Annotated in this window: 49 protein-coding genes, 1 tRNA gene and 5 pseudogenes (2 of these 55 only partly in view); 30 read left to right on the forward strand and 25 right to left on the reverse strand. The window is 66.6% G+C overall.

The window, feature by feature from the left end:
- A protein-coding gene (gene psmB / locus LPA44_RS04400) for an archaeal proteasome endopeptidase complex subunit beta (protein WP_230888380.1) crosses the window boundary here: on the forward strand, positions 1-87 show its 3' portion. The gene continues 645 nt to the left of window position 1, outside the view; the window shows 87 of its 732 coding nt (coding positions 646-732); its start codon lies off the left edge, out of view; its stop codon occupies positions 85-87.
- Positions 88-157: 70 nt separating this feature from the next.
- On the opposite strand, the gene LPA44_RS04405 is transcribed toward psmB, so the two are convergent.
- Entirely contained in the window at positions 158-1687 is a 1530-nt protein-coding gene (locus LPA44_RS04405; protein ID WP_230888381.1) for a hypothetical protein, read from the reverse strand.
- A gap of 94 nt (positions 1688-1781) precedes the next feature.
- Between LPA44_RS04405 and ligA the strand changes: the two genes are divergently transcribed.
- Complete coding sequence (ligA, locus tag LPA44_RS04410; protein WP_230888382.1) at positions 1782-3449, forward strand: ATP-dependent DNA ligase LigA; 1668 nt, start codon at positions 1782-1784, stop codon at positions 3447-3449.
- A gap of 39 nt (positions 3450-3488) precedes the next feature.
- Positions 3489-4268 (forward strand): HAD-IIA family hydrolase, encoded by a 780-nt coding sequence (locus LPA44_RS04415; protein ID WP_230888383.1) that lies wholly within the window; start codon positions 3489-3491, stop codon positions 4266-4268.
- A gap of 3 nt (positions 4269-4271) precedes the next feature.
- On the opposite strand, the gene LPA44_RS04420 is transcribed toward LPA44_RS04415, so the two are convergent.
- The 3 genes from LPA44_RS04420 to LPA44_RS04430 form a co-directional block, all read right to left on the reverse strand.
- Positions 4272-5456: an MFS transporter gene (locus tag LPA44_RS04420; RefSeq protein WP_230888384.1), complete on the reverse strand. Its 1185-nt coding sequence runs from the start codon at positions 5454-5456 to the stop codon at positions 4272-4274.
- A gap of 78 nt (positions 5457-5534) precedes the next feature.
- Complete coding sequence (locus LPA44_RS04425; RefSeq protein ID WP_230888385.1) at positions 5535-6644, reverse strand: DNA topoisomerase IV subunit A; 1110 nt, start codon at positions 6642-6644, stop codon at positions 5535-5537.
- Complete coding sequence (locus LPA44_RS04430) at positions 6644-9043, reverse strand: DNA topoisomerase VI subunit B (protein WP_230888386.1); 2400 nt, start codon at positions 9041-9043, stop codon at positions 6644-6646. Before LPA44_RS04430 ends, LPA44_RS04425 begins: the two co-directional genes overlap by 1 nt.
- A 164-nt stretch (positions 9044-9207) precedes the next feature.
- Between LPA44_RS04430 and LPA44_RS18335 the strand changes: the two are divergent.
- From LPA44_RS18335 to LPA44_RS04445, 5 genes and pseudogenes are all read left to right on the forward strand, one after another.
- A pseudogene (locus LPA44_RS18335) lies at positions 9208-10719 on the forward strand (DNA gyrase subunit B); the annotation flags it as partial.
- A pseudogene (locus LPA44_RS18340) lies at positions 10705-12408 on the forward strand (LAGLIDADG family homing endonuclease); the annotation flags it as partial. The pseudogenes LPA44_RS18335 and LPA44_RS18340, both read left to right, overlap by 15 nt.
- 6 nt (positions 12409-12414) lie before the next feature.
- Positions 12415-12834 (forward strand): annotated as a pseudogene (locus LPA44_RS18345) (DNA topoisomerase IV subunit B); the annotation flags it as partial.
- Position 12835: 1 nt separating this feature from the next.
- A complete protein-coding gene (gene gyrA, locus LPA44_RS04440; protein WP_230888388.1) occupies positions 12836-15331 on the forward strand; it encodes a DNA gyrase subunit A in 2496 nt (831 codons plus the stop codon).
- Positions 15332-15446: 115 nt separating this feature from the next.
- Positions 15447-15608, forward strand: a complete 162-nt coding sequence (locus tag LPA44_RS04445; protein ID WP_230888389.1) for a hypothetical protein — start codon at positions 15447-15449, stop codon at positions 15606-15608.
- Positions 15609-15615: 7 nt separating this feature from the next.
- Here the strand turns inward: LPA44_RS04445 and rocF are convergent, their stop codons facing one another.
- Positions 15616-16521: an arginase gene (gene rocF / locus LPA44_RS04450; protein WP_230888390.1), complete on the reverse strand. Its 906-nt coding sequence runs from the start codon at positions 16519-16521 to the stop codon at positions 15616-15618.
- A gap of 196 nt (positions 16522-16717) precedes the next feature.
- Here rocF and LPA44_RS04455 point away from each other — a divergent pair, with 196 nt between their 5' ends.
- Positions 16718-16930: a hypothetical protein gene (locus LPA44_RS04455; protein WP_230888391.1), complete on the forward strand. Its 213-nt coding sequence runs from the start codon at positions 16718-16720 to the stop codon at positions 16928-16930.
- Position 16931: 1 nt separating this feature from the next.
- On the opposite strand, the gene LPA44_RS04460 is transcribed toward LPA44_RS04455, so the two are convergent.
- A complete protein-coding gene (locus tag LPA44_RS04460; protein WP_230888392.1) occupies positions 16932-17855 on the reverse strand; it encodes an NAD-dependent epimerase/dehydratase family protein in 924 nt (307 codons plus the stop codon).
- Positions 17856-17956: 101 nt separating this feature from the next.
- Here LPA44_RS04460 and LPA44_RS04465 point away from each other — a divergent pair, with 101 nt between their 5' ends.
- The 4 genes from LPA44_RS04465 (at position 17957) to LPA44_RS04480 (ending at position 20506) form a co-directional block, all read left to right on the forward strand.
- Positions 17957-18490, forward strand: coding sequence for an Rrf2 family transcriptional regulator (locus tag LPA44_RS04465; protein ID WP_230888393.1), 534 nt, complete (start codon positions 17957-17959; stop codon positions 18488-18490).
- A gap of 49 nt (positions 18491-18539) precedes the next feature.
- Positions 18540-19709 carry an NAD(P)/FAD-dependent oxidoreductase gene (locus tag LPA44_RS04470; protein ID WP_230888394.1) on the forward strand — a complete coding sequence of 390 codons (1170 nt, stop codon included), beginning with the start codon at positions 18540-18542 and terminating at the stop codon, positions 19707-19709.
- A 106-nt stretch (positions 19710-19815) separates the two neighbouring features.
- Positions 19816-19971: a hypothetical protein gene (locus LPA44_RS04475; protein WP_230888395.1), complete on the forward strand. Its 156-nt coding sequence runs from the start codon at positions 19816-19818 to the stop codon at positions 19969-19971.
- Between the two features lie 7 nt (positions 19972-19978).
- Positions 19979-20506 (forward strand): GrpB family protein, encoded by a 528-nt coding sequence (locus LPA44_RS04480; RefSeq protein WP_230888396.1) that lies wholly within the window; start codon positions 19979-19981, stop codon positions 20504-20506.
- Between the two features lie 12 nt (positions 20507-20518).
- Here the strand turns inward: LPA44_RS04480 and LPA44_RS04485 are convergent, their stop codons facing one another.
- Positions 20519-21340, reverse strand: a complete 822-nt coding sequence (locus tag LPA44_RS04485) for a nucleoside phosphorylase (protein ID WP_230888397.1) — start codon at positions 21338-21340, stop codon at positions 20519-20521.
- A gap of 85 nt (positions 21341-21425) precedes the next feature.
- Between LPA44_RS04485 and LPA44_RS04490 the strand changes: the two genes are divergently transcribed.
- Positions 21426-22334 carry a DMT family transporter gene (locus tag LPA44_RS04490; protein WP_230888398.1) on the forward strand — a complete coding sequence of 303 codons (909 nt, stop codon included), beginning with the start codon at positions 21426-21428 and terminating at the stop codon, positions 22332-22334.
- Here LPA44_RS04490 and cdd read toward each other — a convergent pair.
- From cdd to LPA44_RS04530, 8 genes are all read right to left on the reverse strand, one after another.
- Entirely contained in the window at positions 22309-22704 is a 396-nt protein-coding gene (gene cdd, locus LPA44_RS04495; RefSeq protein WP_230888399.1) for a cytidine deaminase, read from the reverse strand. The two genes, LPA44_RS04490 and cdd, sit on opposite strands and share 26 nt — an antisense overlap.
- Positions 22705-22748: 44 nt before the next feature.
- Complete coding sequence (locus LPA44_RS04500; RefSeq protein WP_230888400.1) at positions 22749-23912, reverse strand: ABC transporter permease; 1164 nt, start codon at positions 23910-23912, stop codon at positions 22749-22751.
- Positions 23905-25242: an ABC transporter permease gene (locus LPA44_RS04505; RefSeq protein ID WP_230888401.1), complete on the reverse strand. Its 1338-nt coding sequence runs from the start codon at positions 25240-25242 to the stop codon at positions 23905-23907. The genes LPA44_RS04500 and LPA44_RS04505 overlap by 8 nt, the downstream gene beginning before the upstream one ends.
- Positions 25239-26810, reverse strand: coding sequence for an ABC transporter ATP-binding protein (locus LPA44_RS04510; protein ID WP_230888402.1), 1572 nt, complete (start codon positions 26808-26810; stop codon positions 25239-25241). Before LPA44_RS04510 ends, LPA44_RS04505 begins: the two co-directional genes overlap by 4 nt.
- A gap of 37 nt (positions 26811-26847) precedes the next feature.
- Positions 26848-27996 carry a BMP family lipoprotein gene (locus LPA44_RS04515; protein ID WP_230888403.1) on the reverse strand — a complete coding sequence of 383 codons (1149 nt, stop codon included), beginning with the start codon at positions 27994-27996 and terminating at the stop codon, positions 26848-26850.
- 77 nt (positions 27997-28073) lie between these two features.
- Positions 28074-29432: a phosphopentomutase/phosphoglucosamine mutase gene (locus LPA44_RS04520; RefSeq protein WP_230888404.1), complete on the reverse strand. Its 1359-nt coding sequence runs from the start codon at positions 29430-29432 to the stop codon at positions 28074-28076.
- A gap of 64 nt (positions 29433-29496) precedes the next feature.
- Complete coding sequence (locus LPA44_RS04525; protein ID WP_230888405.1) at positions 29497-29967, reverse strand: DUF5793 family protein; 471 nt, start codon at positions 29965-29967, stop codon at positions 29497-29499.
- Positions 29968-30026: 59 nt separating this feature from the next.
- Positions 30027-30248 carry a hypothetical protein gene (locus LPA44_RS04530; RefSeq protein WP_230888406.1) on the reverse strand — a complete coding sequence of 74 codons (222 nt, stop codon included), beginning with the start codon at positions 30246-30248 and terminating at the stop codon, positions 30027-30029.
- Positions 30249-30339: 91 nt separating this feature from the next.
- On the opposite strand from LPA44_RS04530, the gene LPA44_RS04535 reads away from it, so the two are divergent.
- Together LPA44_RS04535 and LPA44_RS04540 are read left to right on the forward strand one after the other, a co-directional pair.
- Complete coding sequence (locus LPA44_RS04535; RefSeq protein ID WP_230888407.1) at positions 30340-30723, forward strand: cupin domain-containing protein; 384 nt, start codon at positions 30340-30342, stop codon at positions 30721-30723.
- Positions 30716-31330 (forward strand): hypothetical protein, encoded by a 615-nt coding sequence (locus tag LPA44_RS04540; protein WP_230888408.1) that lies wholly within the window; start codon positions 30716-30718, stop codon positions 31328-31330. Before LPA44_RS04535 ends, LPA44_RS04540 begins: the two co-directional genes overlap by 8 nt.
- A gap of 71 nt (positions 31331-31401) precedes the next feature.
- Here LPA44_RS04540 and LPA44_RS04545 read toward each other — a convergent pair whose 3' ends face one another.
- The 3 genes from LPA44_RS04545 to LPA44_RS04555 all read right to left on the reverse strand — a co-directional run bounded on the left by LPA44_RS04545 (position 31402) and on the right by LPA44_RS04555 (position 34704).
- A complete protein-coding gene (locus tag LPA44_RS04545) occupies positions 31402-33255 on the reverse strand; it encodes a carbon starvation CstA family protein (protein WP_230888409.1) in 1854 nt (617 codons plus the stop codon).
- 107 nt (positions 33256-33362) lie between these two features.
- Positions 33363-34337, reverse strand: a complete 975-nt coding sequence (locus LPA44_RS04550; protein ID WP_230888410.1) for an ArsA family ATPase — start codon at positions 34335-34337, stop codon at positions 33363-33365.
- 70 nt (positions 34338-34407) lie between these two features.
- The gene (locus tag LPA44_RS04555; protein ID WP_230888411.1) at positions 34408-34704 is read right to left on the reverse strand and encodes a hypothetical protein; all 297 of its coding nucleotides are present in this window, start codon (positions 34702-34704) and stop codon (positions 34408-34410) included.
- A 105-nt stretch (positions 34705-34809) separates the two neighbouring features.
- Between LPA44_RS04555 and LPA44_RS04560 the strand changes: the two genes are divergently transcribed.
- Positions 34810-36039 (forward strand): CobW family GTP-binding protein, encoded by a 1230-nt coding sequence (locus LPA44_RS04560; RefSeq protein WP_230888412.1) that lies wholly within the window; start codon positions 34810-34812, stop codon positions 36037-36039.
- 61 nt (positions 36040-36100) lie between these two features.
- Here the strand turns inward: LPA44_RS04560 and LPA44_RS04565 are convergent, their stop codons facing one another.
- A complete protein-coding gene (locus LPA44_RS04565) occupies positions 36101-36340 on the reverse strand; it encodes a hypothetical protein (RefSeq protein ID WP_230888413.1) in 240 nt (79 codons plus the stop codon).
- Positions 36341-36397: 57 nt separating this feature from the next.
- Positions 36398-37650: pseudogene (locus tag LPA44_RS04570) on the reverse strand (RNA-guided endonuclease InsQ/TnpB family protein).
- 154 nt (positions 37651-37804) lie between these two features.
- Between LPA44_RS04570 and LPA44_RS04575 the strand changes: the two are divergent.
- The 6 genes from LPA44_RS04575 (at position 37805) to LPA44_RS04600 (ending at position 43623) form a co-directional block, all read left to right on the forward strand.
- A complete protein-coding gene (locus tag LPA44_RS04575) occupies positions 37805-38035 on the forward strand; it encodes a hypothetical protein (protein ID WP_230888415.1) in 231 nt (76 codons plus the stop codon).
- 51 nt (positions 38036-38086) lie between these two features.
- Positions 38087-39013, forward strand: coding sequence for a D-2-hydroxyacid dehydrogenase (gene ddh, locus LPA44_RS04580; RefSeq protein WP_230888416.1), 927 nt, complete (start codon positions 38087-38089; stop codon positions 39011-39013).
- Between the two features lie 62 nt (positions 39014-39075).
- The gene (locus LPA44_RS04585; protein WP_230888417.1) at positions 39076-40725 is read left to right on the forward strand and encodes a type II/IV secretion system ATPase subunit; all 1650 of its coding nucleotides are present in this window, start codon (positions 39076-39078) and stop codon (positions 40723-40725) included.
- A gap of 1 nt (position 40726) precedes the next feature.
- Positions 40727-42841: a type II secretion system F family protein gene (locus LPA44_RS04590; RefSeq protein WP_230888418.1), complete on the forward strand. Its 2115-nt coding sequence runs from the start codon at positions 40727-40729 to the stop codon at positions 42839-42841.
- Positions 42842-42846: 5 nt separating this feature from the next.
- Positions 42847-43482: a class I SAM-dependent methyltransferase gene (locus tag LPA44_RS04595; protein WP_230888419.1), complete on the forward strand. Its 636-nt coding sequence runs from the start codon at positions 42847-42849 to the stop codon at positions 43480-43482.
- 69 nt (positions 43483-43551) lie between these two features.
- Positions 43552-43623: transfer RNA gene (locus tag LPA44_RS04600), tRNA-Gly, on the forward strand.
- A gap of 48 nt (positions 43624-43671) precedes the next feature.
- Here LPA44_RS04600 and LPA44_RS04605 read toward each other — a convergent pair.
- Both LPA44_RS04605 and LPA44_RS04610 read right to left on the reverse strand, forming a co-directional pair.
- The gene (locus LPA44_RS04605) at positions 43672-44640 is read right to left on the reverse strand and encodes a winged helix-turn-helix domain-containing protein (protein ID WP_230888420.1); all 969 of its coding nucleotides are present in this window, start codon (positions 44638-44640) and stop codon (positions 43672-43674) included.
- 267 nt (positions 44641-44907) lie between these two features.
- Positions 44908-45654 (reverse strand): proteasome assembly chaperone family protein, encoded by a 747-nt coding sequence (locus tag LPA44_RS04610; RefSeq protein WP_230888421.1) that lies wholly within the window; start codon positions 45652-45654, stop codon positions 44908-44910.
- A 105-nt stretch (positions 45655-45759) separates the two neighbouring features.
- Here LPA44_RS04610 and LPA44_RS04615 point away from each other — a divergent pair, with 105 nt between their 5' ends.
- Together LPA44_RS04615 and LPA44_RS04620 are read left to right on the forward strand one after the other, a co-directional pair.
- Positions 45760-46671 (forward strand): RsmB/NOP family class I SAM-dependent RNA methyltransferase, encoded by a 912-nt coding sequence (locus tag LPA44_RS04615; protein ID WP_230888422.1) that lies wholly within the window; start codon positions 45760-45762, stop codon positions 46669-46671.
- A gap of 44 nt (positions 46672-46715) precedes the next feature.
- Positions 46716-47228, forward strand: coding sequence for a DUF7122 family protein (locus tag LPA44_RS04620; protein WP_230888569.1), 513 nt, complete (start codon positions 46716-46718; stop codon positions 47226-47228).
- Here the strand turns inward: LPA44_RS04620 and LPA44_RS04625 are convergent, their stop codons facing one another.
- Positions 47229-48740, reverse strand: coding sequence for a DUF790 family protein (locus tag LPA44_RS04625; protein WP_230888423.1), 1512 nt, complete (start codon positions 48738-48740; stop codon positions 47229-47231). It abuts the gene before it with no gap.
- A 70-nt stretch (positions 48741-48810) separates the two neighbouring features.
- Here LPA44_RS04625 and LPA44_RS04630 point away from each other — a divergent pair, with 70 nt between their 5' ends.
- Positions 48811-49158, forward strand: coding sequence for a hypothetical protein (locus LPA44_RS04630; protein ID WP_230888424.1), 348 nt, complete (start codon positions 48811-48813; stop codon positions 49156-49158).
- Here the strand turns inward: LPA44_RS04630 and LPA44_RS04635 are convergent.
- Positions 49155-50513, reverse strand: coding sequence for a DEAD/DEAH box helicase (locus LPA44_RS04635; RefSeq protein ID WP_230888425.1), 1359 nt, complete (start codon positions 50511-50513; stop codon positions 49155-49157). The genes LPA44_RS04630 and LPA44_RS04635 overlap by 4 nt on opposite strands.
- A 101-nt stretch (positions 50514-50614) precedes the next feature.
- On the opposite strand from LPA44_RS04635, the gene LPA44_RS04640 reads away from it, so the two are divergent.
- The 3 genes from LPA44_RS04640 (at position 50615) to LPA44_RS04650 (ending at position 55836) form a co-directional block, all read left to right on the forward strand.
- The gene (locus tag LPA44_RS04640; protein WP_230888426.1) at positions 50615-51205 is read left to right on the forward strand and encodes a nucleotide exchange factor GrpE; all 591 of its coding nucleotides are present in this window, start codon (positions 50615-50617) and stop codon (positions 51203-51205) included.
- 184 nt (positions 51206-51389) lie between these two features.
- Entirely contained in the window at positions 51390-53279 is a 1890-nt protein-coding gene (dnaK, locus tag LPA44_RS04645; protein ID WP_230888427.1) for a molecular chaperone DnaK, read from the forward strand.
- Between the two features lie 154 nt (positions 53280-53433).
- Positions 53434-55836: a DUF2298 domain-containing protein gene (locus tag LPA44_RS04650; RefSeq protein ID WP_230888428.1), complete on the forward strand. Its 2403-nt coding sequence runs from the start codon at positions 53434-53436 to the stop codon at positions 55834-55836.
- Positions 55837-55876: 40 nt separating this feature from the next.
- Here LPA44_RS04650 and LPA44_RS18350 read toward each other — a convergent pair.
- A pseudogene (locus LPA44_RS18350) lies at positions 55877-55987 on the reverse strand (RNA-guided endonuclease TnpB family protein); the annotation flags it as partial.
- A gap of 107 nt (positions 55988-56094) precedes the next feature.
- Between LPA44_RS18350 and dnaJ the strand changes: the two are divergent.
- Positions 56095-56686 carry the 5' portion of a molecular chaperone DnaJ gene (gene dnaJ, locus LPA44_RS04655; RefSeq protein WP_230888429.1) on the forward strand. Its footprint extends 557 nt past the window's final position, so the window shows 592 of its 1149 coding nt (coding positions 1-592); it begins with the start codon at positions 56095-56097; the stop codon falls past the right edge of the window.

Below are 56686 nucleotides of genomic sequence, written 5' to 3' on the forward strand. Positions count from 1 at the left end.
GCCTCCGGTAACGGTATCCACGTCACGAAGATTACGCCCGAGAACGTCGAGATTGTCGGTCACAAGGACGTCGACGACGTCCTGTAACGGCCGCTTCGACTCCCCCTCGTCTTCCTCTCCTCCGTTTTTCTCACGACCGTAGCGACGCGGCCGCCGTTCAGTCGAGGCCGTCGCCTCGGCCGAGCCAGTCCGCGAAACTGCCTTCGAGGAGGGTCTCGCGCTGGTTCTCGATGTACTCGCACTGCATCGCGTACACCGCATTCTCGAAGGAGTTGCCGTCGTAGAGCGCGCTCCGGACGTGGTCGCGCTTCCACGACGCGGGCGTGGTTTCGTGGCGGGCGCGCTGGCGCAGCGGCCACAGGTACTTCGCGGCCTGCTCGTTTGAGAGGCCGCGGCGGCGCAGCCCGGCTTCGGCCTGCTCGAAGAGGTCTTCGTAGATGTCCGCGGTGTCGGTGACGCGGTCACCCTCACTAGTAATCCACGCGAGGTCCGCGTCGATGCCGTTGCGCGCGGCGTCGTAGAAACTCTCGCGGGCGGTCTCCCAGTCGAGGTCGTACAGGGGGTGTTCGGTCCGCGGGAGGTTCTCCAGGAGGCCCGCGAACGCCGCCTGCACCGCGATGGTGTCCCGGACGGTCGGCTGGCCGGCGATGGGGCGGAACTCGATGCGGGCGTTCGCGTTCTCCTTCGAGGAGCCGCCGAACACCGGCCGCACCCACCGCCAGAACGTGCCGTGCTTGCGCCGCCAGTGCGCGAACTCGTCGTCGAAGCGCCCGCTCCCCGACACCGGCATCGGGACGATGGTGTTGTCCTCGGCGACGCGGTCAACGGCGTCCGCGACGCTCTCGAAGTCCTCGGGGAACCGGACCTTCTGCTGTTCGCCGGGAACGTTCAACACCGTCTCGAAGACGTCGATGCGGGACTCCTGCCAGCCGTCGACGAGAATCTCCTCGGGCGTGGCGTCCTCGTCGTAGAGGTCCGGCGGGAACAACGGCGAGTTCACGCACAGCGCCAGCAGCGGGCCCGCGAACCGGAGCGCGTACCGAAAGTACGTCGGCAGGTCGACGGCCTGTGGCACCTGATAGTGGGGCTGAATGGACGTGATGAGCGCCTCCGGCATCACGGTGTCCGCCTCCAGAGAGACGTGCGGGGCGTCGAGTTTCATACCGGCTGGCTGGTCGGTGTTGGCCATCGCGTGGTAGCGCGCGGACGCCGACATGTTCGTCGCGATTTCGACGCCGTCCCGCGAGACGCTGTCTGTGAGGTAGTCGCGCGCGGTCTCGCCCTCGGGTGGTATCGTCCACATGCCGTCGCTGACGAGGTGCAGGCCTTCCGCGTCCATCGGCTCCTCGGCGGCGTCGAGGTTCGCCCGCACCTCCATCTCCTGGGCGCGCAAGCCGTGCTCGTTCAGTGGCTGCGGGCTTGTCGTCATCTCCGCGTTGTGGAGGCCCAGTTCCTTCTCGAATCCGACGAACTCCAGCACGCGCCGCGGGACGCGCGCCAGCGAGCCCTCGTCATTGACCGCGTAGAACTCGTACTCGAGGCCGACGATGGCCTGCGGGTTGTCGAACGTGCCCGCGGCGATTTCGGCTTTCACGACCTCGGCGTCCTCGCGGACCTGCTGCTGGAACGCCTCGGCGTCCACGTCCAGAGTGTCTCGCACTCGCTCCACGAGGTCCGGGCCTGTCATGGCGTGGGGTTTGTCGCCCCGCGACTAATAAGCGCGGTGGGTGGGTGAGCGCGGTTCGCGCGTTTTAACTGCGGGAACTGGCTACCCAACGACAATGGAATTCGGTTCGTTCGCCGCGCACGCCGCCGACATCGAGGCTACAGACGCGGACCTCGACGTCGTCACGAAGGTCGCGGCCCTGTTCGACGAGGCCGGCGACGACCTCGCGGTGGTCGCGCGATTCGTCCAAGGGCGGGTGTTCCCGGCGCACTCGGAGACGAAACTCGACATCGGGCCGCGGCTCTGCTACGAGGCGCTCGCTCGCGCGGCACCCACGAACGTCACCGTCGAGGACGTCGAAGACCGGCTCGCGGAGACCGGCGACATCGGCGAGGTCGCCGGGAACCTCGACCTCGGCGGGCAGGCAGGACTCGGCGCATTTGCGGCAGACAGCGGTGACGACAACCTGACCGTCGCCGAGGTGTACGAGGACCTGAGTGCGCTCGCGGCCGCCGAGGGCGACGGCAGCCAGGACGAGAAGGTGACGCTGCTGTTCGGGCTGTTCAACGACTGCTCGGGCGAGGAAGCGCGGTACCTCGCGCGCCTCGTGCTCGGGGAGATGCGCATCGGCGTCGGCGAGGGCGCGGTTCGGGACGCCATCGCGGAAGCGTTCGACGTTCCTGTCGAAGCCGCCGAGCGCGCGCTCCAGGTGTCGAACGACTACGGGCTCGTGGCCGTGACCGCCCGCGATGAGGGCGTAGAAGGCCTCGACGCGATGCACCTGGAAGTCGGGCGGCCCGTGCAGGCGATGCTCGCGCAGGCCGGCACCGTCACCGACGCCCTCGACGAGTGGGACGAGGCCGCCGTGGAGACGAAGTTCGACGGCGCGCGCGTTCAGGTCCACTGGGACGGCGACGACGTGTCGCTGTACTCGCGGAACATGGAGGACGTCACGGACGCGCTCCCGGAACTCGTAGAGTTCGTCAAGGACCATGTCGACGCGCCCGTGATTCTAGACGGCGAGGCGGTCGCGGTCGACGACGACGGGAACCCGCTGCCCTTCCAAGAGATTCTCAAGCGCTTCCGCCGCAAGCACGACGTCGAACAGATGCGCGACGAGATTCGCGTCGAACTGAACGCCTTCGACTGCCTGCACGCCCACGGAGAGGACCTGCTCGACGAGCCGTTCCGCGAGCGCCACCAACGCCTCCGCGACGTCGTCGACGACGAATCCGCAGTTTCGGAGATTCTGATTACGGACGACGCCGACGAGATTGCGGCCTTCGAGGAGCGCGCCCTCGAAGCGGGCCACGAGGGCATCATGCTGAAAGACCCGGACGCGGCGTACACGCCCGGGGACCGCGGGAAGCACTGGCTGAAGCGCAAGCCCGACGTGGAGACGCTGGATTTGGTCGTGACCGGCGCGGAGTGGGGTGAGGGCCGGCGCGCGTCGTTCCTCGGGACGTTCATGCTCTCCGCGCGCGACGAAGAGACCGACGAGTACGCGACCATCGGAAAGGTCGCCACCGGCATCACCGACGAGGAACTCGCGGACCTCACGGACCTCCTGGAGCCACACATCCGCAGCGAGGACGGCCAGAAAGTGGACCTCGAACCCGCCGTCGTCTTCGAGGTCGGCTACGAGGAGATTCAGACATCGCCGACCTACGAGTCGGGGTACGCGCTCCGGTTCCCACGGTTCGTCACCGTCCGCGGGGAAAAACCCCCAGAGAACGCCGACACCATCGAGCGCGTCGAGCGCCTCGCCGAGCAGCAGGGCTGACGGCGATGCGTTGAACACGCCAGCCGCCCAAGGAGCGGTATGAACGTTCGTGGCGCCGTCGTGGACCTCGACGGCACCGTCCTCCGCGGCGAGACGCTCCTCCCGGGCGCTGCCGCTGCCGTGGCCGCCCTCCGAGAACGCCTCGACCGCGTGCTCTTCCTGACGAACAATCCCACGATTCCGCCCCGCGAGTACGCGGTACGGCTCCGCGAGTTGGGCGTCGACACGACCGCTGACGACGTGCTCACGTCGACTGCTGCGACCGTCGCGTACCTCCACGAGAACCACGCGGACGAACGTGCATTTCCCATCGCCGAGTCGGCCATCGTCGACCAGCTCCGCGATGCCGACGTGCCGTTGACCGACGACCCCGACGCCGCCGAGGTGGTCGTCGCGGGCTACCACCGCGAGTTCCACTACCGCGACCTGCAGGCCGCCCTCGACGCGCTCGGCGGGGAGACGGCGTTCGTCGGCACGGACCGCGACACAACGATTCCCACCGAAGACGGTCGTTCGCCCGGGTCGGGCGCCATCATCCGAGCGGTCGCGGGCGTCACCGACCGAGAGCCCGATGCAGTCCTGGGGAAGCCGTCGGCGACGACCGCGCGCCTCGCCGCCGACCGCATCGGCGTCCCGAGCGACGAGTGCGTGCTCGTGGGCGACCGCCTCGACACGGACATCGCGATGGGCGAGCGCACGGGGATGACGACGGTGCTCGTGCGCACGGGCGTCAGCGGCGACGCCGACCTCGCGGACAGCGACGTCCAGCCCGACTACGTCCGCGACTCGCTGGCGGACGTACCCGCCCTGTTGGACTGACGGTCAGTCGTGGAAGTAGGGCACGGCGAGCGCGAACCCGACGACCGTGAGCGCGAGCGCGTAGCCGAACGCGGCGGCGTACGAGCCAGTCGCCTGAATCACTTCGCCAGCGATTAAGGGCGCGCTGAACGCGCCGAACAGCCCGAGACTCGTGAGCAGCGCGACGGCCGTGGTGACGCTATCGTCGGAAACTGTGCGCGGCACGACGCCGTAGAAGAGCCCGAGACTCAACTGCACGAAGTAGCCGCCGACGAGCAGGAACGCCGCGACCACGAGGTACGTCTCGGAGAGCGCGATGCCGACGAGCGTGACGCCGGAGACGACCAGCGACGCGAGCACGACCGGGCGGGCGCGCCCGCCGAACAACCGGTCGGTGACGACGCCGCCGCTGGCGCGCGCACCAGCCCCGAGGAGTGGGAACATCGCGGTGAGCGCGCCGCTCTGCGCGAGCGATAGCCCCAGTTCGCTGGTGAGGTACGTCGGTACCCAGCTGTTGACGAAAAGGTACAGCGAGTACGCGACGAACCCGAGCACGCAGACGAGCAGCACCGCGCGGTTGCGCGCGACGGCGAGCACGTCGCCGAGCGCGGGAATCTTCCCGGTGCCGCCGCCGGACAGGTCGGCCTCCCAGCCGAGGAGGATGCCAGCGAGCGCAGGCAACAAGAACAGCGGGTAGACGAGGAAGACCGAGGCAGCGCCGTACTCGGCGACGATGGTCGGGCCCGTGAGGTGGCCGACGGCGAACCCGATGGGGCCGCTGGCGGTGAACAGGCCGGTGGCGGTCGCGGCGTTCCGGAACTGCCCGAAGACGGTGAGCCCGGTGTTCCAGAGGAGGACGAAGCCGAGGCCGGCGACGACGCGCGACCACAGCACGGGCCAGTAGGCTCCCTGCTGGGTGAACTGCCAACTGGCCGCACCGCCGACGAGGAATACGGCGGTCGCGAACGCGAAACTGTGCGGCGCGCCGAACCGGTCGACGACGGCCCCCGCGGGGAGGCTAGCGACGACGGCGACGCCGAGCATGACGCTGACGAGCCAGCTCACTTCCGCAGCGCTCGCGCCGAGCTGCGCGGACAGCACCGGGGTCGTGCTCGCGGGGACGATTTCGTACGCGCCCGATGCGACGGCCGTGCCGAGGATGCTGGCGACCACGACCGGGTGGTCGCGGAGCGCCGGACGGTGGTCCATAGCGGCGAGGGGTCCCGCAGGTTCAAGTCGCTATCCCCGGCGGCAACCGAGACGCGAAAAACGAGGACGGCAGCCCGACTACAGGACGCCCATCTCGTCAAGGCGCTCGGGCAGGTAGGTGTCCGTTACGAAGTCGAGGCCACGAGAGGCGAGCGCCTGCTGTTCGGCCTTCTTATCGATGTCGAGCTGGAGTTCGATCTGTTCTTTCCAGAAGTCGCTCTGGAAGCGCGGGTCCTCCAATTCGGACTCAAGGGCGTTCACGTCAGAGTCGCCAAGCGGGTCCGTCGGCAGGTCGTAGTCGACGATGTCCTGCGGGCGGATGCCGACGAACTGCGCTTCGGGGGTGGCGAGGTACTTCGAAAGGTGCGCGGACTTGATGGAGCCATAGGAGACGGAGCCGAAGATGCGGTACGACCACGGGTCACCGTCAGTGAACACGGTGATGGGGAGGCCGAGTTCGTCGTGGAGGCGCTTGATGAGCCGGCGCGTCGCCCGCGCGGGCTGGCCGCCGAGGTGGACGACGAGGCAGTCGTACTCGTCGTCGAAACCGTTCTCAACGAGGCGGTCCCGCATCCCACCGGTCTCCACACACATCACGAAGTCCGCGTCGCAGTCCATGAACTCGATGGTGTCGGGGTTATTCGGAATCTGGTAGCCGCCCTGCCCGACGTCGTCCTGGCAGTGAATCTCGCGGTCCCCGCGGTTGGTCTGCTCGCGGATGCGTAGCGGGCCCATCACCTTCGCGCCGGACTCCTCGGGGCGCATGTGGAAGTCCTCGCGCTTCACGCCGGAGACGATTTCGAGGTCCTCGACGAGCTTGTCGGACTCGCTCTGATCGTTGAATTGGGCTTCCTCCTCGTCCCACGACTCGGAAAGGTAGTACAATTCACGCAGCGTCGACGAGCGGTCCTCGTCGAGCTGCTGGGCGAGGAAGTCGATGGTGTAGACGGACTTGAGGAGCTTGCGCGCGCCGCGCACAGAGTTCGCCGAGCGCGTGCTCGTGCGGTCGCCGTACACCCACACGTCGGAGTCCTCGTCGTACTCGATGTTGGACTTCGAACGCGTAGGTAGCGACATCTTCGGAACGTCGCCGCGCTCGAACTGGTCGTAGAACTGTTCGGCCAGCTCGACGAGCTGGTCGCGGGCGTCGTCGCCCTTCGGGGTGTCTGGGGTGTTTGCGTCGCTCATTAGTTGACAGTGAGGCGGGCGTCCTCGACGCCCTGCACGGAGAGGTCGAACTCCGCGTCGTCCGGTACGCTGTACGTCAGTTCCGCGGTGTCGCCGCCGGAGACAGAGGGCGACCACTTCACGAACCACTCGCCGTCCATCTCCACGACGTTGCCGTCGGAGGCGTCCGCGGGCTCGGCGGTGACGATGTCCGTGACGTCGACATCCGCGGCCGTGTTGCCGTGGTTCTCGACGCGCAGCGTCACCTCGCCGTCGTCGATTTCGCGTTCGACGAGGACGTTGTTCATGATGCGCGCCAGCGAGTCCTCGACGTCGAGGGCCTCGTTGCCGGTCATGTCGGATACCTTCTCCGCCATGGTGGGGAGGATGTCCATGATGACATTCTGTTTCTGCTGGCGTTTGCGCATCGACTGACGCTTGTTGAGGAACGACTTAAGGTCGCGGGCGGCTTCCCGGACTGCGAGTTCGATTTCGTCCTCGATTTCCTCGACGGACGCCACTGCGTCCTTCGATTCACTGGTGAACGGCACATTCGTCGACGCGACGTGGACCATGATGACAGCGGGACCCTGCGGGAGGCCGCTGCCGCCGGGCTGGTCGAGGTTGTAGTTCCGCCAGCCGATGTCCTTGACGACGTTCGTCGTCGCACAGGCTCCGCGCTGGTAGACCAGCGGCACGCGGTTCGCGAACCGCATCAGATCGACGCCGCCCTGGTCTTCGAGTTCACCGCCGTACGCGATGCCCGCTTCCACGATGAACGGGTCGCCGCCGTGGACTTCGGCGTCGCGGGTGGCTGCGGAGTAGAACTCCGCGTCGAACTCCTTGCGGAGGCCCGCTTCGACGAGGTCGTCCTTGATGGGCGACAGGCAGGAGGTCGGCGGCGCCATCACGTCGACGCTCGCCATCGCGTCCAGCAGTTCGCTGGCGGTGTCACGGTCGCCCGCGACGTCCTTGGTCTTCGGGAGGTCGTCGGGGACGGTCGCCATGTCCGTCCAGAGTTCCTCGACGACGTTCTCGCGGGCGGTGTCGCCGACGGTCGCGTCCTCGACCTCCTCGGTCATCTCCGCGGCGCGGTAGACGAACTCCGCCAATTTGGCGCGCGTCACGCGGTCGCGGGGCGTGTCGCTGCCGAATTTGTCGGCGATGCGCTCGGCGAGCCCGCGTACGGTTGCATCGTCCTTCTGGACGGTCGTCGCGGCGTCGACCGCGAGGAAGATGTCGGCCGCGCGGTCCTCGGTCAGCGCCGCCCACACCGCATCGACGACGTGCTCCTGAACTGTGTCGCCGAACGTCGTCCCGGAGGACTCCTCGGACTCAGTCGCGGCGTCGGCGACGATTGCTTCGACTTCGGAGTACGCGACACGCTCGGCGTCCTCGACGGCGTCGACAACGCGCTCGGCGAACGCCGCGGTGTCGTCGGCACCCTTGTTCGAGACGGCGTCCACGACGGCGGCTTCGAGGTCAGTTTCCGCGTCGATGCCCGGCGGCCGCCACCGCAATTCGCGGCCGTAGTGGCGGTCGCGGAACGCGTCCACGATGCCGTCGGCGGTCTTCTTCCCGACCCGGGTGAACTCCGACTGGAGGAACCCGGAGACGGAATGGGAGTCGGTGTCGCCGAGCATCTTGATGAGCGTCCCGAGTTCGACCCCGTGGGGGTGGGGGCGAATCTCCTCGGTCTCCTCGGGGAGGCCCGCGCCCTCGGCGCGCTCGGCCTTGATTTCGCCCTTCGGCTCCTGCAGCTCGATGCGCGCGTGGGGGTTGACAACCGCGGTGTGCTTCACGTAATCGTGGAGCTGGCCGCGAGCGCGCATGTTCGCTTCGAGGTCCATCTCGATGCGCGTGCCGTGGGTCCCACGGAGGTCGCTCTCCGCCGCAGAGAGTTCCTCCTCGACGCTGATTTCGGGCTCGTTGGTATCCGTGTCGATGATGAGCTCGTAGTAATTCGACACACCCGAATCCTGCGTGCGACTCTCGATACGGACGGGTTTGCCAGAAGTCAACTGAGAGTACAATACAGCCGCTGAGATCCCGATTCCTTGCTGACCGCGACTCTGCTCTCGTGCGTGAAAGCGTGAGCCGTATAGGAGTTTCCCGAAGATTTTCGGAATCTGTTCTTTAGTGATGCCGGGGCCGTTGTCTTCGACGACGAGGGTGTAGTAGTCCCGCCCCTCTTTGATTTCGACGTAGATGTCTGGCAGGATGCCGGCTTCCTCGGTGGCGTCAAGGGCGTTGTCGACGGCCTCCTTGACGGCCGTCACCAGCCCTCGGGCTCCGCTGTCGAAGCCGAGCATGTGCTTGTTCTTCTCAAAGAACTCGGCGATGGAGATCTCACGCTGGCTCGCGGCGAGCTCCTCCGCGATGCCCTCCTCTTCACCGAGTGTCGACTGGAAGGACGTCATTCGATACACGTAGTTCCCGTTCGGCGGGTAAAACCCCAGCGGTGTGCGGGGTGAAAGTGAAACTGAACGCGGGACGGCAGACGGACGCAAGACAATTGGTGGTTTTCGCGCGCACGCGTGCGAGTCTTTTTTACCGTCGGGGAGCCTAGAGAGACTCAACGTTCATGTCTGACCAAAGCGAGTACAGCGCTGGCCAAATCCAGGTTCTGGAGGGGCTCGAAGCCGTCCAGAAACGGCCGGCGATGTACATCGGTTCCACTGACGCTCGTGGCCTCCATCATCTCGTCTACGAGGTCGTGGACAACTCCATCGACGAAGCGCTGGCCGGATACTGCGACCGCATCGAGGTGACACTCCACGAGGACGGCTCGGTCAGCGTGGAGGACGACGGTCGCGGCATCCCCATAGACACCCACGAGGAGTACGACCGACCCGCGGTCGAGGTCATCCTCACCGTCCTGCACGCCGGCGGGAAATTCGACGGGAAGTCCTACCAGGTCTCCGGTGGGCTCCACGGCGTCGGCGTCTCCGTCGTGAACGCGCTCTCCGAGCGCCTCGCCGTCGAGGTCTCCCGCGAGGGCGGGAAGTACCGCGAGAAGTTCGAGCACGGCGAACCCGTCACCGACCTCGAACGCATCGGCGACGTCGGCGAAGACGAGACGGGCACGCTGATTCGGTTCCGGCCCGACGCCGACATCTTCGAGACGCTGGAGTTCGACTACTCCACGCTCGAGAACCGCCTGCGCGAACTGGCCTTCCTCAACTCCGGCGTCGAAATCACGCTCACCGACGAGCGCGGCGAAGAAGCCGAATCCTCGACGTTCGAGTACGAGGGCGGCATCCGCGAGTTCGTCGAGTACCTCAACGAGAGCCGGAAGGCGCTCCACGACGACGTCATCTACTTCGAGAGCGACGAGGACGGCATCCAGGTCGAAATCGCGATGCAGGCGACCGACGACCTCCAGTCCTCGACGCACGCGTTCGCGAACAACATCAACACCCGCGAGGGCGGCACCCACCTCACGGGGTTCAAGACCGCGCTCACGCGCACGGTCAACGACTACGCCAACGAGAACAACCTGCTCTCGGAGCTCGACGGCGAGAACCTCACGGGCGAGGACATCCGCGAGGGACTCACAGCGGTCGTCTCCGTGAAACACCCCGATCCGCAGTTTGAGGGGCAGACGAAGACGAAACTCGGCAACAGCGAGGTCCGGGGCATCGTCGAGGGAACGGTCCACGAGGGACTGGGCACGTACTTCGAGGAGAACCCGAACACCGCCGAAGCCGTCGTCCGGAAGGCCGTCGAAGCCGCGAAAGCACGGAAGGCCGCGAAGAAGGCCGAGGAACTCACGCGCCGCAAGAGCGCGCTGTCCTCGACGAGTCTCCCGGGGAAGCTCGCGGACTGCCAGACGAAAGATCCCGACGACGCAGAGCTGTTCATCGTGGAGGGCGACTCCGCGGGCGGCTCCGCGAAGCAGGGCCGCAACCCCGAGTTCCAGGCGATTCTCCCGCTCGGCGGGAAGATTCTGAACGTCGAGAAACACCGCCTCGACCGCATCCTCGAACACGACGAGATTCGCCACATCATCACCGCGCTCGGCACCGGCATCGGCGACGAGTTCGACATCGACGACCTCCGGTACAAGAAGATCATCATGATGAGCGTCGACGGCGAAGAGCACGGGTTTGTCCGTGACGGCGACGGTCGGACGCGGTTCGTGAAGATCGGGTCGTTCATCGACGAAGTCATCGAGGCAGACGGCGATGGCTACGAGGACTACGAGGTGCTGTGCTTCGGGAGGGACGACGAAGCGACGAAGTTCCAGCCTATCGACCAGGTGATTCGTCACAAGATCGACGAACCGCTGTACGAGATCGAGACCTCGTACGGACGGAATCTCAAGGTGACTGCGTCCCATAGCGTGTTCGTCCACCGGGATGGTGAAATCCAACTAGCCGAGGGCGACGAAGTCGAGCCGGACGACGAGATCGTCGCTCCGCGTTCGGTTCCGCTGCACGGCGACCGGGACGGCGACAGAATCGACCTACTCGCGGAGCTCGTCGACCGTTCGGACGAGTTCGACTCGACCGTGTACGCGCGTGGCGAGGGGATCGAGGAACTGTTCAAAGCGAAAGTGCGCAGGGAGTTGACGGACGGCGGCACGGATACCGTCGACCGTGTCGAGGCCCGCGTAGAGGCGCCTGAAGACGTTCGTGCGACCCTCAGAGAACAGCGCACCGAGGCAGGTCTCACTCAGCAAGACGTCTGCGATGCGGTCGGCGTTGCACAGCCGATAACTATCTCACAGTGGGAGCGCGGTCAGTCGAGGCCGACTGTCTCAAACTTCCAGGCGTACTGCGAGACCGTCGGCGCGTCCGCGGGTGCCGTGATGGAGAACGTGTCAGTCACGGATTCGTTGCTCGACCAACGGTGGAACGAACAGTACGCGGGCGCGCAAACGAACCGCGTACGCGACTACGTCGCCGTCAGTGAACTCGACGAGGAGGATCTCGCGTTAATTCCCGAGGACGCGTCCATCGAACTGACGCCCGAGCACTACGCAGACAACGGCGTCGACCGCTACGTTACTGTGGACGAAACGCTGCTGGAACTGTTCGGGTGGTACGCCGCTGACGGGTCGTGCTCGCCGAGAAACGGGATTCGACTCGCAGTCGACGGGGATAACGAGGAACTCGTCGACCGCTACCGGGAGTCGTTCGGTCACGTGTTCGGAATTCCCGGCGCACGCTACGAATCGGAAGACCGCGTGGACGAAGTGAAACTCGTGAACAAAGTCGCGGCGCTCGTCTGGCAGCACGTATTCGGATTCGACGGCGATGACGCAACAGAAAAGTCCGTCCCCGACCTCGTTTTCGACGTGTCCTCCAGCGGACAGCGCGCCTTCCTCCGGGGATACCTCCGGGGAGACGGAACTGTCACAGAAGACCGCATTTCATGGACCACGACGTCTCGTGACCTCGCGAGCGGACTGCTATACCTGCTCTCAGCGCAGGGGACCGTCGCTTCTCGCTCGGAGACGGCGGCAGACGACCTCCCTGACGGGAGCGCTGAGCAGTTCGGAACGACGGCCGACGTCCACACGGTCACCGTGAGCGCGCGGTCAGATTTAGCGACGCTCCGCGACGTCTGGGAGACACACCCGGGCAGTGACAAGCTAGAGGAGAAAGTTGAGAACGGCTACGACAATGAGAAGAATCGTCAGTATCGAGAGGTGTCTGACGACCTTGTGTCGCTCCCGGTTCGCCGCGTCGAGGAAGTCGAACCTACGAGCGAGTACGTCTACGACTTCTCGGTCGAGGAAGACGAGAATTTCGTTGCGGGCATGGGCGGACTCTGTGCGCACAACACTGACGCTGACGTCGACGGTGCGCACATCCGCACGCTGCTGTTGACGTTCTTCTACCGGCACATGAAGCCGCTGCTGGAAGCCGGCTACGTGTACGCTGCCCAGCCGCCGCTGTACCGCATCCGGTACCGCGGCGAGACGTACGACGCGATGACCGAGGAGGAACGCGAACAGATTATCGAGGAGAAGTGCGACGGCAACCCGACGCAGGTCCAGCGGTTCAAGGGCCTCGGGGAGATGAACCCCCAGCAGCTCTGGGACACCACGATGGACCCGGACAACCGCATCCTCAAGCGCATCACCGTCGAGGACGCCGCCGCCGCGGACAAGATGTTCTCCGTGCTGATGGGGGACGCCGTCGAGCCGCGCAAGCGCTTCATCCAGGAGCACGCCACGGACGCAGAGTGGGTGGACATCTAACATGAGTTCAGAAGCACCAGACGTACCCGACGACGTCGCGGACCGCGTGAAGAACGTCCGCGTCGACGAGGAGATGGAACAGTCGTACATCGACTACGCGATGAGCGTCATCGCGGGCCGCGCGCTCCCGGACGTCCGGGACGGCCTCAAGCCAGTCCACCGCCGCATCCTCTACGCGATGCACGAGGCGGGCATCTCCAGTGGCTCCAGCCACCGGAAGTCCTCGAACATCGTCGGGGACACGATGGGCGACTACCACCCGCACGGCGACTCCGCCATCTACGACGCGCTCGTGCGGATGGCCCAGGACTTCTCGATGCGCCACCCCCTCGTAGACGGCCAGGGGAATTTCGGCAGCGTCGACGGAGACCCGGCCGCGGCGATGCGGTACACGGAAGCCCGCATGTCCCCCATCGCGGAGGAGCTGCTGACGGACATCGAGAAGGACACCGTCGACTTCCAATCGAACTACGACGACCGCCTGGAGGAGCCGACGGTGCTGCCGTCGGCGTACCCGAACCTACTCGTCAACGGTTCGTCGGGGATTGCGGTCGGGATGTCGACGAACGTCCCGCCACACAACCTCGGTGAGGTCGTGGACGCGACCATCCACCTCATCGACAACCCCGACTGCACGGTCGTGGACCTGATGGACCACGTGAAGGGGCCGGACTTCCCGACCGCGGGGAACATCGTCGGGCGCTCGGACGTCAAGCAGGCCTACCAGACGGGGCGTGGCCGCGTCCGGATGCGCGCCGAGTACCACGTCGAGGAAGGAGATTCGAGTGACAGCATCGTCATCACCGAACTCCCCTACCAGCAGAACAAGTCGAAGCTCGTCGAGCGCATCGCGGACGACGTCCGCGACGGCGACCTCGACGGCGTGCGCGACCTCCGCGACGAGTCCGACCGGAACGGCATCCGCATCGTCGTCGAACTCAAGCGGAACGCAAACACGGACGTGGTGGAGAACCACCTGCTGGAGTCCCACCTCGAGCGCACGTTCGGCGTCATCAACCTCGCGCTCGTGGACGGCCAGCCGAAGGTTCTCACGCTCAAGGAGATGCTCGAGGAGTACGTCGCCCACCGCAAGGAAGTGGTGCGGCGGCGCTCCGAGCACGACCTCGCGGAAGCCGAGGACCGCGCGCACATCCTCGAAGGTCGCCTGAAGGCCTTAGAGCAGGCCGACGACGTGGTCGAGACCATCCAGAACGCCGAGGACCGCGACGACGCCAAAGAAGCCCTTAAGGACGACTTCGGGTTCACGCAGGCGCAGGCCGACCACATCGTCCGGATGCAACTCGGCAGCCTCACGTCGATGGAGGCCGCCGAAATCGAGTCCGAGTACGAGGACGTCACTGCGCGCATCGAGCGCCTCGAGGAGATTCTGGGCAGCGAGGAGGAACTCCTCTCGGTCATCAAGGGCGGACTCCGCGACATCAAAGAGCAGTACGCCGACGAGCGCCGCACGTCGTTCATCGAGGACACGGGCACGGTCACCGACGAGGACCTCATCCCCGAGGAGGACGTCGTGGTCGTGCTCTCCGAGAGCGACTACATCAAGCGCGTGCCCGCGGACACCTTCGACGCCCAGCACCGCGGCGGCAAGGGCATCATCGGCACGGACCTCAAGGACGAGGACCGCGTCTCCGCGGTGTTCACCGCGAGCACCCACGACTACCTGCTCTGCTTCACGAACCAGGGGCAGGTCTACCGCCTGAAAGTCCACCAGGTGCCCGAGATGTCCCGCACGGCGCGGGGCACCTCCGCCGTAAACATTCTCGACCTCGACGACGACGAGGAGATTTCCGCGGTCGTCACCGCCGACGACCTCGACTTCGAATCAGACGAGGAGTACCTCACGATGGCGACCCGCCACGGCTACGTGAAGCGCACGACCGTCGGTGAATTCGAGAACATCCGCTCGACGGGCATCATCGCCATCAGCCTCGAGGACGGCGACGAGCTCGCCGACGTCGAGGTCACGGACGGCAGCCACGACGTCGTGCTCGGCAGCGAGCACGGGATGGCGATTCGCTTCGACGAGACGGACGTCCGCGCGATGGGTCGCAACGCCCGCGGCGTCCGTGGGATGGACCTCGAAGGCGACGACCGGGTTGCGGGCCTCGCGCCGGTCGAACCCGACGACGAGCGCACCCTCCTGACAGTCACCGAGTACGGCTACGGGAAGCGCACGCCGCTGACGGAGTACCGCAAGCAGTCCCGGAATGGCAAGGGCCTCGTGGACATCAAGACCGGGGAACGCAACGGCAACGTCGTCTCCCTGGACACGGTCAGCGACGAGGACAACCTCGTCGCGATGAGTGAGGGCGGCCAGATTATCCGGCTCCCCGTCGACGAGGTGTCGACGGTCGGCCGGAATACGAAGGGCGTGAAAGTGATGGACGTCGAGGAAGGCGACGAGGTCGCCGACGTCTCCGTCTACCGCCCCAGCGAGGACGGTGACGAAGAAAACGAGAGCGAAGACGACGAGTAGCCGTCAGGTAACTCTTTTCGCGGATTCCCGGCAACTGGGAGCGGTTGCGACTCCGTAGGAACCACCCCGGGGGATTGTCCCGCCAGCCGGTCAACGACTAGGTAGGTGAACGACGATGGCTGTCGCCGAACGCGAACGAGAGCTGTTCGGACAGGAACTCGAACCAATCGACAGGGTGCTCGCAGGCGCTGCGGTGGCGTTCGGCGCACTCGGTCATGCCGCGCTCGCAGCGGCGGGTGCGGGGCTCGCGTACGCAGTGTTGACCGCCGCGCTCTGACGCCGCCTCAGAGGATTCGCTTGCCGAGCGCGCTCGCGGCCAGTTCCGCGGCGATGTCAGCGGTCCGGTTCGACTCGTCCAGAATCGGGTTCACTTCGACGACCTCCAGCGAGCGGAGGAGGTCCTCTTCTGCGTCCCGCTGTGCAATCGCTTCGAGCGCCGCGTGGGCTTCCCGGTAGGTCGCGCCGCCACGTACCGGCGTCCCGACGCCGGGTGCTTCGTCTGGGTCGAGCCAGTCGACGTCCAGCGAGACGTGCACGCCGTCGGTGCCCGCAGTCACGATGTCGAGGGCTTCGTCGACGACGCTGGTGACGCCGCGCTCGTCGATGTCGCTCATCGTGAACGCGGTCATCTCGCTCTCCTGGATGGCTTCGCGCTCGGAGGGGTCAAGGTTCCGGAGGCCGACGAGCGCGACGTTTTCCTCGCGGAGGCCGGCGGCGTTCGCCCACTCCGTGTCCGCGAACTCGCCGCGGCCCAGCGCCGCCGCAAGGGGCATCCCGTGGACATTCCCACTCGGGGATGTTGCGGGCGTGTTGAAGTCGCCGTGGGCGTCCAGCCAGAGCGCGCCGATTTCGGCGTCCCGCGCGCTCCCCGACAGCGACCCGATGGCGACCGCGTGGTCCCCGCCGAGCACAAGCGGGAACGCGCCGTCCGCGAGCGTGTCCGCGACCTCGTCGGCGAGCCGGGCGGTGACGTCCTCGATTTCTTCGAGGAACTTCGCGCGCCCGTCGCTGGGCTCGCGCTCCTCCGCCCGGGGGACGAGCAAGTCGCCGGTGTCGACGGCGTCGACGCCCGCCGCGTCGAGTTCCGCAGCGAGGTCGGCGTAGCGAATCGCCGACGGCCCCATGTCGACGCCGCGCCGGTCCGAGCCGTAGTCCATCGGTGCGCCGATGACGTGGACGTTTTTGGCCATGCGCGCAAGTACGGCGAGCGACCCTTAGTGCGTGCGGTTCCGCGACGGCGAAGCGCCTTTTACAGACCACTCCCGGGAGCGGTGCGTGTGCCCTCCAAACGACGCCAACTCCGGTACCTCGGGTTCCGCTTGCTCGGCTGGCTAGCGTGGGCTGCCGCTGACCGAGAACCCGTGGCACGACCGCACGTACGGAGACTTGAAGCGACTACAGCCCACGGAGGCGGCGGTGTTGCTCGTCCCGCTGGCCTGCTACACAGTCGTGGCTGCGTGGGTGTACGTCTACTTCCCGCGAGAACTCGTGCCGCTGGCGGGGTCGGCGTACGCGACGGATGCCTTCCTCGGCGGGACGCTCGTCGCGTCGACGTTCGTCATGAATCGGGTTCTCGAACGCGACCTCGAACGCCGGTAACTCAATCGTCGCGGTACGGTTCGACGACGCGCTCGACGCCCTCCTCGAAGGAAATCTGGGGCTCCCAGCCCGTTGCTTCCTTGATTTTAGAGATATCCGCGCACGTGTCGTGGACGTAGTTCTCCAGCGGAATCGGCTCGTACTCAGGTTCGACGTCCGTGCCGAGGGCGTCGTTGATGAGCTCGACCATCTCGTTGAACGAGTACGCCTCGCCCGTTCCGAGATTGTAGACGCCCGCGAGTTCCTCTTCGCCAGTTCGGACGAGCCCGCGCACGATGTCGTCGACATGCGTGAAGTCCCGGGTCTGGGTGCCGTCGCCCCACAGCACGGGCGACTCGCCGTTTGCAATCTTCTCGGTGAATTGGGAAACGGTGTTGGCGTACTCGCCCTTGTGGGCCTCGTTGCCGCCGTAGCCCTGGTACACCGAGAAGAAGCGCATCCCGGCGCACGAGATGTCGTCGTAGAAGTTGTTGTAGTACTCCGCGTAGCGCTCGCGGCCGAGCATCGACGCGTCGTAGCCGGTCGCGGCCTCCAGGTCCATGTCCTCGGGGCTCGGTTCGGTGCGGCTACCGTACGCCGACGACGTCGACGCGTAGACGATAGTGTCGCAGCCGTCGTCGTGAGCCTGTTCGACGACGTTGACGAACCCCTCGATGTTGACGCGAGCTCCCTCGCGGGGGTTCTCTTCGAGCATCTGTCGGCTGGAGAGCGCGGCGAGGTGGTAGACGACGTCGACGCCTCCGGTCGGCAGGTCGTCGTCGAGCACGTCCGCTTCGACGTACTCAACATCCTCGGAGAGGTTCTCGGGCGTCCCGAGGAAGCCGTTGTCGAGCGCGATAACGTCGTTGTCCGCGGCGAGGTGGTTCGCGAGGTTCGACCCGATGAACCCCGCGCCACCGGTGACGAGAACGCGGTTTCCGTCCATGCGCGTGAATTGGCGGTCGTGCCGTAAAACCTACCGCTTCGCCGCCCGCAGGTGGTCTCCCCATCGGGGGATTTATGGAAAACACCGGCCAAAGAAGTCGTATGTCATCGATTGAACTGACCTCCAGTCAGAAGACGATACTGCGCGCGCTCGTCGACCTCTACACCGAGCGCGAGCAGGCCGTCAAGGGCGAGGACATCGCCGAGGAGGTCGACCGCAACCCGGGCACCATCCGGAACCAGATGCAGAGCCTAAAAGCGCTTCAGCTCGTCGAGGGCGTCCCCGGGCCGAAGGGCGGCTACAAGCCGACCGTCAACGCCTACGAAGCGCTGGAAATCCAGAAGCTGGACACGACCGCTGAGGTCCCCGTACGCCACGAGGGCGAACTCCTCGAAGACGCGAACGTCGAGGAGATCGGCCTGACGAGCGTCCACCACCCCGAACTCTGCCGAGCCGAAATCCACCTCCGCGGTTCCATCCGGGAGTTCCACGAGGGCGACAGCGTCACCGTCGGGCCGACGCCGCTGTCGAAGCTCGTCATCGAGGGCACGCTGGACGGCAAAGACGACACCGCGAACATTCTCATCCTGAAGATCGACTCGATGGAAGCGCCCGCCGAAGAACCCGAGCACTAACGCGCGGCGTTTCAAAGCCTTTGTATCACCGGGTCACGCAGGCTTCCGTATGACAAACAGAGTCGTCGTTCTCGGTGCCGGCTACGCTGGCGCTGGTGCCGTGTCGAAGCTCGAAGACGAACTTGACCCCGACACGGAACTTGTCTGGGTATCCGAGACCGACTACCACCTTGTCCTCCACGAATCCCACCGCATCATCCGCGACCCGGGCGTCGAGGATAAGATTACGATTCCCGTCGAGGACATCAAGTCCCGCGGGACGCGGTTCGTCCACGACGAAGTCGTCGACATCGACACCGACGACCGCACCGTCGAACTGGACGAAGGCGACGCCGTCGACTACGACTACCTCCTCGTCGGCATCGGCTCCGAGACCGCGACCTACGGCATCGAGGGGATGGGCGAACACCCCCACACGCTGAAGGGACTCGACGACGCCCTCGAAATTCACGAGGACGTCAAGGCCGCCGCGAAGGAAGCCACCCGCGAGGACCCCGCACAGGTTGTCGTCGGCGGCGCGGGCCTCTCGGGCATCCAGAGCGCGGGCGAACTCGCGGAGTTCCGCGACCGCCACAACGCGCCCATCGACGTCACGCTCGTGGAGGCGCTGCCCGAAATCTTCCCGCCGGGCGACAGCGAGATTCAGGGCGCGCTCCGCCACCGCCTCGAAGAGCGCGGCATCGATATTCTCACCGACGACCCCATCACCGCGGCGACCGAGGACAGCCTCGAATTCGACGAGCGCGACGACCTCTCCTACGACGTGTTCCTCTGGACGGGCGGCGTCACCGGCCCCAGCGAACTCTCCGAGGTCGACCTCGAAGCCGAGCACAACCGCCTGCAGGCGGGCTCGAATCTCCAGACGGAGGACGACCGTGTGTTCGCGGTCGGGGACTGCTCGCTAATCGAACAGGGCGACGACGAGGTCGCGCCGCCGACCGCGCAAGCCGCCTGGCAGGCCGCCGACGTCGCCGCCGAGAACATCTCGCGCGCCATCGACGACCGCCCGCTGCGCACGTGGACGTACGACGACCAGGGGACGCTGGTCTCCATCGGCGAAACCGCCATCGCGCACGACGTCGAAGTGAACGGCTTCGCCGCGCCGGTCCGCACGTTCAACGGCACGCCCGCGAAGATGCTGAAGAAAGGCGCGGCCGCGCGCTGGATCGCGAAGATTACGTCGTGGTCCCGTGCGATGAAGGCCTGGGACGCGCTCTAACCGCAGTAATTCCCTTGTTTTCCGAACGCTGACTACCGCAGCCCCGGAGCCGATATTCTCGAAGTCTCGCCGAACGTTGAAGGTGGACGCTGGCCTCAGTACAAGTATGGCTGCCCAACTGGTCTGGTACGGGTTCGTCCTCCTCGTCGCCATTACTGTCATCGCCATCGGGTCGTACATCGGGACGATGCGCGCGCTCGACCGCTTCCACGCTGGCAAAGATAGCATCTTCCTCTCCGGCGACACGAGAGGCGACGAGTAACAGTCGGATGGTCGGACTCTCCCGCAACGCCGTCGCGCTCGAACTGCACGACCCGTCGTGGCACGACGCCTACCGCGAGGAAGCCGAGCGGCTGCGCAACCTCGTCGGTGAGTACGTCGAGGCAGTCGAACACGTCGGCAGCACCGCCATCAAGGGGATTCCCGCGAAACCGATTGTCGACGTGCTGGTCGTCGTCAGCGATGGAAAGACCGACGCGATGGCCGCCTCGTTGGACGCGAACGGCTACGAGCGGCGGCCGAACGACGACGTGCCCGACCGGGTCTTCCTCGTGCGCGGACCGCCGGACTGTCGAACACACTACCTCTCGCTGGTCGAAGTGGACAGTAATTGCCACCGCGAACAGGTGGCGTTGCGCGACTACCTCCGGGAGTATCCAGACGTGGCAGCGGCGTATGCGTCGCTGAAGCGTGACCTGGCCGCAATGTATCCGGAGAATCGGGAAGTGTACACCGCGGAGAAGAGTGCGTTCGTCGAAGACGTACTCGACCGCGCGCTGCCCGAGTACGCGCCCTGACTGCGCTGTATCCTACTTCAGGCTCATGCCGGCGTGCCACTGGTCGACGCCGGCCTCTGCCTTCTTTTCGTCCATTTTCGCGAGCAGGTGGACCGCCAGGCTTGCCGTCTCGGCGGCGTTGGACTCGCCCTCGGTGAGGAACTCGCCGGTCTCGCGGTTCGCGAACACCGAACAGACGGCGCCCGCGCGGAGGCCGTAGACGTTCGCGAGCGTGAGGATGGCCGACGCTTCCATCTCGACGTTGGCGACGTTCGCGTCCTTGAGTTCCTGGATGAGGTCGTCGCTGCCGGCGGCCTCGAAGCCTTCGAAGCCGGGGCGGCCCTGGCCCGCGTAGAAGGAGTCCGAACTCATCGTGAGGCCGACGTGGTAGTCGTGGCCGAGGCGTTCGGCGGCGGCGACGAGCGCGGAGACGACCTCGGTGTCCGCGACCGCGGGGTAGTCCTCGCGGACGTACTCGTCGCTGGTACCCTCTTGGCGGACCGCGCCGCGCGTGATGACGAGGTCGCCGGGTTCCATGTCTGCCTGGAGCGCGCCGCAGGAGCCGACGCGGATGAACGTGTCCACGCCGATGCGCGCGAGTTCCTCGACGGCGATGGCGGCCGACGGCGACCCGATGCCGGTGGAGGTCACTGAGATGGGCGTGCCGTCGTAACTGCCGGTGGCAGTCCGGTACTCGCGGTGGTGGGCGACTTCGTCGTGGTCGTCCCACAGCGGCGTGATTTTGTCGAGGCGCTCGGGGTTGCCGGGGAGCAACACTGCGTCCGCGACGTCCCCCGGGGAGAGTTCGACGTGATACTGGACCTCGTCGTTGGGGTCCTCGCTGTCGCCGGGCATGCTGCTGGCTTCGCCGGCGACGGGCAAAGTGTCTTCGTGTTTCCGGAAGCCGAACGCACTTCGCGCCGGGATCCGTTCGTCCGCCGTGCACCGGAGTCGCGTCGCGCTGTTGTTCGGGATTGTCGCGGTCGCGTGGGGCGGGTCGTACGTTGCCATCGACGTCGGCCTGCGGGAGTTGCCGGCGCTGTTGTTCGCGGCGTACCGACTGGAGACCGCCGCCGTGGTCGCGCTCCCGGCGGCGTACGTCGTCTGCGACCGCTTCCTCCCACAGACTCGTAGGGAGGTCACCAGCGCCGCGGTCAACGGCTTGACGGTGGCGGCGCTCACGAACGCGTTTCTGTTCGTCGGCCAGCAGTACACCACGGGTGGCGTCGCCTCGGTGTTGTTCTCCACAAATCCCGTCATCGCGGCTGGGCTGGCGGCCGCGGTGTCGCCCTCCGAGCGCCTCGACGGCGTTGAGTTGGTCGGACTGGTGGTCGGCCTCGCGGGCGTCGCCATCGTCGTGCGGCCGTCGCCTGGCGCGCTGGCCGCCGGCACGACCGGGAAACTGTTGTTGCTCGCGGGCGCGACGAGCATCGCGCTGGGGAGCGTCGTCGTCGACCGACTGGGTAGCGACCTCGACGCGCTCGCGGAGACCGCGTGGGGGCTGTCGTTCGGCGCGGTTCTCCTCCACACCGGCAGCCTGGCCGCGGGCGAACCGCAGTCGGTGCCGGCGTCGATGTCGCTGCTCAGTGCCATCGCGTACACGGGCGTCATTTCGACGGCGCTGGCGTACCCGCTGTACTTCGAACTCGTGGGTGCCGTCGGACCGGTGCGCGCGAACCTCGTCTCCTACGTCGTCCCAATCGTCACCGCAGTCTCCAGTTGGGTGATTCTCGGGCAGACAATCGGGCCGGTGACCGCGGCGGGCTTCGTAGTCATCGCGACGGGGTTTATCCTGCTGAACCGGCGTGTATTGCGCTCGTTCGTCACTTCCCGAGCATCTCGGGCGTAATGGTGTCCGGAATGAGTTCGCCGATGGTGTAGCGCTCGAACCCGTCGCCAGTGTCACAGAGCACGGGCACGTCGTCATCGCAGAACTCCGCGAGCGTCTGCCGGCACATCCCACACGGCGTGACGGCGTCCCGGGCTTCGGAGGTGACGACAACCTTCGCGAAGTCGCGGTGGCCGTCGCGGACCGCCGACCCGACGGCAACCTCCTCGGCGTGGAGGCTGTTCGAGAAGTTCGCGTTCTCGACGTTCGTGCCGACGTACACCTCGCCGTCAGCGGTCTCGATTGCTGCGCCGACCGGGTACTCAGAGTACGGCACGTAGGCTTCCTTCAGGGCGTCACGAGCAGCAGCGAGAAGTTCGTCGTTGTCCATATCCGTACTTCGAACAGCCGCGACAAAAAGCCGCCGCGTTCGGCCTACTCGTCCTCGCCAGACTCGTAGTGCTCACCGCCCGCCGACGGGATACGCGTGCGGCCGAACAGCGCGAGCACGACGATGACCGTGACGTACGGGATGGTGCGCACGAGCTCCGTGGGCACTTGGAAGACGTCACGGGCTTGCAGCGTGAGCTGGGTGGCGTCAAGACCCGCGAACAACATCGTGGAGGCCAGCGCCCCCACAGGGTTGTAGTTCCCGAAGAGATACGCCACGATGGCGATAAACCCCTTGCCGTTGACCATCGTCGGGCCGTTGCCCGTGAATTGGCCGACGCCGAGCGCGAGCGCAGCGCCGCCGACGCCCGCGAGCACGCCCGACAGTAGGACGGCGGCGTACCGGACGCGGTGGACGTTCACGCCCGCGGTGTCCAGCGCCTTCGGGTTCTCGCCGCTGGCTTCGACCCAGCGCCCGAACGCGGTGCGGTGGAGCGTGTACCACGACAGCGCGACCGCCAGCAGCATCAGGTAGACGGGAGGACTGGCGTCGAACAGCGCGCCGAAGAACGGGATGTCGACGGGCGCGACGCCGACGACCGGCATCGGGGCCGTGACGGCGTCCGAGAGCACCGGAATCCCCATGTCCGGGAGCGTCGGAAACGTGTCGACGCTGGTGGAGTTCTTCGAGCCGTAGATGACCGACGAGAGGAACGGCGCGAGGCCGAGCGCGATGAGCCAGACCGCGAGGCCGGCGATAATCTGGTCGGCACGGAATTCGATGCAGACGATGGCAAACAGCCCCGCCAGCAGCGTGCTCGCAAGGACGCCGCCGATCAGCCCGTACCAGACGCTCCCGGTCACGTCGGTCGCCCAGATGCCGACGAACGCGGAGATGATGAGCAAGCCTTCGAGGCCGATGTTGATGACGCCGCTCTTCTCGGCGAAGATGCCGCCAAGCGCGGCGAACGCGATGGGGACCGAGAGCCGCAGCGTCGCGGCCAGCGTGGAGTCGGCCGTGAGCACGGCGAACAGGCGGCCGGCGTCCGACTGCGGCGCAAGGAGGCCGGCGGCGACGAGGCCGACGGCAGCCAACAGCACGATGCCGATGACCGCCTGCTGGAGGCGGCCCCGCCCGACGAACAGCCGGTCGTAGGTACTGAAGACGGCGCTGCGAGCGGTTCCGACGACACGACGGTCGTCACTCATCGCTCCCACCTCCGGAACCGCCGTCGGTGGCAACTGGCTCGCCCGGCCGGCCGAACGAACCGAACTTCTGTCCGATCATCCGGAAGAACTCCGGCATGGCGACGAACAGGATGATGAGCCCGCGGAGCACGCCGACCAGCGTCGGCGGGACGTCCGAGCCGACCTGCACGACGATGGAGCCGCTCTTGAGCACGCCGAAGAGGAACGCCGCGAGGCCGACGCCGAGCGGGTTGTTCCCGGCGAGGATGGAGACGGTGATGCCGTCGAAGCCGTAGTCCGGGACGCCGGTCTGGAAGTTCCCGAGCACCATCAGCACGTAGACGGCACCGCCGATGCCGGCGAGCGCGCCAGACAGCGTCATGCTGGAGACGATGGTACGGTCGGCGTCGACGCCCCCGTACTCGGCGGCGTCCGGCTGGAGGCCGCTGGTGCGGAGGTCGTAGCCGAACGGCGTGTGCTGGAGCAGATACCAGATGCCGACGAGCACGACGACCGCGAACGCGAACGCGAGCAGGGAGACATCGTCCCGGGCGCGGAACAGCCACGACGGGAACAGCGCGACGTCCGGGAGGTTCACCGTCTGGTTGGCGAAGCTCTCGGGGTCCTTAAAGTACTTCTCACGAGAGACGAGGAACAGCGCGATAGACGTCGCGACGAAGTTCAGCATGATAGTGGTGATGACCTCGTTGGCGTCCGCGTACGCTTTCAACGCACCCGGGACCGCCGCGTACGCGCCGCCCGCGACGCCGCCGAGCAGGAGGCCCAGCGGGAGCAACACGATAGTCGCGAGCACGCCGAGGCCGGCCAGTGGCGGCGCGACGTACGTGAGCACGACGCCCGTGGTGAGCGCGCCGACGACGAGCTGGCCCTGCACACCGATGTTGAAGATGTCCGCACGGAACGCCACCGCGACGGCGACGCCCGTGAACATCAGAATCGTGGTCTCAGCGATGGTGGTAGCGAACTGGCTGTTCAGCGGGTTGTTCAGGACGTCCCCGAGCGCGCCGAGGAACAGCAGGTCGTACACCGCGAACGGGTCGTAACAGAACCCCATCGCGAAGACGGCCTGCGACGGCCACAGGCCACCGGGGAGGACGCTCTTGACGACGCCGGGCACGAGACCCGGGAGCGTGGTCGTGACGAACTTCCCGGGGACGGCGATGGTGTAGGCGGCGCTGGCGCAGTCGGTCATCCGGCCGGCGCCGAGGATGATGAGCGCGCCGATGAACACCGACAGCAGGAGCGCGGACGTGCTGATGAGGAAGCGCTCGAACGCGGAGGCACGGACGAGCCGCCCGAGCAGGTCGTGGGCGCGCTCGGAGAAACTCACTGCGCCACCCCCTCCGCGTCGCGCTCGCTGCGTGGCTCGTAGCCCTCGGGGTACTCGCCGGCCATCAGCAGGCCGAGTTCTTCCTCGTCGATTTCGTCGGGGTCGACGACCGCCATCACGTCGCCGTCGTGCATGACGGCGAGGCGGTCCGAGAGCCCCTGCACTTCGTCGAGCTTCGAGGAGACCAGCAGGACGCCCCGGCCCTCGTCGCGGAGTTCGAGCAGACGGTCGTGGATGAACTCCTGGGAGCCGATATCGACGCCGCGCGTCGGGTGCGTGGCGACGACGAGGCGCGGGTCGCGCTCGAACTCGCGACCGACGATGAACTTCTGCTGATTACCGCCGGAGAGCGCGACAGCTTCCGTGTCGGCGTCCGGCGGCCGCACGTCGTACTCCTCGACGATGTCCTCGGCGTGCGTCCGGGAGGCGTCCCAGTCGATGGTGCCGCCGGACGCGAACGGCGCGCCGTGCTGGCTGCCGAGGATGCCGTTTTCCACGAGGTCGAAATCCATCACGAGCCCGCGCTCCTGACGGTCCTCGGGGATGTACGCCATCCCGCTGTCGATGCGGTCGCGCCGGGGGGCATCAGTAACGTCGCGGCCGTCGAACTCGACGGACCCGGCTTCGGGGTCGCGCAGGCCCGTGACTGCTTCCACGAGTTCGGCCTGCCCGTTACCGTCCACGCCCGCGACGCCGAACACTTCGCCCTCGCGCACGACGAACGAGACGTCCGTGACGGCGGGCACCTCACGGTCGTCGAGCACGGAGAGTGCGTCCACGTCGAGGACGGTGTCGCCGACGTCCGGCGGCGTCGATTCGACGTCAAGGACGACTTCGCGTCCGACCATCAGTTCCGCGAGTTCCTCGCGGGTGGTCTCGTCGGCGTCGACGGTGCCGACGTTCTTCCCGTCCCGGAGGACGGTGACGTCGTCGGCGGCGTGCATCGCCTCGCCGAGCTTGTGCGTGATGAAGATGACCGTCTTCCCCTGGTCGGTGAGCTCGTCAAGGACGTCGAAGAGGTCCTCGACCTCCTGGGGCGTGAGCACGGCGGTCGGCTCGTCGAGGATGAGCACGTCCGCGCCACGGTACAGCGCCTTCAGAATCTCGACGCGCTGCTGGACGCCGACGCTGACGTCGGCAATGGTCTTGTCGGGGTCGACGTCGAACCCATAGCGCTCGCTGAGCTCGACGACGTCGCGACGCGCCGCCTCGCGGTCGACCGCGAGGCCGCCCCACTTACGGGGCTCGTTGCCGAGCGCGATGTTCTCCGCCACCGTCATCGTGTCCACGAGCATGAAGTGCTGGTGAATCATCCCGATGCCGGCGTCGATGGCGTCCCGGGGGGAGGCGAAGTCGCGCTCCTCGCCGTCGACGACGATACGGCCCGAGTCCGGCTGGTAGAGACCGTAGAGGACGTTCATCAGGGTTGTCTTTCCGGCGCCGTTCTCGCCGAGCAGCGCGTGCACGGAGCCGCGCTCGACGGGCAAGTCGACGTTGTCGTTTGCGACGACGCCCGGGAATCGTTTCGTGATGTCTTCGAGTCGGACGGCCGTATCCGTTTGCGTCATTGCGTGCAGAATGTAATTGTGAGCGAGCGAAACCCCGTCAGTTGACGTTCGAGGGGTCCTGCGGGACGGAAGTCTCGCCGTCCATGATGCTCTGGCGGGCGTCGCTGACCGCCGTCTTGACGTCCTCGGGAATCTCGGAGCCGAGCTGCTGGCCGTAGACGCAGGCGACGCCGTCGTCGTCGAGGCCCAGCGTGGTCGTCTCGCCGCCCTGGAAGTTGCCGTTGACCGTCGCTTCGACGGCGTTGTAGACGGCGGTGTCGACGCGCTTGACCATGCTCGCGAGGATGACGTTCGCGTAACTGTCCTTGGTGACCGACTGGTCGCGGTCGACGCCGATGGCGAACCGACCCTCGTCCTGTGCGGCCTGGAAGACGCCGGTACCGGTGTTCCCTGCGGCGTGGAAGACGATGTCGCTGCCGGAGTTGTACATCGAGAGCGCGGCTTCCTGACCAGCGGTGGTGTCGTTGAAGCTCCCGACGTACGACGTCTGAATGTCGATGTCGTCGTTGGTCGCCTTCACGCCGGCCTTGAACCCGGCCTCGAACTTCTGGATGAGCGAGCTCTCGCGGCCGCCGACAAAGCCGACGTTCGTGGAGTCCGACTGCGTGGAGCCCGCGCCCGCGCTGAAGCTCATCGACGTGAGGTGTGCGGCGAGCACGCCGACGAGGTACGACCCCTCGTGCTCGCGGAAGACGTAGCTGCCGACGTTCGGCTCATCGACGGTGCTGTCGACAATCTGGAAGTTCTGCTCGGGGTAGTTCGCGGCGGTCTCCGTGAGGGAGTCAGCCTGAAGGAACCCGATACAGGAAACGAGGTCGTAGTTGGGGTCCGTCGAACCGGCGTACTGTTGCTGATAGTCGCTGAATTGGGAGACCGAATCCGGCTGGGACTCGTTGAAGTCGACGTTGAAGTCCTCGGCGGCCTGCTGGATGCCGGACTGGGCCTGGTCGTTGAACGACCCGTCGCCGAGCCCGCCGGTCGCGTACACCATCCCGACGTTGGTGACGTCCGACTCCGCGGTGGTCGTCCCCTCGGAGTCCTCGGTCGTCTCGGTAGACTCCTCGGTGGTCGTCTCCGTGCCGTCGCCGTCAGAAGGACCGCCCGTACAGCCCGCCATCCCCGCGAGTCCGACTGCGCCGATGCCCGCTGTCGCCTTGATGAACTCCCGTCTGTCGAAGTTGGACATACTTGCGTGTAACGAGACATTCGTACGGTGATAAAGCCGTCGTTTGTGGGGGGAAGCGGCAAAACGTGGGCGCGTTGTCAGGCCGCAGCGACCGCGTCCTCGACGACAGCGGCGACCGACTCCACGAGGTCGTCCACGTCGTCGCTCTCGGCGTACACGCGAACGTAGGGCTCGGTCCCGCTCGGCCGGACGAGCGTCCACGACGTGTCCGGGAATTCTAGTCGCACGCCGTACTCCGTGTCCACGTCGGCATCCGGGAACTCGGCGGGCAGGTCCTCGGCGAGCTGCGCCATCACCGCGTCCTTGGCGTCGTCCGGACACTCGACACTGACTTTCCGGTACGGGCGCTCGGTCACGGGCTCGCGCAGCGCCGCGAGACCGTCAGTATCAGCGACCAACCGGGAGAGGACGGCTGCCGACGCGACGCCGTCGATCCAGCCGCCGAACTCGGTGTGGACGTGCTTCCACGGCTCCGCGGCGAAGACGACGTCGCCGCCGTTCTTGCGGGCCGCCGCGATGCCCTCGTGGAGCGCGCCGAGGCGGACGCGCTCGACGCGCCCCCCCGCTTCGCCGACGCGCTCGTCGATGCGCGCGGAGGCGTTCGGCGTCGTGACGACGACTGGGTCGGCAGCGTCGCTGGCGCGCGTGTAGTGCTCTGCGAGAATCGCGAGCACGGTGTCCTCATGGACGACCTCGCCGTCCCCGTCGACGATGACGATGCGGTCGGCGTCGCCGTCGTGCGCGATGCCGAACGCGGCGTCGCCGTCCGCCACGAAGTCCATCAGGTCGCCGATGGTCTCGGGCGTGGGCTTGCTCGGGCGGCCGGGGAAGTGACCGTCCACGTTCGCGTTCAGCGTGACGACATGCGCGCCGAGTTCCCGCAGCACCTGTGGCGTCGCCAGCCCCGCAACGCCGTTCCCGCAGTCCACGGCGACCGTCAGCCCGTCGAGGGGCGCGCCGTGCTCGCTCGCGAACGCCGCGACCGCCTCGCGGTAGTCCGGGAGCACGTCGATGGATTCGGTCTCGCCCCACTCCGCCCACGACGCGTACTCGGGGTCGCTCTCCACGCAGTCCTCGATGGCGAGCTCGCGGTCGCGGTCGTACTCGGAGCCGTTCACGAACAGTTTGATGCCGTTGTCCTCCGGCGGGTTGTGGCTCGCGGTCAACTGGACGCCGCGGCGGCCCTGCGAGGCGTACGCCAGCGCCGGCGTCGGCAGTACGCCCGCGTCCAGCACGCGCATTCCTCCCGCTTGCAGGCCCGCGCTCATCGCCGCTGCGAGCGCCGGCCCCGTCTCGCGGCCGTCCCGCGCGACGACGAACGCCTCGTCGTCGCCGCGAGCGTCCGCGCCGGCCGCGGCCCCGACTGCGACCGCCAACTCCGGGGTCACGTCGGCGACCGCGTTCCCTCGAATCCCTGCCGTGCCGAAGAGGTTCATACGCGGGGGGAGCGCCCGCGTTCACTTATGTTCCGCTGTTCCCGGGCGAGAAGAGACGAGGCGGCTACAGTTCGATGCCGCTCGGGATGAGACTGTGGCTGCGCAGCAGGTCGCCGTCCTCGCTGTAGACGAGGAATGTGGACTTCTCGTAGACGACCAGCTGCTCGCCGTCGACGAGAATCTCGACGCGGTACTGGCCGTCGTCGCCAGTCGCCTCGCCGTACCGACGTGCCGCCCGTACGAACTGTAGGACGTCGTCGGCGTCCTGGTTCAGTTCGAGGACGAACTCCCCGGTGATGCGGTTCGTGACGGCGACGACGCCGCCGGCATCCGGGTCGTCGACATCGTCCGTCAACCGGAACGTGGCGTCCGTCTCGCCGGCGTCCAGGCGTTCGCCGTCCCGGTCCGTGAGTCGGTCTTCGAGTTCCGCGGCTGCACCCGTGAAGTTGATGGTGACATTCGGCTTCTCGGGGTCACCGTCCTCGTCGACCCAGTCGACGTTCGCGACGTCCAGTTCGAAGTAATCCCGGCGCATTCCCTACGGGTGAATAGGACCGACGGGGAAATGAACGTAACGCCCCGAACAGGTGTCGGTCACTGGCCGTACGTGAGCCGCTGGACGGCGGCGTTCAGCCGTGCAGTGGCGTTCTGCATCCACGCGACCGGCGACACGCGCCGCACGGCGGACTCCTCGACCTCGATGCGCTCGTCGGCGAACGGGTCGCGGGGCGGGTCGTCGCTGTTGGCGTCGACCGCGTCGACGACGGTCGTCATCGAGCAGCGGCCACACGCCTCGGTCGGCTGCTTCTCTGCCATGGGTACTACTCACACGCGAACGGCCATAGTTCTGCCGCCCGCAGAGGCCCGAACGCGACGGGCTTTTAACCCGCGTGTGGTATCTACAGGCATGGGCTACCGAATCGTCGACCCCGACGACGTCGAAGTACCGGAAGGACGGCCGTGCGAGTACCGCTCGCTGACCGACGCGGGCGGCCTCGACGAGATGGCGATGAACCTGTTCCGGGCCGAACCCGGCGAGCAGGTGCCGCTGGCGTACCACTACCACGAGACCCAGGAGGAGGCGTTCTTCGTACTCTCGGGCACGCTGTACGTGGAGACGCCCGAGCAGACGTACGAGGTACCGGAGGGCCACCTGTTCACGGTCGACCCGGAGAGTCCGCAGCGCGCGCACAACCCCGAGGACGCCGACGAGCGCGTCGAACTGCTGGCGGTGGGGGCGCCGCCGGCCCCCGACGACGCGGTCGCGTACGACCCCAGCGAGGATGACTGAAGCCGACAGCCCGGAGCCCGCCGACCTCCCCGCCGAGATTCGGGAGAACGTGCCGACGTGGGACGACGAGTACTTCGACCGCGTCAGCGACCGGCTGATGTACAGCTACGACCTCGAACGCGACTACGCCGTCCGCGGCGAGCGCTTCGACCTGTACGGGGAGTTGCGCGTGCTCAACCAGAAGCAGTTCTTCCATCCCGCACTGAGCTACGCCGACCACGAGACCGAGGAACACGTGTTCGCGCGCCGGACCGGCCGGCCGACCGTCGCGGACCTCAAAGCGCTGGTCGAATTCGGCCACGACCTCGCCGACGACTGGGTGGACGCCGACGAGGAGCACTACGAGACGAAATTCACGTTCGTGCTCGTCGCCGACGAACTCCCCGACGACGCCGCGTCGTTCGTCGAGGAGTTCCGCGACCGCACGCTCCTGAAGTATGGCTACTACGGCCACTACGAGGTGAACCTTGCCGTCGTCGCGCCCGACGACGAGGCGGCGGTCGCCAGCGAGAAGGCGGACGTCGTGGACGCGTTCGCGCTGTGGGGCGACGTCGAGCGCGAGTCTGAGGGATTCTTCTCGCGGTTCGCGAAGCGCTTCTGGACGTAGGCGGCGCCACAATCCCGCCGCTACGCAGCTTCGGGGAGGGACAGGAAAGAGGGACCGTGGAGCGGTCGGTCTCAGTCGTCGCTCGGTTCTGCTGCGGGTTCGCGCCCACTACGCGCGCTGCTGATGTTGCCGTAGCCGATGCGCACCAGCGAGAGCGCGAGGTAGATGAGCACGAGCGCCAGCACCATCTGGACGGCTGCCGAGACCTGGCCGCCGAGGCCAGCGGCACCACCCTGAATCAGGTTGACGTAGAGGTTCTCGTAGAGCGCGAGCCACGAGAGCCCGAGGACGGTGATGACGACCATGATGGCCATCGGCACGCCCGTGCTGATTAGCTGCTTGGACTCGTCCCAGTTGGCGAGCCACACCGTGCCGGTGAGCAGCGCGAGCGCAGCGAGCAGCTGGTTGGCACCGCCGAACAGGCCCCAGAGGGTCGCCCACTCGCCGGAGATGACCAGCACGTACGCGATACCGCACTGCACGACGGGGTTCGTGTACCGGCCGCGGGCGAACGAACCGATGCCGCCCGAGAAGCCGGTGTCCGTACCGCTGCCCTGCGTCCCGACGATCTCCTCCATCATGTAGCGGCCGAGTCGCGCGGCCGTGTCAGTGGACGTGAGCAGGAAGCTCACGAGCACGAGCGCCATGAACGGCCCACCGTAGCTGGCGGGGATGCCGAGGCTCGTGAGGATAACGCCGCCACCTGCGGCGAAGTTCGGGAGCGCGCCGCCGATGCCGCCGCCGGCCGCGTCCGAGGCGATGCCGGCGATGGCGAGCGTGGACAGTGCGACTGCGGCGAGCAGGCCTTCACCGAGCATGCCACCGTAGCCGATGAGGCGCGCGTCGCTCTCCTTGTTCAGCTGCTTGGCGGTCGTCCCGGAGGAGACCAGTGAGTGGAAGCCACTGATGGTCCCGCACGCGATGGTGACGAACAGCAGCGGGAACAACGGATAGGGTGAGACGCTCTCGGCCCCGAGGAAGCCGGTGAACGGCTCAATGCTGTCGGAGATGACCAGCGGCTGGCTGGACGTGCCGAGGAACGTGCCGACGATGATGGCGACGAGCGCGCCGCCGACGCCTGCGTACAGCAGGAACGACGAGAGGTAGTCGCGCGGCTGGAGCAGTACCCAGACCGGGAGCGCGCTGGCGAGTGCGGCGTACAGCAGAATCACCGGCACCCAGGCGGCGGTGTTGCCGCCGAGCGCGCCGGCACCGGGAACCCACGAGCCTGTGCCCTCGAAGAGGATGAACGTGCTCGCGGGGTGGGCTGCGTCACCTGCCAGTTCGAAGAACGCGAACGGGTACTGGATACCGAGCCAGACGCCCGCGAACACGCCGGCGACGAACACGATGGTCCCCGGGATGAACGGGCCGTCGAGCTGGTAGAGGTAGACGCCGAACAGCACCGCGAGCGCGATGTACACGAAGCTCGCGGTCGCCGCCGATGGGTACGCGTTCAGCACGATACCCACGACGAGCGCGAACACCGCGACGACGAGGATGATGGTGATGAACGCGAACCACAGCAGCATGTTCTTCCCGCGTTCGCCGACGTACTCGCCGATGATGTAGCCGATGGACTTCCCCTCGTGTCGCATCGAGCCGGACAGCGAGATGAAGTCGTGGACGGCGCCCATCAGTGGGTTACCGACGGCGACCCACGCGAGGGCGGGCACCCATCCCCAGATAGCGCCGGCCGTAATCGGGCCGACGATGGGCGCGCCGCCCGCGATGCTGGAGAAGTGGTGTCCGAGCAGTACTGGTTTCTTCGCTGGAACGTACTCCTGGCCGTCTTCGTACTTGTGGGCGGGCGTGTCACGCGAGTTGTCGAGTTCGACGAATCGGGAGAGGTACTTCGAGTACCCCACGTACCCCAACGAGAACGTGACCAAGACCGCTGCCACAATCCATATTACCTGTGTCATTTGTAACGTACCTTCGTGACACTGATTACCGAACGGCCACTTAAGCGTTCGCCTCTTAATGAGTGGCCTGCGAGGCGAAATAATCGCTGGGGACGTGACGCCCCTCGTTAGACGAACGCGGGTTCCTCGACGCCGACCTCGACGTCGAGTTCGTTGGCGACCTCGGTGAGGAGGTCGCCCTTCACTTCGCGGGTGCGGGACTGAATCTCCGCGAGCAGCGGCGCGTCCAGTGATTCCCGGACGTGGTCGAGGCGCTCGCGCTCGGTCTCGACGCGGTCCCGGAGGTAGCGGGCGCCGCGGCCGTTCTCGTCGTCGTCCGGGGACGGCGTGAGCTTGTTCGCGACGAGCCCCCTGACAGCGAGCCCTTCGTCGTCCATGTCCGCGATGGCGCGCTCGGTCTCGTTCACCGAGAGCTGGTCGGGGTTCAACACGAGGAAGAACGCGGCGTCCTCGCGGAGCGCGCCGCCCGCAAATTCGAAGAACTCCTTGCGCTCCTGGAGGCGCGCCAGCACGGGGTCGCCGTCCATCACGCGCCGCGGTTCGTTGTTCCCGACCGCGGCCTTCTCGAAGAGGTCGATGCTCTGCCGGCGCTTGTGCATCAGGCGCTCGACCCACGATTCGAGGAATTCCGGTAAGCCGAGCAGTCGCAGCGTCGACCCGGTGGGTGCGGTGTCGAAGACGACGCGGTCGTAGGGGTCGCTGTTCCGCATCACTTCGACGAAGCGGTCGAACAGCGCGGACTCATACGCGCCGGGCGTCTGGTGCGCCATCTCTAGTTGTTTGTTGATTTCGTTGACCATCGACGCCGACACCTGGTCGGAGAGCCGGTTGCGGATGTCGTCGAGGTGCGCGGTGACCTCCTCGTCGGGGTCGATTTCGAGTGCCGAGAGCCCGTCGATACCCTCGACCGATTCGGGGGCGTCCCCGAACTGCTGGTCGAAGACGTCCGAGACGGAGTGAGCGGGATCCGTGGAGACGACGAGGGTTTCGACGCCCGCGTCCGCGCACTTCTGCGCGTACGCACACGAAACGGTCGTCTTGCCGACGCCGCCCTTCCCACCGAAGAAGACGAACGGCTTCACAGGTGTGCCTCCGGAGTCGGACAGTCAGTCAGTCGCGATGCGAACGGTCGGCGTGTTGGTGTCGCGGTCATCAGAAGTGGTACTGTTGGCCCTTGCGTTCGAGCATCGTCTGGCGGTCCCAGAGGCGTCGCTCCCACGCCTCGAACTCGTCCTCGATGTACGGCAGAATCTCAGCAGTGTAGTACGAGACCGGCGAGGGAATGCCGAAGGCGTCCGGGAAACAGGCCAGCAGGAACGCGTCCTCGATGTCCTCGGCTTCCTTCTCGATTTTCTCGTACGCCGGGTGGGTGATCATGCCGTGGTAGAGGCCGCGCAGCCACTCCTCGACGACCTCCCGGTAGGCCGCGATCCGCTCGGCGACGTTCATCGTATTGATGGTACGGCCTCACTCGGTAAAAGGTGTCGCGGTCGTCCGCCGGCAAGCGGCCCCGAGAAGCACGAGGTTCAAGGCGGCTGGCACGTACTCACACGCATGGGCGAACGGATTCCGGTGACAATACTGTCGGGGAGTCTTGGGGCCGGGAAGACGACGCTGCTGAATCACTTGCTCGCCAATTCGGGCGACCGCGACGTCGCCGTGCTCGTCAACGACATGGGCGACGTGAACATCGACGCCGACCTCGTGGCGGAGGGCTCGGAGTTAGACGTCGCCGAGGGCGTCGCGGAGCTGTCGAACGGCTGCATCTGCTGTGAACTCCAGGACGACCTCGAAACCGCGGTGGTGCGGCTCGCAGGAGACCGCGACTTCGACCACCTCGTCGTGGAGTCCTCGGGCATCTCCGAGCCCGCGCCCGTGGCGCGGCTGTTCACCACCGAGTCGCGGGTCGCCGCGAAGTACCGCGTGAACGGCCTCGTGACGGTCGTGGACAGCCGGCTGCTCGTGGACACCTTCGGCGGCGACGGCACGCCCGAACGCGTCGGCACCGACGAGGACGGCCGCCCGCTGTCGGATCTCCTCGTCGAGCAAATCGAGGTGTCGAACGCGGTCGTGCTCAACAAGGCCGACCTCTGCACGGGCGCCGAACTCGACGAAGCCGAGGCGCTGGTGGCAGCTCTCCAGCCCGACGCAGACACCGTCCGCACGTCGTTCTCCGAAGTCGACCCGTCGTGGCTGCTCGACGTCGAGCGGTTCGACGAGAGCGAAGTCGGCGACCTCCCCGGATGGAAACGCGCGCTCGAATCTGACGACCACGAGAGCCACGACCACGGCGAGGACGAACACCACGGGCACCGCCACCCCGACGAAGTGTACGGCGTGTCGTCGTTCACGTACCGAGCGCGGCGGCCGTTCCATCCCGAGCGAGTCGCCGAAGTCCTGCGAACACTTCCGGAGGGTGTCGTTCGCTCGAAGGGCACGCTGTGGGTCGCGGGGAACGAGCTCCGGCAGACCGTCGGACAGGCCGGGCCGTCGGTGCGCGTGACCGCGCGCGGCCCATGGATTGCGTCGCTGCCCGAAGTCGAACAGGACCTCTACCGGTCGAACCGCCCGAATCTGGAGTGGGACGACGAGCACGGCGACCGTCGAACGGAGTTCGTCGTCATCGGCACGGACGTCGAAGAAGCAGTGCTCCGGGAGCGTCTTGACGACGCGCTAGTCACGGACGAAGAGTGGGAGAACGTGGAGACGCTTCCGGACGGGCCGTTCGGCACGGAGAACGAAGCTGAAGTCGTGTTGCGCGAGCCCGAGCCCGCGACCCAGTGACGTATGTGGTTGGATTCAACCCACGACTTCAGTCGTGGGCTTTCTCCTCGAATTTCTGTAATCAGCAGGCGCAGCCGTCGGCGTACGTGCGCTCGAAGCGCATCGAGCCACCGCAGTCCGGACACAGCGGCGTCCCCGCTTCGTCGCGATCCAGCCCCTCGTCCTCGATAGTCACGTCCCGCACGCGGACGCTGCAGTCGTCACACCAGTACGCACCCCGCGAGGCGTCGACCTCCACGTCATCCGCCCCCGACCCCGTGCTCCCCGACAGCGCGGCCGAAACCTTGTTGACGATGCCCATGCGTGAGCATAGCATTCGACTACCTTAGTTCCCGGGTTCCGCCGGCCAAGAGTTGAGCTACCCACGACTGAAGTCGTGGGATTCAGCGTGGACTCCCGTTCTAGGCACTCGTCGTGCCAGGAGAATTAACCTCCGTTCACGTTCAGCGTCCCACTGTGTAAGCGCACGCCCAAGGGTGCGCCTCCGTCGCCCCCGGTTTGGTTGCGACGGAGATACCGCAATCCAATATTTTTCGCGGCGTTGTAGTCCGCGTGATTCTCGTAGTCACACTTCAGACACTGGAAGGCTTCGCTGTCGCGGTTGTCTGGGTGCGTGAATCCACAGTGTGAGCATCGCCGACTCGTGTTCTCTGGATCAACCTGCTCAACCGCGATTCCATGTTCTGTGGCCTTGTACTGGACGTACTCGTGGAGGCGGTTAAACGCCCATTTGTGCCCCCACGACGCGCCCGTGCGTTCGCGAATATCAGTCAAGTCCTCGAAGACGATGACCGAACAGTCGTGCTGGCGGGCTTCAGCAACCAGTTCGTTGCTGATGCGATGCAGTGTCTGCGTGAACCGCCCTTCTTCTTTTCGCCCAACGGATTGGATGTTCTCGTGCGCCCATCGCGTTCCACACCGCTGAAGGTCGCCACGACGCTTCTCGTACTCTCGTCGCCAGTGGTCGAACTCATCACCCGTCCAGAACGTGCCCGTGCTGGTGACCGCAAGGTTGTTCACGCCGAGGTCAACCCCGAGAACTGTTCCGTTCTCAGTGGCTTGGTCCGGCGTGGCCGACTCCACCTCCTTCTTGCAGTGGACGTGAAGCACCCAGTTACCGTCTCGATAGTGCAGTTCCGCGCCCGTGGTTTCGTAGTCGTCCGAGAAGAGGTATTCGGCGTGGGGTGTATCGCTGTCTTCGTCGGGGAGGATGTAGTCGGCTTCAACGCGTCCGTCGGTCGTGGCGAGAGAGACGTATTCGTCGTGGAAGGTGGCGGTACGGTGGTCGTAGACGACATGTGGGCTGGTGAAGCGCGGCTTGCTGGCTTTCTTGCCGTGCTTCCAGCGGGCGACGACGCTTTTGGCGGCTTCAGCAGCCTTGTTCCGGGCGGCTTGCACCAACCCAGCGTTGAACCCACCTGTTTGCTCGCGCACGTCATCGTAGGTGTCGTCATCCAACTGTGTTTTGCTGGTGGTGACGTACTCGCCGTCGAAGGCGTGATCGGTGACGTATTGAGCCGACCAGAGGAAGGTGTCGACGGTGTCTTCGAGGAGTGCAGCGGCGTCACTGGCCACGTTGAGTGCAACAGGGACGGTACGCCGCATCTCCATACCTTATATGGAGGTTTAGGGTTTCTTATATTCTGGAGAGTCGGCCTGCTACAGTCGCGTGGTTTGGTTCAGCACTGACGGATTCATCCCACGGCTAAAGCCGTGGGTTTTCTCCTGCATCACGTATAAGTACGCCACTCCCGCGGTTCCACGTATGACCGAAGATGACCGCAGCGAGCGAGACGAGGCGGGGTTCAGCGAGGCGGCGGAGCGCTCCGAGGGGAGCCCGTGGGTCGCGCAGGGAATCAACGCGGTGCTGTCGACGCTGTTCGCGCTCGTCGTCGTGGGCGGGCTGGAGTTCATCGGAGCGATGGAGTTCACGCTCGTGAACGTGGCGACGGCGGCAGTGGTCCTCTTCACCATCTCGTACATCGCGACGCGGTGAATTGCTACGGGCATCGACAAACTGTAGAGGCCAGGTCAGAAACCCCCGGACATGGTAACGTGCATCGGGATTCACGCGTCCGTGGAGACGCTGTTCCCGCCGACGGTGCTGGTCGACGAACTCGACGACGTCGCCCCCGAGGTGACCGTGGTCACGTCCGACGAACTCGACGAGGTGGACGCGCTCGTGACGTTCAAGTACGACGACGCCTTCCTCGACGCCGACTTGGAGTGGATTCACTCCGTGCAGTCGGGCGTCGACCGATTCCCGTTCGACGACCTGGAAGCCGCGGGCATCCGGCTCACGAACAGCACGGGCACGCACGGCGACAGCGTCGGCGAGACGGTCGCCGGCTACATGCTCTCGTTCGCGCGCCGGCTCCACGAGTACCGGAGCAAGCAGGAACGCAAGGAGTGGGCGTGGCCCGCGTGGGAGGACCCGTTTACGCTCGCCGGCTCCTCGCTCTGTGTCGTCGGCCTCGGCACGCTCGGACAGGGCATCGCCGCGCGGGCTGACGCGCTCGGGATGGACGTCGTCGGCGTCAAGCGCACGCCGACGCCTGTCGACCACGTCGACACCGTCTACCCGAGCCCGGACCTCCACGAGGCTATCGCGGACGCGAAGTTCGTCGCGCTCGCGGTGCCGCTCACCGACGACACGGCGGGCATGATTGGCGAAGCCGAACTCGACGCGATGCGCGACGACGCTGTGCTCGTGAACGTCGCGCGCGGCCCGGTCGTCGACCAGGACGCGCTCGTGGACGCGCTGGAAGCCGACGACCTCGCGGGCGCAGCGCTCGACGTCTTCGAGACGGAGCCGCTCCCCGAGGACTCGCCGCTGTGGGAGATGGACGAAGTGGTCGTGACGCCGCACGCGGCCGCGGCGACCCGCGACTATCCCCGGAGAATGGCCGCGCTCGTCCGCGAGAACGTCCGCCGCATCGCCGAGGGCGAGCGCCTCGCAAACGGCGTCGTGTAGCCCCGCAACGGTTCGGCAGCCAGCCTTTAAGGTGACGCGGGCGAACGTGGAGGTAGTAATCGATGCCCAACGACTTCCTCGCGGACATCGACCGACAACTCGAAGCCGTCCGGCAGCGCGCCGAGCGCGTCGTCGACGTCGTCCGCGGGTCCACGGTCGAACTCGTCGAGTACGACCCCGCAGCCCACGGGCCGCTGGTCGACTTCGACGGCCTTGACGGCTACGAGGAGGTCGACCGCTACTGGGTGCACGCGCCGTACGCGTTCGTCTACGTCGGCCACGACGCCGAGAACGACGAGTACCGCTACCACGTCGTCGAACCTGCGCTCGACGACTTCGAGCAGGAGCTGTTGGAGACGCTGTACGACGACATCCGGGACGCGCTCATCTACGACGCCGAATACGAGCCCGACGACCCCGAAGCCGTCCTGAAGCGGCAGATGAAGCGACTAATCGAGGAGTACGGAATCGACGTCGGCCCAAACGCGTTCTACCGGCTGTTCTACTATCTCCACCGCGCCTTCGAGGGGTTCGAGAAGCTCGACCCGCTGATGCGGGACCCCCACATCGAGGACATCTCCTGCGACGGCTACGGCGTCCCGCTGTTCGTCTACCACGACCAGTACACGGACGTGGAGACGAACGTCTCCTACGAGCAGGAGGAACTCGACGGGTTCGTCGTGCGCCTCGCCCAGCAGTCCGGCCGCCACATCTCCATCGGCGACCCCGTGACGGAGACGACGCTGCCGGACGGCTCCCGCGCGGAACTTGCGCTCGGCGAGGAAGTCACGCCCCGGGGGTCGGCGTTCACGATTCGGAAGTACAGCGAGGACCCGTTCACGCCCGCGACGCTCGTCGACTACAACACGTTCGACCTCGACCAGATGGCGTACCTCTGGCTCGCCATCGAGTCCAACAAGAGCCTGCTGTTCGCGGGCGGCACCGCCTCCGGGAAGACAACGTCGATGAACGCCATCTCGATGTTCGTGCCGCCGCGCTCGAAGGTGCTCACCATCGAGGACACCCGCGAACTGACGCTGTTCCATGAGAACTGGCTCTCGTCGGTCACCAGGGAGTCCATCGGCGAGGGCGAGGACATCACGATGTACGACCTGCTGCGGTCGGCGCTGCGCCATCGCCCCGAGTACATCATCGTCGGCGAGGTGCGCGGCGACGAGGCGATGACGCTGTTCCAGGCGATGAACACCGGGCACACGACGTACTCGACGATGCACGCTGACAGCGTGCAGACGGTCATCAACCGCCTGGAGAACGAACCCATCAACGTCCCGCGGGCGATGATTCAGAGCCTCGATATCCTCTGCGTGCAGACGCTCACGCACGTCGGCGGCGAGCGCGTGCGCCGGAACCGCGTCATCGCGGAAATCGAGGGCATCGACCAGCGCACCGGTGACCTCGACTACTCGACGGCGTTTGAGTGGAACCCCACCGACGATGACTTCAAGCAGCGGGACTCAGTGGTCCTCGACGAGATTCGGGACGAGCGCGGCTGGTCGCGGGGCGAACTGCTGCGCGAACTCCGGAACCGCAAGCGCGTCCTCCGGTACCTCACCGAACAGGACGTCACGGACTACCGGCAATTCACGGCAGTCATCAACGAGTACTACGCCGACCCGCAGCGCGTCGTCGACCGCGTCCAGGCCGAACTCGACGAGGACGTCGTCGTGAACGCGCCGGGTGTCGCCGAGTAGTATGGCGTCGCCACTGGTCTTCGCGCCGCTCGTAGCGGTACTCGGCATCCTGTTCGCGCTCGCGGCTGCGCCGGTCCTCCGCCCGATAGACCGCTTCGTCTCCCGGGTGTCGCTGGCGGCGTTCGGCGGGTTCGCGCGTCGCCGGCGGGAAGCCAATCCCGGGAAGGTCGCCGCACTGCAGGGCGCACACGTCGCGCAGACGTACCGCGTGTACGCCGCGCGGACGTTCTTCTACGCGACGGTCGGCTCGCTCGCGGGCAGCATCCTTGGCGTCTACCTCGTCGCGAGCGTGCTCGTGTTCCTCGGGAGCGCCCCCGCGAGCCTCCAGTCGCGGTTTCCCGCGGCCGTCCAAGGGTTGTTCGTGGACGGCGTCGGCAGGTTTGGGGTGGCCGAACTGTTCGTGCTCTTCCTCGCCTCGGGCGCGACGCTGGGCGTGCTGGTGGCGTACACCGCCTACCAGCTCCGGTGGTCGATGCCGAGCTACCGGGCGGGTGAGCGCGAACGCCGCATCGACGTCTCGATGGAGCGCACGGTCGCGTTCCTCTACGCGCTCTCGCGGAGCGGGATGGCGCTCCCCGAGGTGTTGCGGATTCTCGCGCGCAACCGCGACGTCTACGGGGAGAGCGCCGAGGAGATGGCCATCGCCGTCAAGGACGTCGACATGTACGGCGCGGACATCCTGCGCGCGCTCGGCCGACTCGGCCAGCGTACGCCCAGCGAGGAGCTCTCGGAGTTCGCGGAGAACCTCACGAGCGTCCTCCAGAGCGGCCGCGACCTCCCGGGATTCCTCAAGCGCCAGTACGACTACTACGCCGAGGAAGCCGAGGCCCAGCAAGAGCAGTTCCTCGAACTGCTTGCGACGCTGGCGGAAGCCTACGTCACGCTGCTGGTCGCCGGCCCGCTGTTCCTCATCACTATCCTCGTCGTCGTCGGCCTCACGCTCCAGGACACGCTGACGTTCCTGCAATTCACCGCGTACCTGCTGATTCCGATGGCGACGCTCGGATTCGTGGTCTACCTCGACAGCATCACCGAGACCGCGACCGGCGGCACGGTCACCGGCGAGGAAGCGTCGGAGGCTGCGACGCGCTTCCAGTCCATCCCGCGGCGGTCGGCGGCGCGCACTGATGGTGGGCAGACCGCGGGCAGGGCGACGGGGACGGAACTCAACCGCCAGCGCCTCGACGTCTACGAGACGCTGCGTCCGATACTCTACCGGCTGCGCAACCCGCTGTCGGTCGTCCGCGAATCCCCGACAGTGCTGTTGTACGCGACGACGCCGCTGGCCGCGCTCTACCTCGTCGTCCGGTGGTGGCCCCTCGCGTCGGCGGGCGTCACCGACCTCACGACGTATGACGACCCGCTCGTGCACGCGGCGCTGTTCGTGCTCGGGACCTTCACAGTCGTGTACGAACTCCACCGGCGCCGCGTGAAAGCCGTCGAGACGGGCGTCCCGGACTTCCTCGACCGGTTCGCGTCCACGAACGAGGCCGGGATGCCGGTCGTCCAGAGTCTCGGGCGCGTCGTTGGCAGCGACCTCGGCGCGCTCACCACGGAACTCGAACGCACGTGGGCGGACGTGCAGTGGGGCGCACGCGTCGAGCACGCGTTCGGCCGCTTCCGCGACCGCACGGACACCCCCGCCATCTCCCGCGTCGTGACGCTGACGACGAACGCGATGCAGGCCAGCGGCGACCTCGGCCCCGTCCTCCGCATCGCCGCCAACGAAGCGAAGGCGACCCGACGGCTCGAACGCGACCGCCGCAGCGAACTGCTGACGTACCTCGTCGTCATCTACATCTCCTTTTTCGTCTTCCTCGCCATCATCGTCGCACTCGACGTCATCTTCATCCCGAACATCCCGGTCGTGGACGCCACCGCGTCCCCCGACCAACTTCCCGGTGGCGGTGGCTCGGGCGCGTTCGCGCGGACGGCGCAACTCACGCAAGCGACGAAGGACGCGTACAGCCTCGTGTTCTTCCACACGGGGCTGGTACAGGCGGTCTGCTCGGGGCTCGTCGCCGGGCAGATGGGACAAGGGAGTGTGAAAGCCGGCGCGAAACACGCCACTGTAATGCTCGCACTCGCGTACGGTACGTTCGTCCTCCTCGGGTGACTCTCGTGACTGACTCCACCGACGTCCACCACACCTACGATCGCATCGCCGAGCATTTCTCGAAGACTCGCGAGTACCCGTGGCCGGAAATCGAGGAGTTCCTCGCCGACCGCACCGGCATCGTCGCTGTCGACGTCGGCTGCGGGAACGGCCGCCACACCGAACTACTCGCGGCGCACGCCGACCGCGCAGTCGGCGTGGACGCCAGCCGCGGCCTCCTCGACGAAGCCCGCGAGCGCGCCGCCGACCACGGCTTCGACGCCGACCTCGTCGCCGGCGACGCCGAACGCCTCCCGCTCGCCACCAATATCGCGGACCTCGCGGTGTACATCGCGACCATCCACCACCTCCCGGACCGGGACGCCCGTGTGGCCAGCCTCGACGAACTCGCGCGCGTGCTCACCGCGGACGGCGACGCCCTCGTGAGCGCATGGAGCACCACCCACGACAAATTTGACCGCGAGGAGAGTTTCGACACCACCGTCGACTGGACGCTCCCCGGCGGCGAGACGGTCCCCCGCTTCTACCACGTTTACAGTCCTGACGAGTTCCGCGCGGACCTCGCCAACAGCGCGCTCGCCGTCGCCGAGACGTTCACCGCCAGCGGGAACTGCTACGCCGTCGTCGACGGCGAAGAGTAACGCCCTTAAGCGACGGGAAGGAACTGACACGTGAGCACCGACGGCATACGAGCCGTGGTGTGACTGCGAGCACCGATGGTCTAGTGGCTAGGACCTGAGCCTTCCAAGCTCATGGCCCGGGTTCAAATCCCGGTCGGTGCATTTCTGTCGAACCACGTCCTCCACGCCAGGAACCACTGGCGCTTTCTGTCAATCCGAGACGTCGACGACCGAGAGGTCTTCGGCGAGTTCGACCCACGCGTCATCGCCGTTAATGGTCGTCGTCACCCTGACGCGCGGTGGGTTGAGTGAACGGTACTCGACGTCCGTGCTCGTTCGGTCGAAGCGTTCGGCGATGTGCGCGAGTTCGTTGAAGTCGTACTGGAGGTCCAGTCCGTGGTCGTAGCAGAGCGCGACAACCCGAGGATGGTACTTGGCAACGACGCCCAGCGTCGCTCGCGTCGTGCGCTTGCAGACGGTGCAGCGGAAGCGCGCGATTGCACGTGAGCGATGCCCGCACTGGTCACATTGCCCATTGGCGTCGTGGTCGCTACAGACCGCGAGTATTCGCTCCACCTGCCCGGTGCAGGTAGGGCAGACGCCCTCTATCATGCTGTAAATCGTCTGGAAGGTGTTGACCCACGCCGCGGCGTAGATTTCATCGGGCGACCGGCCCTCGAGTCCCGCCGGGTCGAGCGAGAACTTGGCGAGGTGGCCCGAGTGGTCGTCGTCGCCGTTCCAGAGTCCCTCGCACTCGGTGCAGGTGACGTACACCTGCCCGCGCTCATACTCAACTTCGACGGCAGCGCCGCAGAGCGTGCAGGGGACGTCGACCTCGGTCGGTTCGAGCACTGGCGACTCGATGCCGGTGCCCGCAATCACCGAGCGGACGAACTTGCGGCCGGCGTTGGTGAGGCGGTAGCCGCCGTCGACGGACTCGACGAAGTGGCCGTCGAGCCGGTCGAGGTGGTAGTTGAACTGGCCGCTGTCGGCGGTGCCGACACGCGACTGCAGTTCGGAGAACCGGAGCGCGTCGTCGCCGAACGGGTCGTCGTGCTCCCAGAGCGCCACGAGGATGGCCAGCCGCGTCTCGTTGCTCAACAGTTCGAACGCCTCGGTGGCCTGTTCCCCCGCCGAGAGCGCGCTCAGCGGCGAGTCCGAGTTGCGAGAGGTGGTCATGCCGAGAGTCTCCGACGTGGAGTCGCATACGTTTCGAGGGAACGCGCCGGACGGAGTTCGTGGTGCTGTCGCGTTCCGTCTCGTGCATCCAAACTGTCGGAGGCAAGCACAGTAGCCTGGGTAGTGTTCGAGAGCCTGCGTCTGACGAGCGGAGGGTTAGCACGTCGTGGCGTTCTCATAGAGTCGACTGGAATCGCCACCCGCTTAACGGTAATCTGAATCGTGTTTCTGTAAGTAGCCGAGGTTGAACTCGGAGTCGGCGCGACGCTACTGGAACATCCGCATCGGGCGCGCCTGCGTTGACTCCTCCTCTTCGGCTTCCTGCATGCGCTCGGCGAGGCGCTTCTTCTGCTCGCGGATCTGCTCGGCTTCCTCGACGAGCTTCTCCGTGGAGACGTCGATGTCGGCGAGCGGTTCGATGGCGTCGTCGAGGAGGCGCTTGGACGCCGCGGGGTCGGGGAACTGTGGGTCGGACTCGACGACGAGGCCGATGGCGTCGATGTCGCTCTCTGCCGCGCGGTTGATGAGCGCGCCCGTCGGACCGCTGACGAGACCGCGCTCGGGCGGCGTCCCGATATCCTGGGCGTCGAGGCGGCTTGCGGCGTCGCCGCTGGCGATGCCGAAGACCTCGGGGACGTTCGCGGGGTCGAGGTTCTGCACGGGGAGGCCGCTGAGGTACAGCGGCGTCGCATCGTTGTCGGTCAGCCACTCGGTGATGCAGTCCGCGAACTCGCCGCCGGTGTCGCGTGCCAGCGGGACGTCGGACTGGAGCGCGAGCAGGTCCCGGGACTCGTCGGCGTACAGCCGGACGGGCGGGAGAATGTCGCGGGTGCCCTCCTCGTAGACGGAGACGCGGGGGATGTTCTGGCAGTCCACGCTCGCGACGTACTCCATGTCGAAGGCGTCGACGAGGTGGTCGGTCGCGATCTTGCCGACGAGGCCGACGCCCGGCAACCCCTCGACGAGCGTCGGGTCGTCGAGGTCGAACTCCGTTTTGATGCGAATGCTCGCCATGAGTGCACCGACTCCCGGAGACGGCTTAAATTCGGGGGCGGCGCGCAACGAATCGGCCGGCGGCGAGCGTAACCCACAAGCGCCCGTCGGACCTACGAGGCGGTAATGGACGCGCTCTCGCGATACGAGCCGATTATCGAGGACTTCGACGCGTTCCTCGACGCCTGCGAACGCCACCTCCCCACGACGGTCCGGGTCAACTCGATCAAGGCGACCCGGGACCGCGTGGTCGACGCCCTCGAAGCCGAGGGCGTCGACGTCTACGGCCGCGACTGGAACAGCGACGTGCTGGGCGTCGCCACCGGCAAACCGGGGAACACATGGCCCTACGTCCACGGCTGGATTCACGGCCAGGAGGAAGTGTCGGCCGTGCCGCCCGCGATTCTCGATCCGCAACCGGGGGAGGTCGTTTGGGACTCGTGTGCCGCGCCCGGCGGGAAGACCACTCAAATCGCGGCAGAGATGAACGACGAGGGGCTGGTCGTCGCGAACGACGACAACCTCGGCCGCCTCTCCGCGCTGCGCGGGAACTGCGACCGCCTCGGCATCACGTGCGCGGCGGTGACGAACACGGACGCTCGCCGCGCGACGCTCGACGCGTTCCCGAACGTGGACGCCTTCGACCGCGCGCTCGTCGACGCACCCTGCACCTGCGAGGGCACCGTCCGCAAGAACGCCGACGCCCTCGACGGTGCGGGCGCGAGTGCCAGCCGGAACCTCGCGGCGCTCCAGTCGGACATCCTCGAACGCGCCATCGAACTCACTCGCGAGGGCGGGACCGTGGTGTACTCCACGTGCACGTTCGCCCCTGAAGAGAACGAGGCCGTCGTCGACAGCGCCCTCTCCGACGGCGACTGTCGGCTCGTCGAGTTCGACACCGGCCTCGAATCCTCGCTCGGAATCACGGAGTGGAACGACGAGACGTACGACGACTCGCTGACGAAGACGCGCCGCTACTACCCCCACCAGAACGACACGGGAGGGTTCTTCGCCGCGAAACTAGAGGTGACGGCGTGACTGACGACGACCGCGGTTCCAGCGACGGCGGTGGTGACAGCGGTATCGACCACTTCCGCCGGAACAGAAGCGGCCAGTTCGACCGCCTCCCCGAGACGGGCGCCGACCGGACGGTCAAAGGTCGGCCGTCTCGCGAGGCCGTCGTGGACTGGTGGGTCGACCGGTTCGCCGTCCCCGAGGACACCTTCGACGAGTACACGTTCTGGGAGAAGGGCAAGGGGAAGGTCTGGGCGCTCCCCTACGACCCCGGGGAGCCGGTGCCCGTCGAGGCGCTCGGCCTGAAAATCCTGCGCACGCGGCAGGAGCACTGGAAGCCCACGACCGACGCCGTCCAGCGGTTCGGCCGCGACGCCGAGCAGAACGTCCTCGTGCTCGACGACGAGCCCGCGAAGCGCTTCGTCGCCGGCGAGGAGCAGGAGATAGAGTGGGACGGCGACTGGGGCTACCTCGTCGTCGCCCACGAACTTGCGGGCGGCGTCGAACCCATCGGCGTCGGCCTCTACACGTACGGCGACCTCAAGTCGATGGTGCCGAAGGGCAACCGCCGGGACCTCTAATCAGTCTTTCTCGCGCAACGTTCCACCACTCAACCCCTCCCACTCGACGCGGTAGCCGAGCCGGGAGAACAGCGCGCTTGCGTCGTCGACGCCGTACTCTTCCGCGACGGCTTCGGCATCATCTCGCGACATGCCCGCTTCCAGTTCCGCCGTCACGTCGTCGAGCACGTCCGGACGGACGAGCGTGCGACCCACGAGTTCGTGCTCAGGGAAGTCCACGTCCTCGATGGCGTCCTCGCTGACGCCGCGGGACGCCGCGAGGTCAGCGAGCGTGATTGCGTCCGCGTCGGGCGCGAGTTCGTCCGGGAGCGCGGCCGCGGATTCGGCGACGAGGTCGGCTTCGAGGTCGCGGAGCGCGTCCACGACATCCTTCACGCGCACGGAGCCCGTGTACTCGACGACGCGGTGGTCGCGGGACTCGACGTCCTCGCCGACGCCGAGGCTCGCGTCCACAGCCACGAGGAGGGTCTCGTTGGTGGCGTCCAGTTGGGAGAGTTTCTTCTCGACGTACTCGGGCGTCCAGAATCCCATAATCTCGAAGTAGACGCGCTCGTCGCCGAACGCGTAGTCGAACGCGAAGTCCGGCACCATCAGGCGGTCGCCCGCCGCGAGCACGTCCGGTTCGCGGACGAGCTCCCAGTCCAGGTCCAGCGACTGGAAGCGCGCGGCGAACTCGCGTTCGACGCCGCTGTCGTACTCCACGTCGGTGACGGGGTCGGCGTCCGGGACGTCGAAGTCGCCCGCCGAGAGTTCGAGCAGGCGCTCGCGGCCGCGGTCGTCGATGGTGGCTTCGATTCGCCAGTCGTCGCACTTCGCGACCGTCCGGAGGACGCGTGCGAACCGCGTGCCGTACCGCCGCGAGCGCTGGAACAGCGCGTCCGGGCCCGTGAGAACGACCTCGCGGCCCTCGCCATCCTCGGCGGGAATCACCTCGTAGAGCAGGCCGAGGCGCTTCACCGCGGAGACGAGGCGCCGTGGATCCGAAGAACGCACGCGGAGTTCGGTCGCGTCGAACAGCGCGGTCTGGGCGAGCGAGAGGTTGTACTGGGCGACCAGCGACGCGGGCGTCCAGCGCGAGGAAACCTCGGTGAGCACCTCGCGAGTCTCGCGATCGGCGTACAGCGAGGCCGCGAGTTCGTCAGAGGTTACGTCTCCCGGGAAGCCCTCGGCAGCCTCGGAGAGCGCTCGTTCGCGCTCGTCGGCGTGGACGACGCCCACGTCCTCGGCGGCCGTGAACGCCGCGCGGCGCGCCGACCGCGAGTCGACTGCGGACCGCACCTCGAAGGTCGCGTCGCGCTCGACGAGGTGTGCGAGCCCGCGCACGAGTTTGAAGTCGCGTGCCTCCTGCTCCAGGTCGGTCAGCGACTCGCGGAGTTGCGCGCGCTCCTCGCCGACGTGCCCCTGGAAGGTTCCGAGCACGCGCGCCGCGAGTGCCTCGTCGTCCTCGGTCGCGAACTGCGGCTGGTAGCCGCCGCCCGCTCGGGACACTCGCAGAAGGTCTTTCGTCAGCACACTCTGAGGTTGGCGGCGCGCGCACAAAAGGATACAGAAGATTCTTGCCGGTACGCCCGGACCGAGACGTATGAACCGGCGGACGCTGCTCCGACGGACGGCCGCCGCGAGCGTCGCCCTCCCGCTCGCGGGCTGCCTGCGAAGCGGCGACGACGAGGCCGGGCTGACGGTCGCCGAGTCCACGTACGAGGAAGGCGAGAACGGGAACGTCGTGGTCGTCGTCACCGTCAGCAACCCCTCCGGCCGCGAGGCGTCGGGGACGCTGTACGTCAACACCGAGTTCGACGACGAGGCCTACACGCGCGACCGAGAGGTCACCCTCGGCCCGAACGAGACGACGGTCGTCCGCGTCGAGTACGACGTCGCCTACGACGACGTCACGAACCCCAGTTGGAACACGGACCTCGTCGAGGACTAACGGCGGCGGTCAGCAACTCGTTCTTCCGCGGTGTCGGCGCTCACGAGTTCGTACAGTAGCGCACGCCCGCCATCTTCTTTGGGGCGGAGCACGCGCCCGAGGCGCTGCGTGAACTCACGCTCGCTGCCGCTGCCCGCGAACACCACCGCGACGTTCGCGTCCGGGACGTCCACGCCCTCGTCGAGGACGTTCGCCGTGACGACTCGCGAGTAGTCGCCGCTGCGGAACTTCTCCAGGATGGTCCGGCGCTCGCTGGCACCCGTCTCGTGGGTGATGGCGGGCAGGAGGAACTGCTCGGAGAGCCGGTAGACGAGGTCCGTCGACGCCGCGAACACGATGACGCGGTCGCGGCGGTGGCGGTCGAGGATGCCTTCGAGGCGCTGCACTTTCGCGTCGCTCTCGCGGACGATGCGGCGCGCGCGCTGTTTCGCGAGTAGTGCCTCCCGCGCTCGCGGATCGTTCCCGGAGCGCTTCACGAGTTCCTGGTAGTCACTGCCCGAGCGCAACTGGACGTTCGACTGCTTGAGGTAGTCCGTGAACGTCCCTTGGGCGTCCTCGTAGCGCTCGCGCTCCTTGGCTGTGAGCGGGACTTCGAGGCGCTTGACGTCGTACTCCGCGAGGTGATCGCCCGCGAGATCGTCCGCGGAGAGCCGGTAGACCACGTCACCGACGAGGTCCGCGACGACCTCGTGGGCGTTGTCCGGGCGCTCGAACGTCGCCGTCAGACCGAGACGGGCGGGCGCGGCGAGCAGGCGCGCGATGTTCTGGAACTCCTCGCCGCCGAGGTGGTGGACTTCGTCGAAGACGACGAGCCCGAACCGGTCGCCGAGGTCGTCCGCACGGAGGTACGCGGAGTCGTAGGTTGCCACCGTAATCGACTCGACTACTTGCTCGCCGCCGCCGAGTTGCCCGATATCGCAGTCGAACTCGGTCCCGAGTTCGCGCTTCCACTGCGTCAGCAGGTCGATGGTCGGCACGACGACGAGCGCCGACTTGCCGACCGCCTCGATGACCTTCAGGCCGATGACCGTCTTCCCCGAGCCAGTTGGTAGTTCGAGCACTCCGCGGCAGTCGTTGGCGGCCCACGCGTCGAGGGCGTCCTGCTGGTAGTCCCGGAGTTCGTAGGCGGATTCGACGTCAAGGTCGGCGGCGTGGAGCGCGTCGTCCTCGTAGGGAATCTCGCGCGCGTCGAGGTACGCGATGAGGTCGGCGTACCCCATCGCGGGCGCTCGTCCCGTCTCCGTTCGCTCGTCGTACTCGACGCCGGGCAGGCTGGCGACGCCGTCGATGGGCGGGCCGTCGCCGTCGTGCTCGACGCGGAGCGTGCCGTCCTCGAATGCCAGCCGGACTGTCACGCGGGGAGGTAGGAAGTGGACGCTAATTAGTCGTCGGACTCGGTGACACCGAGCACGGGCGTCCCGAAATCCGTAAACCCGAGTATCCGTTTCTGACGCACATGAGCAACGACGCCGAGCAGGCTGCCGACGCCGAAGATGCCAGCAGGGAGTCGCTGGCTGAGCGCGTCCGCGAGCACGACGAGGACCTCGGCGACGAGGTCGCGGACCTCGAAGCCCGCGTCGCGGAACTGGAGGACGACCTCTCCGAGGCGGAAGCCGAAATCGACGACCTGACGGAGCGACTGCAGGCCAAACAGGCGGACTTCCAGAACTACAAGCAGCGCGCGAAGCAGCGCCAGGAGGACATCCGGGAGCGCGCAACGGAGGACCTCGTCGAGCGCTTGCTGGACGTGCGGGACAACCTCGGTCGAGCGCTCGACGAGGAGTCCGGGGACGTGGACAGCCTCCGCGAGGGCGTGAAACTCACGCGCAAGGAGTTCGACCGCGTGCTCGACGCGGAGGGCGTCTCCGAAATTTCACCGTCCGCCGGCGAGGACGTCGACGCGCAGCGCCACGAAGTGATGATGCGCGTGGACAGCGACCAGCCCGAGGGCACGGTCGCAGACGTCTACCGCTCGGGCTACGAGATGGGCGGGAAAGTGCTCCGGCCCGCGCAGGTCACCGTCAGCGACGGTTCCGGCGACAAGTAACATCCCGCAGTTCTCAGATATTTTCGGCTGACGGCACATCGATAGCCCATCGGTTCGTGATAAATCCGCCGGCCCGTTTTTCCGGTAGTCGGGAAAACCGCAAGAGTGCGGCGACCTGCTCGTTCGTGGGACTCGATGACACTAGCAAGGCTTAAAGGGAAAACGCGGCTTACACACGGGTAACATGGCAAGTGAGAAGATTTTGGGCATCGACCTCGGCACCACGAACAGCGCGTTCGCGGTGATGGAAGGTGGAGACCCCGAAATCATCGTCAACAGCGAAGGCGACCGCACGACCCCCTCGGTGGTCGCGTTCGACGACGGCGAGCGCCTCATCGGGAAACCCGCGAAGAATCAGGCCGTCCAGAACTCCGACCAGACCGTCGCGTCCATCAAGCGCCATATGGGCGAGGACTACACGGTCGAACTCGACGGTGAGGAGTACACGCCGGAGCAGATTTCGGCGATGATTCTCCAGAAGATCAAGCACGACGCCGAAGAGTACCTCGGCCAGGACGTCGAGAAGGCCGTCATCACGGTCCCCGCGTACTTTAACGACAAGCAGCGCCAGGCGACGAAGAACGCCGGCGAAATCGCGGGCTTCGAGGTCGAGCGCATCGTCAACGAGCCGACCGCCGCGTCGATGGCGTACGGCCTCGACGAGGAACAAGACCAGACCGTCCTCGTCTACGACCTCGGCGGCGGCACCTTCGACGTCTCCATCCTCGACCTCGGTGGCGGCGTCTACGAGGTCGTCGCGACCAACGGGGACAACGACCTCGGTGGCGACGACTGGGACCAGGCCATCATCGACTACCTCGCCGACGAGTTCGAAAACGACCACGGCATCGACCTGCGCGACGACGAGCAGGCCCTCCAGCGGCTCAAGGACGCCGCCGAGGAAGCCAAAATCGAACTCTCCTCGCGTAAGGAGACGACCGTCAACCTCCCGTTCGTGACGGCAACCGACTCGGGTCCGGTCCACCTCGAACAGGACATCACGCGCGCCAAATTCGAGAGCCTCACCGCGGACCTCATCGAGCGCACCGTCGGCCCGACAGAGCAGGCTCTCGAGGACGCCGGCCTCTCGAAGAACGACATCGACGAAGTCATCCTGGTCGGTGGCTCCACGCGGATGCCCCAGGTCCAGGAGAAAGTCGAGGAACTCGTCGGCCAGGAGCCCAAGAAGAACGTCAACCCCGACGAGGCCGTCGCGCTCGGCGCGGCCGTTCAGGGCGGCGTACTCTCCGGCGAAGTCGACGACATCGTGCTCGTGGACGTCACCCCGCTCAGCCTCGGTATCGAGGTGAAGGGCGGGCTCTTCGAGCGCCTCATCGAGAAGAACACCGCCATCCCGACGACCGCGTCGAAGGTGTTCACGACCGCCGCAGACAACCAGACGAGCGTCCAGATTCGCGTCTTCCAGGGCGAACGCGAAATCGCCAACGAGAACGAACTGCTCGGTGACTTCCAGCTCACGGGCATCCCGCCGGCGCCCGCGGGCACCCCCGAAATCGAGGTCACGTTCGAAATCGACGCCGACGGCATCGTGAACGTCGAAGCCGAGGACAAGGGCTCCGGCAACGCCGAGTCCATCACCATCGAGGGCGGCGTCGGCCTTAGCGACGAGGAAATCGAGGAGATGCAGGAGGAGGCCGAACAGCACGCCGAGGAGGACGAGCAGCGCCGCGAGCGCATCGAGGCGCGCAACGAGGCCGAGACCGCGATTCAGCGCGCGAACAGCCTCCTCGAGGAGAACGAGGAACTCGTCGACGAGGACCTCGAAGCCGACGTGAACGACGAAATCGAGAACCTCGAAGACCTCCTCGACGAGGACGACGTCGACCCTGACGAGCTCGAGGACGCCACCGAGTCCCTCAGTAAAACCCTGCAGGAAATCGGCAAGCAGGCCTACCAGCAGGAAGCGCAGGCTGGCGCTGGCGGCGCCGGAGCCGGCATGGGCGGCATGGGTGGCATGGGTGGTGCAGGCCCCGGTGCTGGCGCTGACGGCGACGACGAGGAGTTCGTGGACGCCGACTTCGAAGACGTCGAAGAGGACGACGCAGACGAGTAACGCGACTCGCTGTCTGCCTCGGCTCAGGAGACGGCTAATCGAAACTGACGCGACCCGCCGAACGAATTTCTCGCTGCCGTTCTTCTACGTTCGAGAGCCGTGCTGAGGCCCCGATGACAGAAGGTTTATGCGCGGCGTGGTCCGCCACTTCGATATGTCAGACGCCGCCGTCGTCCTCCGTTGGCTCGTGTTGTACGGCGCGTTCCTCGTCGCCGCGCTGCCGATAGCCCGGCTGCTGTTCCCGTCCGCGCCCGACGACGGCGCAGGGTTCGCGATTCCAATCGCGACTGTCGTCGTCACAATGGTCGCGTTCTACGTCGGGCAGTTCAGTTTCGGGCCGTGGACCGCGCTCGTGAGCGTGGCGGCGCTGGTCGCGCTCGGTGCCGTGGGTCATCGGCTCGCGCAACGTCGCGGACTCGCCGACTACGACTGGAACCGGGTCGCGGGTGCGTTCGCGGTGTTCACGGTCGGGTTCGGGTTCGTGCTCGCTCTGCGGTCGATGAACCCCGTGATGAGCGGCTGGGGCGGCGAGAAGTTCCTCCACACCGGGCTGTTGAACGCCGTGCTGCGTGCAGAGGCGCTGCCGCCCGAGGACATGTGGTACGCGGGGAAGCCGGTGCGCTACTACTACGGGCTTCCCGTTTTCAACGCGGTCGGGGCGTTCTTCACGAACACGAGCGTAGAGTACGTCCACAACGTCGCGCTCGCGGGCTACTTCGGGACGCTCGTCGTGGGCGCGTACTCGCTGTGTGGGTGGATGACTCGGGACCGTGGCTACTCGCGGCGTCTCGGCGGCGCGCTCGGCGTGTTCTTCGTCGCGTTCGCCGGGAACGCCGTGACAATCGTCCGGTTCGCGCTCGGGCAGCTCCCCCGCGACCTCGCCGTGAAATGGGGACGGGCGGCGTTCAACCTGAACCGCTCGGACTACCCCCAGATTCTGTTCGAGCAGTCGTCGCTGTCCTCGTGGGGCTGGTGGGACACGCGCTACGTCGTCGAGGGCACGCTCCAGGAGTTCCCGCTGTACTCATTCGTGAAAGCAGACATGCACGGCCACACTGTGACGACCGGCTTCCTCGTGCTTTCGGCCGCGCTGGCGTACGCCTACGTACAGGCGCCGATGACCGCTCGCAAGCGCCGCGCCGGCCTGTTGTTCGGCGGACTCGGTACGGTCGCGGGCTACTTCGGCGTGACGAACACGTGGTCGCTACCGAGCGCCGTCGGGATGGCGTGGCTCGCGGTCGTCTACGCTGGCCCGCATCCCGCGACGCTCGTGCCGGGCCGCGTCGGGGAGCGAGTTCAGGCCGTCGCACCCAACCGGGACGAGTCGCGGCGCTCGCTCGTGCTCGCGGAGGCGTGGCGGACCGTGCTCGCGGCGGTCGTCGCCGCGGGCGTCGGCGTCGTCGGGTACGTGCTCGCGTCGCCATTCCTGCTCGCGAGCGTCCCGCCGAACGACGGCATCGGGCTGCTCCCGCCGCGTACGACTGCCGCCGGCGTGCTACTCATCTACGGCGCACTGTTCGCGCTGTTCGCGATGTACCTGTTCACGCGGCTCTCCGCCGTTGAGGACAGTAGCGCGACGGACGTGGCGAAAGCACTCGGCGCAGTCGCCGTCGTGGTCGGCATCGGCGCGCTCGTCGGTGACCTCGGTGCCATCGTTGTCCTCCTGCCAGTCGTCGCGGGCGCGTGGCTCGCGATGCGCTTCCGAGAGTCGGCGGGCTTCGAGGCGATGCTCGTCGTGGGCGGCATCGGCCTCGTGCTCGCGATGGAACTTGTCCACGCCAAGGTTCACCCGTTCGAGCTCGCGCGCTGGAACACGACGCTGAAAGTCGCCATCCAGGGGTGGGTGTTCTGCGGGCTCGCTGCCGGTCCCATCGCCACGATTCTCGTCGGCGACGTTCGAGACTCCGCGCCCTCGCTGGCCGAGATCCGGCAGTCCAGCGCGGCGATCGCCATGACCGCCGTCTCGGTCGTGCTCGCGGTCGTGCTCGTCTCCTCAGCGCTGTTCGCGCCCCTTGTCGTTGCGACGGACGTCGTCGAACCGTATCAAGACGGAGTAGAGCCATCGCTGGACGGGTACGCCCAACACCGGGCCGACCACCCGCAGGAGGTCGCCGCAATGGAGTGGTTCGAGGACGAAGTGAGTGAGACGCAGTCAGTGCTCTGGATGGAGCGCGAAACCGGGACGCCGCCGTTTGTCGAGAAGCCGGGGCTGAGTCGCGGCTGGCAGAACCCCGTCTCGACGCTCACGGGGCTGCCGACGGTCGCGGGCTGGTTCCACGAGACCGGCTACCGCGGCGACGCGCCGTACTACCAGCGCGTTGACGACGTCGGCATCATCTACGAGACGAACAACGCGCGCTCGCGCGCCGTCCTCCTCGACAAACACGATGTTCAGTACGTCTGGGTCGGTCCGCTCGAACGCGAGGAATACGACGTCGGGTCGCTTGAAAGCGACCCCGGTATCGAAGCGGCCTACCGGAACGAAGCGGTCACCATCTACGAAGTCCACCACGACGAACTCGTCAACCAGTCCACCGAGATATCCTCCTCGCCGTAAACGGCGAGACTTCCCGTACCGCAGTGGGATATTTGCCGGTCTACAACACGACTTGTTCTCTCGGTTTGAACGTCCCGCTGTCGCGGTCGAACAACTGTGTCGAGGGCTGTGCCACACAGCCGTTACTCCTATCCTCACCGTGAGGACTCGGAATCGCCCGGAGGCATCCCGCACCGAATCGGATTCGACGGCGTCGCCGCGCCCAACGCCGACAAGCGCGCGTTTCAAGTGTCTCAATCGGATACGTACGCATAACTGATGAGCGAGGACTTCTACGAAGCTCTCGGCGTCTCCCGGGACGCCTCCGAGGAGGAGATCAAGCGGGCGTACCGCGAGAAGGTCTCGGAGTACCACCCGGACGTCAACGACGATCCCGACGCCGAAGAGAAGTTCAACAAGATACAGACGGCCAAGGACGTCCTCACCGACGAGGAGAAGCGACAGCGCTACGACCAGCTCGGTCACGAGCGCTTCACGGAAGCCGAGAAGCGCGGCGGCGCCGATGGTGGCGCGGGCGGCATGGGCGGCGGCCCGTTCGGCGGCGCTGGCGGCGGGGGAGCCGGCGGGATGGGCGACATCTTCGACCAGTTCTTCGGCGGTGGCGGCCGCGGCCAGCAGGGCGGCCCCCAGCCCGGTCGCGACCTCCGCACCCGCCTCACTATCTCGCTCGAAGAAGCCTACGAGGGCGTCCAGAAGCAGGTCACCGTCCGACGGCCCGAAGCGTGCCCCGACTGTGACGGCGCGGGCTACCCCGAGGACGCCGACGTGCGGACGTGCCCGCAGTGCGACGGCCAAGGGCAGGTGACGCAGGTCCGGCAGACCCCGCTCGGCCGCGTCCAGCAGACCCAGG

Source organism: Halobacterium sp. KA-4 (assembly GCF_021028995.1).
Lineage (GTDB): Archaea > Halobacteriota > Halobacteria > Halobacteriales > Halobacteriaceae > Halobacterium.

What these genes read in the sequence shown, in the direction of transcription:
- LPA44_RS04405 (WP_230888381.1), bottom strand. Translation starts at nt 1,687, where the DNA reads ATGACAGGCCCGGACCTCGTGGAGCGAGTGCGAGACACTCTGGACGTG.
- ligA (WP_230888382.1), top strand. Translation starts at nt 1,782, where the DNA reads ATGGAATTCGGTTCGTTCGCCGCGCACGCCGCCGACATCGAGGCTACA.
- LPA44_RS04415 (WP_230888383.1), top strand. Translation starts at nt 3,489, where the DNA reads ATGAACGTTCGTGGCGCCGTCGTGGACCTCGACGGCACCGTCCTCCGC.
- LPA44_RS04420 (WP_230888384.1), bottom strand. Translation starts at nt 5,456, where the DNA reads ATGGACCACCGTCCGGCGCTCCGCGACCACCCGGTCGTGGTCGCCAGC.
- LPA44_RS04425 (WP_230888385.1), bottom strand. Translation starts at nt 6,644, where the DNA reads ATGAGCGACGCAAACACCCCAGACACCCCGAAGGGCGACGACGCCCGC.
- LPA44_RS04430 (WP_230888386.1), bottom strand. Translation starts at nt 9,043, where the DNA reads ATGACGTCCTTCCAGTCGACACTCGGTGAAGAGGAGGGCATCGCGGAG.
- gyrA (WP_230888388.1), top strand. Translation starts at nt 12,836, where the DNA reads ATGAGTTCAGAAGCACCAGACGTACCCGACGACGTCGCGGACCGCGTG.
- LPA44_RS04445 (WP_230888389.1), top strand. Translation starts at nt 15,447, where the DNA reads ATGGCTGTCGCCGAACGCGAACGAGAGCTGTTCGGACAGGAACTCGAA.
- rocF (WP_230888390.1), bottom strand. Translation starts at nt 16,521, where the DNA reads ATGGCCAAAAACGTCCACGTCATCGGCGCACCGATGGACTACGGCTCG.
- LPA44_RS04460 (WP_230888392.1), bottom strand. Translation starts at nt 17,855, where the DNA reads ATGGACGGAAACCGCGTTCTCGTCACCGGTGGCGCGGGGTTCATCGGG.
- LPA44_RS04465 (WP_230888393.1), top strand. Translation starts at nt 17,957, where the DNA reads ATGTCATCGATTGAACTGACCTCCAGTCAGAAGACGATACTGCGCGCG.
- LPA44_RS04470 (WP_230888394.1), top strand. Translation starts at nt 18,540, where the DNA reads ATGACAAACAGAGTCGTCGTTCTCGGTGCCGGCTACGCTGGCGCTGGT.
- LPA44_RS04475 (WP_230888395.1), top strand. Translation starts at nt 19,816, where the DNA reads ATGGCTGCCCAACTGGTCTGGTACGGGTTCGTCCTCCTCGTCGCCATT.
- LPA44_RS04480 (WP_230888396.1), top strand. Translation starts at nt 19,979, where the DNA reads ATGGTCGGACTCTCCCGCAACGCCGTCGCGCTCGAACTGCACGACCCG.
- LPA44_RS04485 (WP_230888397.1), bottom strand. Translation starts at nt 21,340, where the DNA reads ATGCCCGGCGACAGCGAGGACCCCAACGACGAGGTCCAGTATCACGTC.
- cdd (WP_230888399.1), bottom strand. Translation starts at nt 22,704, where the DNA reads ATGGACAACGACGAACTTCTCGCTGCTGCTCGTGACGCCCTGAAGGAA.
- LPA44_RS04500 (WP_230888400.1), bottom strand. Translation starts at nt 23,912, where the DNA reads ATGAGTGACGACCGTCGTGTCGTCGGAACCGCTCGCAGCGCCGTCTTC.
- LPA44_RS04510 (WP_230888402.1), bottom strand. Translation starts at nt 26,810, where the DNA reads ATGACGCAAACGGATACGGCCGTCCGACTCGAAGACATCACGAAACGA.
- LPA44_RS04515 (WP_230888403.1), bottom strand. Translation starts at nt 27,996, where the DNA reads ATGTCCAACTTCGACAGACGGGAGTTCATCAAGGCGACAGCGGGCATC.
- LPA44_RS04520 (WP_230888404.1), bottom strand. Translation starts at nt 29,432, where the DNA reads ATGAACCTCTTCGGCACGGCAGGGATTCGAGGGAACGCGGTCGCCGAC.
- LPA44_RS04525 (WP_230888405.1), bottom strand. Translation starts at nt 29,967, where the DNA reads ATGCGCCGGGATTACTTCGAACTGGACGTCGCGAACGTCGACTGGGTC.
- LPA44_RS04530 (WP_230888406.1), bottom strand. Translation starts at nt 30,248, where the DNA reads ATGGCAGAGAAGCAGCCGACCGAGGCGTGTGGCCGCTGCTCGATGACG.
- LPA44_RS04535 (WP_230888407.1), top strand. Translation starts at nt 30,340, where the DNA reads ATGGGCTACCGAATCGTCGACCCCGACGACGTCGAAGTACCGGAAGGA.
- LPA44_RS04540 (WP_230888408.1), top strand. Translation starts at nt 30,716, where the DNA reads ATGACTGAAGCCGACAGCCCGGAGCCCGCCGACCTCCCCGCCGAGATT.
- LPA44_RS04545 (WP_230888409.1), bottom strand. Translation starts at nt 33,255, where the DNA reads ATGACACAGGTAATATGGATTGTGGCAGCGGTCTTGGTCACGTTCTCG.
- LPA44_RS04555 (WP_230888411.1), bottom strand. Translation starts at nt 34,704, where the DNA reads ATGAACGTCGCCGAGCGGATCGCGGCCTACCGGGAGGTCGTCGAGGAG.
- LPA44_RS04560 (WP_230888412.1), top strand. Translation starts at nt 34,810, where the DNA reads ATGGGCGAACGGATTCCGGTGACAATACTGTCGGGGAGTCTTGGGGCC.
- LPA44_RS04565 (WP_230888413.1), bottom strand. Translation starts at nt 36,340, where the DNA reads ATGGGCATCGTCAACAAGGTTTCGGCCGCGCTGTCGGGGAGCACGGGG.
- LPA44_RS04575 (WP_230888415.1), top strand. Translation starts at nt 37,805, where the DNA reads ATGACCGAAGATGACCGCAGCGAGCGAGACGAGGCGGGGTTCAGCGAG.
- ddh (WP_230888416.1), top strand. Translation starts at nt 38,087, where the DNA reads ATGGTAACGTGCATCGGGATTCACGCGTCCGTGGAGACGCTGTTCCCG.
- LPA44_RS04585 (WP_230888417.1), top strand. Translation starts at nt 39,076, where the DNA reads ATGCCCAACGACTTCCTCGCGGACATCGACCGACAACTCGAAGCCGTC.
- LPA44_RS04590 (WP_230888418.1), top strand. Translation starts at nt 40,727, where the DNA reads ATGGCGTCGCCACTGGTCTTCGCGCCGCTCGTAGCGGTACTCGGCATC.
- LPA44_RS04605 (WP_230888420.1), bottom strand. Translation starts at nt 44,640, where the DNA reads ATGACCACCTCTCGCAACTCGGACTCGCCGCTGAGCGCGCTCTCGGCG.
- LPA44_RS04610 (WP_230888421.1), bottom strand. Translation starts at nt 45,654, where the DNA reads ATGGCGAGCATTCGCATCAAAACGGAGTTCGACCTCGACGACCCGACG.
- LPA44_RS04615 (WP_230888422.1), top strand. Translation starts at nt 45,760, where the DNA reads ATGGACGCGCTCTCGCGATACGAGCCGATTATCGAGGACTTCGACGCG.
- LPA44_RS04630 (WP_230888424.1), top strand. Translation starts at nt 48,811, where the DNA reads ATGAACCGGCGGACGCTGCTCCGACGGACGGCCGCCGCGAGCGTCGCC.
- LPA44_RS04640 (WP_230888426.1), top strand. Translation starts at nt 50,615, where the DNA reads ATGAGCAACGACGCCGAGCAGGCTGCCGACGCCGAAGATGCCAGCAGG.
- dnaK (WP_230888427.1), top strand. Translation starts at nt 51,390, where the DNA reads ATGGCAAGTGAGAAGATTTTGGGCATCGACCTCGGCACCACGAACAGC.
- LPA44_RS04650 (WP_230888428.1), top strand. Translation starts at nt 53,434, where the DNA reads ATGTCAGACGCCGCCGTCGTCCTCCGTTGGCTCGTGTTGTACGGCGCG.